This is a genomic window from Pseudomonas sp. G5(2012) (assembly GCF_000408945.1).
GTDB lineage: Bacteria > Pseudomonadota > Gammaproteobacteria > Pseudomonadales > Pseudomonadaceae > Aquipseudomonas > Aquipseudomonas umsongensis.
Genome location: NZ_APIO01000062.1, coordinates 1 through 57002, shown reverse-complemented (window position 1 = coordinate 57002; position 57002 = coordinate 1). Strand labels below are relative to the sequence as shown.

Annotated in this window: 51 protein-coding genes (1 of these 51 running past the window's edge); 24 read left to right on the top strand and 27 right to left on the bottom strand. The window is 59.4% G+C overall.

The genetic code is table 11. The annotated features are described in order from the left end of the window. The 4 genes from PG5_RS19440 to rpsU all read right to left on the bottom strand — a co-directional run. On the bottom strand, nucleotides 1-1584 hold the start of the coding sequence (locus PG5_RS19440) for a bifunctional diguanylate cyclase/phosphodiesterase (protein ID WP_020798825.1). The gene continues 2163 nt to the left of window position 1, outside the view; only the first 1584 of its 3747 coding nucleotides appear in the window; its start codon is at nucleotides 1582-1584; the stop codon falls past the left edge of the window. 120 nt (nucleotides 1585-1704) lie between these two features. Continuing rightward, complete coding sequence (gene rpoD / locus PG5_RS19435) at nucleotides 1705-3552, bottom strand: RNA polymerase sigma factor RpoD (protein WP_020798824.1); 1848 nt, start codon at nucleotides 3550-3552, stop codon at nucleotides 1705-1707. Nucleotides 3553-3619: 67 nt separating this feature from the next. Next, on the bottom strand, nucleotides 3620-5590 hold the full coding sequence (gene dnaG, locus PG5_RS19430; RefSeq protein WP_020798823.1) for a DNA primase: 1971 nt from the start codon (nucleotides 5588-5590) through the stop codon (nucleotides 3620-3622). Nucleotides 5591-6072: 482 nt separating this feature from the next. Continuing rightward, a complete protein-coding gene (gene rpsU / locus PG5_RS33650) occupies nucleotides 6073-6288 on the bottom strand; it encodes a 30S ribosomal protein S21 (protein WP_002551877.1) in 216 nt (71 codons plus the stop codon). 199 nt (nucleotides 6289-6487) lie between these two features. Here rpsU and tsaD point away from each other — a divergent pair, with 199 nt between their 5' ends. Beyond that, nucleotides 6488-7513 carry a tRNA (adenosine(37)-N6)-threonylcarbamoyltransferase complex transferase subunit TsaD gene (tsaD, locus tag PG5_RS19420; RefSeq protein WP_020798822.1) on the top strand — a complete coding sequence of 342 codons (1026 nt, stop codon included), beginning with the start codon at nucleotides 6488-6490 and terminating at the stop codon, nucleotides 7511-7513. Between the two features lie 23 nt (nucleotides 7514-7536). Here tsaD and plsY read toward each other — a convergent pair whose 3' ends face one another. Next, complete coding sequence (gene plsY, locus PG5_RS19415; RefSeq protein ID WP_020798821.1) at nucleotides 7537-8106, bottom strand: glycerol-3-phosphate 1-O-acyltransferase PlsY; 570 nt, start codon at nucleotides 8104-8106, stop codon at nucleotides 7537-7539. A gap of 74 nt (nucleotides 8107-8180) precedes the next feature. Between plsY and folB the strand changes: the two genes are divergently transcribed. After that, nucleotides 8181-8537, top strand: a complete 357-nt coding sequence (folB, locus tag PG5_RS19410; protein ID WP_042955503.1) for a dihydroneopterin aldolase — start codon at nucleotides 8181-8183, stop codon at nucleotides 8535-8537. Then, a complete protein-coding gene (folK, locus tag PG5_RS19405; RefSeq protein ID WP_020798819.1) occupies nucleotides 8528-9046 on the top strand; it encodes a 2-amino-4-hydroxy-6-hydroxymethyldihydropteridine diphosphokinase in 519 nt (172 codons plus the stop codon). The genes folB and folK overlap by 10 nt, the downstream gene beginning before the upstream one ends. Nucleotides 9047-9129: 83 nt before the next feature. Here folK and PG5_RS19400 read toward each other — a convergent pair whose 3' ends face one another. The 11 genes from PG5_RS19400 to PG5_RS19350 all read right to left on the bottom strand — a co-directional run bounded on the left by PG5_RS19400 (nucleotide 9130) and on the right by PG5_RS19350 (nucleotide 23321). Then, on the bottom strand, nucleotides 9130-10356 hold the full coding sequence (locus PG5_RS19400; RefSeq protein WP_020798818.1) for a multifunctional CCA addition/repair protein: 1227 nt from the start codon (nucleotides 10354-10356) through the stop codon (nucleotides 9130-9132). Between the two features lie 63 nt (nucleotides 10357-10419). Continuing rightward, nucleotides 10420-11982, bottom strand: coding sequence for a SpoVR family protein (locus PG5_RS19395; protein WP_020798817.1), 1563 nt, complete (start codon nucleotides 11980-11982; stop codon nucleotides 10420-10422). After that, on the bottom strand, nucleotides 11979-13250 hold the full coding sequence (locus tag PG5_RS19390) for a YeaH/YhbH family protein (protein WP_020798816.1): 1272 nt from the start codon (nucleotides 13248-13250) through the stop codon (nucleotides 11979-11981). Before PG5_RS19390 ends, PG5_RS19395 begins: the two co-directional genes overlap by 4 nt. A 204-nt stretch (nucleotides 13251-13454) precedes the next feature. Next, nucleotides 13455-15377: a PrkA family serine protein kinase gene (locus PG5_RS19385; RefSeq protein WP_020798814.1), complete on the bottom strand. Its 1923-nt coding sequence runs from the start codon at nucleotides 15375-15377 to the stop codon at nucleotides 13455-13457. 297 nt (nucleotides 15378-15674) lie between these two features. Then, nucleotides 15675-16004: a thiosulfate sulfurtransferase GlpE gene (gene glpE, locus PG5_RS19380; RefSeq protein WP_020798813.1), complete on the bottom strand. Its 330-nt coding sequence runs from the start codon at nucleotides 16002-16004 to the stop codon at nucleotides 15675-15677. 33 nt (nucleotides 16005-16037) lie between these two features. Further along, the gene (locus tag PG5_RS19375; protein WP_020798812.1) at nucleotides 16038-16922 is read right to left on the bottom strand and encodes a symmetrical bis(5'-nucleosyl)-tetraphosphatase; all 885 of its coding nucleotides are present in this window, start codon (nucleotides 16920-16922) and stop codon (nucleotides 16038-16040) included. Then, entirely contained in the window at nucleotides 16922-17302 is a 381-nt protein-coding gene (gene apaG / locus PG5_RS19370; protein WP_020798811.1) for a Co2+/Mg2+ efflux protein ApaG, read from the bottom strand. The genes PG5_RS19375 and apaG overlap by 1 nt, the downstream gene beginning before the upstream one ends. Before the next feature lie 122 nt (nucleotides 17303-17424). Beyond that, nucleotides 17425-18243, bottom strand: a complete 819-nt coding sequence (gene rsmA, locus PG5_RS19365) for a 16S rRNA (adenine(1518)-N(6)/adenine(1519)-N(6))-dimethyltransferase RsmA (protein WP_020798810.1) — start codon at nucleotides 18241-18243, stop codon at nucleotides 17425-17427. Next, entirely contained in the window at nucleotides 18240-19229 is a 990-nt protein-coding gene (gene pdxA, locus PG5_RS19360; RefSeq protein WP_020798809.1) for a 4-hydroxythreonine-4-phosphate dehydrogenase PdxA, read from the bottom strand. The genes rsmA and pdxA overlap by 4 nt, the downstream gene beginning before the upstream one ends. Then, nucleotides 19226-20542: a peptidylprolyl isomerase SurA gene (surA, locus tag PG5_RS19355; protein ID WP_020798808.1), complete on the bottom strand. Its 1317-nt coding sequence runs from the start codon at nucleotides 20540-20542 to the stop codon at nucleotides 19226-19228. Before surA ends, pdxA begins: the two co-directional genes overlap by 4 nt. Further along, nucleotides 20523-23321, bottom strand: coding sequence for an LPS-assembly protein LptD (locus PG5_RS19350; RefSeq protein WP_020798807.1), 2799 nt, complete (start codon nucleotides 23319-23321; stop codon nucleotides 20523-20525). Before PG5_RS19350 ends, surA begins: the two co-directional genes overlap by 20 nt. Before the next feature lie 130 nt (nucleotides 23322-23451). On the opposite strand from PG5_RS19350, the gene PG5_RS19345 reads away from it, so the two are divergent. The 3 genes from PG5_RS19345 to PG5_RS19335 are packed head-to-tail and all read left to right on the top strand — an operon-like array spanning nucleotide 23452 to nucleotide 25908. Beyond that, nucleotides 23452-24471 carry an aminoglycoside phosphotransferase family protein gene (locus tag PG5_RS19345; RefSeq protein WP_033045299.1) on the top strand — a complete coding sequence of 340 codons (1020 nt, stop codon included), beginning with the start codon at nucleotides 23452-23454 and terminating at the stop codon, nucleotides 24469-24471. Next, nucleotides 24468-25139 (top strand): N-acetylmuramate alpha-1-phosphate uridylyltransferase MurU, encoded by a 672-nt coding sequence (gene murU, locus PG5_RS19340; protein ID WP_020798805.1) that lies wholly within the window; start codon nucleotides 24468-24470, stop codon nucleotides 25137-25139. The genes PG5_RS19345 and murU overlap by 4 nt, the downstream gene beginning before the upstream one ends. A 1-nt stretch (nucleotide 25140) precedes the next feature. Beyond that, nucleotides 25141-25908: a TerB family tellurite resistance protein gene (locus PG5_RS19335; RefSeq protein WP_020798804.1), complete on the top strand. Its 768-nt coding sequence runs from the start codon at nucleotides 25141-25143 to the stop codon at nucleotides 25906-25908. 44 nt (nucleotides 25909-25952) lie between these two features. On the opposite strand, the gene PG5_RS19330 is transcribed toward PG5_RS19335, so the two are convergent. Continuing rightward, entirely contained in the window at nucleotides 25953-26945 is a 993-nt protein-coding gene (locus PG5_RS19330) for an alpha/beta hydrolase family protein (RefSeq protein WP_020798803.1), read from the bottom strand. Nucleotides 26946-27018: 73 nt separating this feature from the next. Here PG5_RS19330 and PG5_RS19325 point away from each other — a divergent pair, with 73 nt between their 5' ends. The 10 genes from PG5_RS19325 (at nucleotide 27019) to trpE (ending at nucleotide 39286) form a co-directional block, all read left to right on the top strand. Next, on the top strand, nucleotides 27019-29418 hold the full coding sequence (locus PG5_RS19325) for a PAS domain S-box protein (RefSeq protein ID WP_020798802.1): 2400 nt from the start codon (nucleotides 27019-27021) through the stop codon (nucleotides 29416-29418). Continuing rightward, nucleotides 29419-30048: a response regulator transcription factor gene (locus PG5_RS19320; protein ID WP_020798801.1), complete on the top strand. Its 630-nt coding sequence runs from the start codon at nucleotides 29419-29421 to the stop codon at nucleotides 30046-30048. It abuts the gene before it with no gap. Nucleotides 30049-30301: 253 nt separating this feature from the next. After that, nucleotides 30302-31426: an ABC transporter ATP-binding protein gene (locus PG5_RS19315; RefSeq protein ID WP_008061578.1), complete on the top strand. Its 1125-nt coding sequence runs from the start codon at nucleotides 30302-30304 to the stop codon at nucleotides 31424-31426. A gap of 48 nt (nucleotides 31427-31474) precedes the next feature. Further along, nucleotides 31475-32518 (top strand): ABC transporter substrate-binding protein, encoded by a 1044-nt coding sequence (locus tag PG5_RS19310; RefSeq protein WP_020798800.1) that lies wholly within the window; start codon nucleotides 31475-31477, stop codon nucleotides 32516-32518. A gap of 192 nt (nucleotides 32519-32710) precedes the next feature. Beyond that, nucleotides 32711-33958 (top strand): ABC transporter permease, encoded by a 1248-nt coding sequence (locus tag PG5_RS19305; protein ID WP_020798799.1) that lies wholly within the window; start codon nucleotides 32711-32713, stop codon nucleotides 33956-33958. A gap of 12 nt (nucleotides 33959-33970) precedes the next feature. Continuing rightward, a complete protein-coding gene (locus tag PG5_RS19300) occupies nucleotides 33971-34795 on the top strand; it encodes an ABC transporter permease (protein WP_008061581.1) in 825 nt (274 codons plus the stop codon). Between the two features lie 221 nt (nucleotides 34796-35016). Then, the gene (locus PG5_RS19295; RefSeq protein WP_020798798.1) at nucleotides 35017-36165 is read left to right on the top strand and encodes an iron-containing alcohol dehydrogenase; all 1149 of its coding nucleotides are present in this window, start codon (nucleotides 35017-35019) and stop codon (nucleotides 36163-36165) included. Between the two features lie 80 nt (nucleotides 36166-36245). Next, on the top strand, nucleotides 36246-36920 hold the full coding sequence (gene rpe / locus PG5_RS19290) for a ribulose-phosphate 3-epimerase (RefSeq protein ID WP_020798797.1): 675 nt from the start codon (nucleotides 36246-36248) through the stop codon (nucleotides 36918-36920). After that, nucleotides 36917-37735 carry a phosphoglycolate phosphatase gene (locus PG5_RS19285; RefSeq protein WP_020798796.1) on the top strand — a complete coding sequence of 273 codons (819 nt, stop codon included), beginning with the start codon at nucleotides 36917-36919 and terminating at the stop codon, nucleotides 37733-37735. Before rpe ends, PG5_RS19285 begins: the two co-directional genes overlap by 4 nt. Before the next feature lie 69 nt (nucleotides 37736-37804). Then, nucleotides 37805-39286: an anthranilate synthase component I gene (gene trpE, locus PG5_RS19280; protein ID WP_020798795.1), complete on the top strand. Its 1482-nt coding sequence runs from the start codon at nucleotides 37805-37807 to the stop codon at nucleotides 39284-39286. A 178-nt stretch (nucleotides 39287-39464) separates the two neighbouring features. Here the strand turns inward: trpE and estP are convergent, their stop codons facing one another. After that, nucleotides 39465-41372 (bottom strand): esterase EstP, encoded by a 1908-nt coding sequence (estP, locus tag PG5_RS19275; RefSeq protein ID WP_020798794.1) that lies wholly within the window; start codon nucleotides 41370-41372, stop codon nucleotides 39465-39467. A gap of 406 nt (nucleotides 41373-41778) precedes the next feature. Between estP and PG5_RS19270 the strand changes: the two genes are divergently transcribed. The 4 genes from PG5_RS19270 to PG5_RS19255 all read left to right on the top strand — a co-directional run bounded on the left by PG5_RS19270 (nucleotide 41779) and on the right by PG5_RS19255 (nucleotide 45090). Beyond that, complete coding sequence (locus tag PG5_RS19270) at nucleotides 41779-42372, top strand: aminodeoxychorismate/anthranilate synthase component II (RefSeq protein WP_020798793.1); 594 nt, start codon at nucleotides 41779-41781, stop codon at nucleotides 42370-42372. 9 nt (nucleotides 42373-42381) lie between these two features. Beyond that, nucleotides 42382-43431, top strand: a complete 1050-nt coding sequence (trpD, locus tag PG5_RS19265) for an anthranilate phosphoribosyltransferase (protein WP_020798792.1) — start codon at nucleotides 42382-42384, stop codon at nucleotides 43429-43431. Further along, nucleotides 43428-44264, top strand: a complete 837-nt coding sequence (gene trpC, locus PG5_RS19260) for an indole-3-glycerol phosphate synthase TrpC (RefSeq protein ID WP_020798791.1) — start codon at nucleotides 43428-43430, stop codon at nucleotides 44262-44264. Before trpD ends, trpC begins: the two co-directional genes overlap by 4 nt. Before the next feature lie 124 nt (nucleotides 44265-44388). After that, entirely contained in the window at nucleotides 44389-45090 is a 702-nt protein-coding gene (locus PG5_RS19255; RefSeq protein WP_020798790.1) for a lipoate--protein ligase family protein, read from the top strand. Between the two features lie 10 nt (nucleotides 45091-45100). On the opposite strand, the gene crp is transcribed toward PG5_RS19255, so the two are convergent. Next, complete coding sequence (gene crp, locus PG5_RS19250; protein ID WP_020798789.1) at nucleotides 45101-45745, bottom strand: cAMP-activated global transcriptional regulator CRP; 645 nt, start codon at nucleotides 45743-45745, stop codon at nucleotides 45101-45103. Nucleotides 45746-45974: 229 nt separating this feature from the next. On the opposite strand from crp, the gene PG5_RS19245 reads away from it, so the two are divergent. Then, nucleotides 45975-46397, top strand: coding sequence for an OsmC family protein (locus PG5_RS19245; protein WP_008061600.1), 423 nt, complete (start codon nucleotides 45975-45977; stop codon nucleotides 46395-46397). Nucleotides 46398-46460: 63 nt separating this feature from the next. On the opposite strand, the gene coq7 is transcribed toward PG5_RS19245, so the two are convergent. The 6 genes from coq7 to hemJ form a co-directional block, all read right to left on the bottom strand. After that, a complete protein-coding gene (gene coq7, locus PG5_RS19240) occupies nucleotides 46461-47108 on the bottom strand; it encodes a 2-polyprenyl-3-methyl-6-methoxy-1,4-benzoquinone monooxygenase (protein ID WP_008061601.1) in 648 nt (215 codons plus the stop codon). A 170-nt stretch (nucleotides 47109-47278) separates the two neighbouring features. Next, nucleotides 47279-47617 (bottom strand): histidine triad nucleotide-binding protein, encoded by a 339-nt coding sequence (locus tag PG5_RS19235; protein ID WP_007986008.1) that lies wholly within the window; start codon nucleotides 47615-47617, stop codon nucleotides 47279-47281. Between the two features lie 71 nt (nucleotides 47618-47688). Then, nucleotides 47689-48477, bottom strand: a complete 789-nt coding sequence (locus tag PG5_RS19230; protein WP_033038784.1) for an SDR family oxidoreductase — start codon at nucleotides 48475-48477, stop codon at nucleotides 47689-47691. Nucleotides 48478-48538: 61 nt separating this feature from the next. Beyond that, nucleotides 48539-49486, bottom strand: a complete 948-nt coding sequence (locus PG5_RS19225; RefSeq protein WP_020798786.1) for a DUF805 domain-containing protein — start codon at nucleotides 49484-49486, stop codon at nucleotides 48539-48541. A 62-nt stretch (nucleotides 49487-49548) separates the two neighbouring features. Continuing rightward, on the bottom strand, nucleotides 49549-50517 hold the full coding sequence (locus PG5_RS19220) for a nitronate monooxygenase family protein (protein ID WP_020798785.1): 969 nt from the start codon (nucleotides 50515-50517) through the stop codon (nucleotides 49549-49551). 33 nt (nucleotides 50518-50550) lie between these two features. After that, nucleotides 50551-50979: a protoporphyrinogen oxidase HemJ gene (gene hemJ, locus PG5_RS19215; protein ID WP_020798784.1), complete on the bottom strand. Its 429-nt coding sequence runs from the start codon at nucleotides 50977-50979 to the stop codon at nucleotides 50551-50553. A gap of 134 nt (nucleotides 50980-51113) precedes the next feature. On the opposite strand from hemJ, the gene argC reads away from it, so the two are divergent. Further along, nucleotides 51114-52148 carry an N-acetyl-gamma-glutamyl-phosphate reductase gene (gene argC / locus PG5_RS19210; protein ID WP_020798783.1) on the top strand — a complete coding sequence of 345 codons (1035 nt, stop codon included), beginning with the start codon at nucleotides 51114-51116 and terminating at the stop codon, nucleotides 52146-52148. A 168-nt stretch (nucleotides 52149-52316) separates the two neighbouring features. Beyond that, complete coding sequence (gene erpA, locus PG5_RS19205) at nucleotides 52317-52667, top strand: iron-sulfur cluster insertion protein ErpA (protein WP_007906865.1); 351 nt, start codon at nucleotides 52317-52319, stop codon at nucleotides 52665-52667. A gap of 71 nt (nucleotides 52668-52738) precedes the next feature. Here the strand turns inward: erpA and PG5_RS19200 are convergent, their stop codons facing one another. Together PG5_RS19200 and PG5_RS19195 are read right to left on the bottom strand one after the other, a co-directional pair. Then, nucleotides 52739-53830 carry an anhydro-N-acetylmuramic acid kinase gene (locus PG5_RS19200; protein WP_020798782.1) on the bottom strand — a complete coding sequence of 364 codons (1092 nt, stop codon included), beginning with the start codon at nucleotides 53828-53830 and terminating at the stop codon, nucleotides 52739-52741. Between the two features lie 3 nt (nucleotides 53831-53833). Beyond that, the gene (locus PG5_RS19195; RefSeq protein ID WP_033038769.1) at nucleotides 53834-55270 is read right to left on the bottom strand and encodes a peptidoglycan DD-metalloendopeptidase family protein; all 1437 of its coding nucleotides are present in this window, start codon (nucleotides 55268-55270) and stop codon (nucleotides 53834-53836) included. A 213-nt stretch (nucleotides 55271-55483) separates the two neighbouring features. Here PG5_RS19195 and tyrS point away from each other — a divergent pair, with 213 nt between their 5' ends. Continuing rightward, nucleotides 55484-56683, top strand: coding sequence for a tyrosine--tRNA ligase (tyrS, locus tag PG5_RS19190; protein WP_020798780.1), 1200 nt, complete (start codon nucleotides 55484-55486; stop codon nucleotides 56681-56683). Nucleotides 56684-57002 lie beyond the last annotated feature (319 nt).

Here is a 57002-nt window from a genome sequence, read left to right as displayed (position 1 = left end):
CGAGATCAGGCCGGTGAACACCTGGCCATTGCTGCGACGAAAGGGCATCTCCAGGTTTCGAATGCTGCCGGCCTGCAAGCGCTGCAGCAGCCCGGGCCCGACACCCGGAATACCCCAGATGTTCAAGTCGGTGGCAGTCTGGCCGATTACGTCTTCGGCCTTTAGGCCGATCTGTTCTTCGAACGCATCGTTGACCTCCAGCAGGCAACCGTCACTCAGGCGTGCGATCACCAGGATGTCTGGGCACTGCTGGAACACCGAGGCAAACTTCTGTTCAGACAAGCGCAGTGCTTCTTCGGTGCGTTTGGTCTCGCTGATGTCGATCATCAAGCCGCGCATCACCGGCTCATGACCGTGTTCGATCAGGCTGACGATGTCGCGGACCCAGATGCAACGACCGTCAGCGGTGATGACCCGGTAATCGAGAGTGTGGTCACGCCCGGCCAACACTTCGTGGTCGCAGAAACTCTGCGCGCGGGTGAGGTCGGCGGGGTGGATGATGTTGCGCCAGAAGCCTGGGATCAGCCAATGCGACAAGGGGTAACCGAGCAGGTCTTCGGCGTGGGGCGACACGTAGCTGTAGGTGAAGTCGCTCATCCGCGCTTCCCAGGCGATGGCCGAAAGGCTTTCCACCAGCCCGCGGTAGTGGTATTCGCTGCTGCGCAGTTCCTGCTCCAGGTTGACCCTGCGGGCGATTTCCGAGCTCAAGCGGCGGTTGACGCGGATCACGGCGGCGAGCACGGCGATCAGTAAAAGTAGCCCAGGCAAGCCGTAGACCAATAGATCGGACCAGAATGTTCGATGATCCAGTACGTTGCCGACCCAATGTTCCTGGATCGAACTGATTTCAGCAGGTGTCATGTCGGCGAGGACTTTATCCAGAATGCCGACCAGCATTTTGTTGTCACGGGGTACACCCATTGCCAACTGGTAGCGGTAGGGGGTTTCGCCGCTGACGTACAGCCCGTCGAGTTTGAGCTGGCGCAGACTCCAGACGCTGGAAGCGAGATCGCCTACCACGGCGTCTACTTCATCGGTAGCCAGCGCCTGTAAAGCGGAGCTGACATTGGGCATCGCCACCAGGTTCAAATCGGGATGGTGGGTGCGCAACAGTTCGTGAGGTGCGTAGTTTTCCACTACGGCGATTTTTAGCCCGTACAGGTCTTTGAGTTTGCGCGGTTGGGCGCCTCCGACGTGCGCCAGGATGACGATCGGGAAGTCCAGGTAGGGACGGGTGAATGACAGGTAGGCCTGGCGTTCCGGGGTCGACATGATGCCCGGCAAAAGGTCCAGCTTGCCTTGCTTGGCCTGGTCCAGTACCACCGTCCAGCTCACGGGCTCAATGGGCGTGAGCTTGATGGCCAGCCGCTGGCGAATACGGTCGATATAGTCTGCAGCAAGGCCCTGGTAACGCCCCTGGTCGTCGCGAAACTCAAAGGGCGGCCAGGATGCATCGACACCCAGGCGCAGGTCCGGATGGGCCGCCAGCCAGCTACGTTCTTCGTCAGTGAGAGTCAGCGCGCCAGCCGTTGCGGTCCAGGTCATCAGCGACAGCAAAAAACACACGGTCGGCAGTCTGGGCATAACGGTCTCGTTATGGCTCGGGGAATGTTTCGAGTGTAGACGGGCAAATCGGCGGGTGGGGTGGAGCGGGGGAATTATCTGCAAAAACAAAACCCCCGGCCTGGGCCGGGGGTTCTGGTATCACTCGTCGAGGAAGGAGCGCAGATGCTCGCTTCTCGTCGGATGGCGCAGCTTGCGCAACGCCTTGGCTTCGATCTGACGAATCCGTTCGCGGGTAACGTCGAACTGCTTACCAACTTCCTCGAGGGTGTGGTCGGTATTCATGTCGATACCGAAGCGCATGCGCAGTACCTTGGCTTCACGGGCAGTAAGGCCGGACAGCACTTCGCGAGTCGCTTCCTTAAGGCTCTCAACGGTTGCAACATCGATTGGCGACTGCATGGTCGAGTCTTCGATGAAGTCACCCAGATGGGAGTCTTCGTCATCACCGATCGGGGTTTCCATGGAGATCGGCTCTTTTGCAATCTTCAATACCTTGCGGATCTTGTCCTCAGGCATTTCCATGCGTTCACCCAGCTCTTCCGGGGTCGGTTCGCGACCCATTTCCTGCAACATCTGGCGGGAAATGCGGTTGAGCTTGTTGATCGTCTCGATCATGTGCACCGGAATACGGATGGTGCGGGCCTGGTCGGCGATCGAGCGAGTGATCGCCTGACGGATCCACCAGGTGGCATAAGTCGAGAATTTGTAGCCGCGGCGGTATTCGAACTTGTCTACCGCTTTCATCAGGCCGATGTTGCCTTCCTGGATCAGGTCGAGGAACTGCAGGCCACGGTTGGTGTACTTCTTGGCGATGGAGATCACCAGACGCAAGTTCGCTTCGACCATCTCTTTCTTCGCGCGGCGGGCCTTGGCCTCACCGATCGACATGCGACGGTTGATGTCCTTGATCTCGGCGATCGTCAAACCGGTTTCGGTTTCCAGCGCGGTCAGCTTCTGCTGGCAACGAATGATATCCGGCTGCACGCGACCGATGGCTTCAGCGTATTTGCTTTTGCCTTTGGCCAGTGCATCGCTCCAGCTTTCGTCGACTTCGTTGCCCGGGAACTGGCGCAGGAAGTCGGCACGCGGCATGCGTGCATCACGAACGCAGAGCTGCATGATTGCACGCTCTTGCTGGCGCAGACGATCCAGGGCACTGCGCACACGCTCGACCAGGCCTTCGAATTGCTTCGGAACCAGTTTGATCGGCATGAACAGGTCGGACAGGGCCAACAGCTCGGCAATCGCCAGCTTGTTGTGGCGACCGTGCTTTTTCAGCGCCTTGCGGGTGATTTCCATCTGATCGGCGACAGCACCAAAGCGCTGGGCGGCGATGATGGGATCCGGACCGCTTTCGGCTTCTTCTTCGTCATCGGAAGCTTCGGCGTCATCGTCGTCGGAATCGTCATCCGCTTTCGCGGTCTTGGTGTCGATCGGCGGCGGAACCTCCGCAGCAGGCGGCGCAATACCGTCGTCCGGGTCGATATAACCGCTCAGGACGTCGGACAGGCGGCCACCTTCGGTGGTAACGCGAGTGTATTCGGAGAGAATATGATCAACCGTGCCAGGGAAGTGCGCGATTGCGCTCATCACTTCACGGATACCCTCTTCAATACGCTTGGCGATTTCAATTTCGCCTTCACGCGTGAGGAGCTCGACCGTACCCATTTCGCGCATGTACATGCGCACTGGGTCAGTGGTGCGACCGATATCGGTCTCCACCGCTGCCAACGCGGCGGCGGCTTCTTCCGCAGCGGCCTCGTCGGTATCGGCGTCGGCCAACATAAGGGCGTCCGCATCCGGAGCACTCTCGTGTACGGGGATCCCCATGTCGTTAATCATGCGGATGATGTCTTCCACCTGCTCTGGATCTGAAATATCCTCGGGCAGGTGGTCGTTGACCTCGGCGTAAGTCAGATACTTCTGCTCACGACCCAGTTTGATCAACTCAATAATACGAGACTGCTGTTGCGCTTTTCCGGACATAACACCCTATCCACTGAAGGTCTTGGCGGGCAAAAAACAAGCCGAGGATTATACCTGAGCTATGACCTCACGCGCCAGTTGAGGTCGGGTTTGATGCGGAAACATTCTGTTTTAATAGGTCGCGCATCTGTTTAGCTATCTGAATTTGCTCTTCAGCCGACAATCCCGGCTGCCTTGCTTTCTTGATGAGGTCATCGAGGGTCTGCGTGTGCTGGCCCGCGGATAACCTAGTAATGGTGTCTAAAAACTGTTGTTCAAGGTTATCGCCGTCAATTAGCCATTCCTTTTCTGCGAGGGCTCTCAATAGGCGTCCTTGCTCTGTGCCGTGCCAGCGGGCCATCAACTGAATAGAGTTTAGCCCAGGATTTTTCTGCACAGCCTCGATCAGGGCGATTAGTACCTGAGCGTACGTGTTGCTCTCGTTGGCAAAGTGATCGGCACTCTCAACTTTTTTGGCCAGTTGCGGGTGGTGAATCAGTGTGCGCAAAGCGATAAGCGTCGGGGCTTCCACTGCGACTGGCTTGCGTGGGGCGTAAGGCTCGTCGCGATCACCGCGCTTGCCGTTCTTGCTCCAGGGTTTCTTGTCCCATTTCTTGCCGCCGGCCCCGGATTTCTTCGGCGTCCACTCCTGCTGGGGCGTGTAGGCCTCCTGGGGTTGGTGGAAGTCGGAGTAGTCCGGCATGGCATCGTAATCCATGCCAGGGTCATAGGCCGGTGGCGCGTCCTGAGGCGCGCTGTGTACCAGTTGGCTCACCGCCTCGCCGCTCAGTCCGGTGATTTCCAGCAGCCGCTGGCGCATCAGGGTGCGCAGGTTGGCGCCGGGGACCTTGTCGATCAGCGGTGCGGCGAGGGTGGCCATGTGGGCCTTGCCTTCGAGCGAGCGAGGGTCGGCCTCTTCGGTCAGTTGTTGGAAGAAGTAATCGGCCAGCGGCTGCGCGTGCTGGTTGATCCGTGCGCGAAAGGCGTCGGTGCCTTCGGAGCGGACCAGGGTGTCCGGGTCTTCACCCTCGGGCAGGAACAGGAATCGCGCGCGGCGACCGTCCTGCAGGCTTGTCAGTGTCGCTTCCAGTGCGCGCCAGGCCGCATTGCGGCCGGCCTGGTCGCCGTCGAAACAGAACAGCACGCTGGGCACGACTCGAAACAGTCGTTTCATGTGCTCTTCGCTGGTGGCGGTGCCCAGGGTCGCGACGGCATTGCGCAAGCCTTGCTGGGCGAGGGCGATGACGTCCATGTAGCCCTCGACGACGATGATTTCGTCGAGGTTGCGATTGTTCTTGCGCGCTTCGTACAGGCCGTAGAGTTCCTGGCCTTTATGGAAGACCGAAGTTTCCGGTGAATTGAGGTACTTGGGTTTGTCGTCGCCCAGCACCCGGCCACCAAACGCGATGATACGCCCGCGACTGTCGCGGATCGGGAACATCACGCGGTCACGAAAGCGGTCGTAGCGTTTGCCGGTTTCGGCGTTCTCGATCAGCAGGCCGGCATCAATCATGGCTTTTTGTTGCAGGGTATCGCTGCTCAAGTGCTTGAACAGGTTGTCCCACCCAGGTGGCGCAAAGCCCAGGCCGAAGTCCCGGGCGATTTCACCGGTCAGCCCGCGACCTTTGAGGTAGTCCACGGCGGCTTTGCGTGCCGGATGACTTTTCAGGGCGGCGCGATAGAAATCGGCGGCGGCTGTGAGCAGTGGGTACAGCGGCGAGTCGGTTGGCTGCCGCGGTTTGTGCGAGCGCCCACTTTCTTCGCGGGGGACTTCCATTCCGGCGGCTTTGGCCAGTTCCTCGACAGCCTGGGGGAAATCCAGGTTGTCGTGGTCCATGATGAAGCCCAGGGCATTGCCGCCAGCGCCGCAGCCGAAGCAGTAATAGAACTGCTTGTCGGGGCTCACGCTGAAAGAGGGGGTTTTCTCTTTGTGGAACGGGCAGCAGGCCGTATGGTTTTTTCCGGCCTTTTTCAATTGCAGGCGCGAGCTGACCACGTCGACGATGTCGGTGCGGTTCAGAAGGTCGTCAATGAAGCTCTGGGGAATTAGCCCGGCCATGGCGTTCTCGTCATCTGCGCTGAAAAGGAACCGAAGCGAAGGGTAGCTGAGCGCGGGTCATTACTTGAGGCGCGCAAAGTGTGCGGCTCGACCGGTATCGCCTGCATGATCGCTGTCGGGAAGTGTATCTGCCGAAAATCCACTGACGTTACTGCTCATCAGTATTCGACTATTTGAAAATGTTACGCTGAATCCGGCTGCGACCAGTCAATGGTCTCGGATAGCTCGTAATTCGGCACGCAAACAGGTGCCTTGGGCTGATCGTCGTGAGAGGAATCAGTGGGTGTGCTCGTCAGTAGCCTTGAAAGGCTCGTCAGAAAAGACGTGCACCGCTGGCAAAAGAGCCAGGTCTGACGCGGTGAAGCAGATTTGTCTCAGTCGCATCTGCGGCTTCGACGGTGAAGCATCAAGCGTTTTACGCAAATGCCATAAGCCCGGCTCAGAGCCGGGCTTGGCAGAAGCTTGCTACGATCGTCTGTGTATTAGTACAGACGAACGGCGCGGCGCTGTTCGCGCTGAACTTTCTTGGCGTGACGCTTAACAGCGGCTGCTGCTTTGCGCTTACGCTCAGAAGTTGGCTTCTCGTAAAATTCGCGGCTACGAACTTCAGCCAGTACACCGGCTTTTTCGCAGGAGCGCTTGAAACGACGCAGAGCTACGTCGAAGGGTTCGTTCTCTTTTACTTTGACGGCTGGCATCCAGAGCTACCTTCATTCATTACCGGGGTCAACATCCTCGCGGCAAAAGAGCACTTGAAGACGTCGGTTTTTAAGGGTTGCGGATGTTAACCCCTCATCGCACGGAATGCAAAGCCTCTGATCGAAAACCGCTGGTCGGGGCATCACGCGACGACTATTATGCGCGCCTTCGAATTCAGCCTAAACAAGGCGCAAACCCATGCTAGTACTGGGATTAGAAACCTCTTGCGACGAAACTGGTGTCGCACTCTACGACAGTGAACGAGGCCTGCTGGCCGACGCGCTGTTCAGCCAGATCGACCTGCACCGTGCGTATGGTGGCGTAGTGCCGGAACTGGCCTCGCGTGATCACGTCAAGCGCATGCTGCCCTTGATTCGTCAGGTCCTGGCCGAAGCCGACTGTGTGCCAACCGAGATCGACGCCATCGCTTATACCGCGGGCCCTGGCCTTGTCGGTGCCTTGCTGGTGGGTGCTTCCTGCGCTCAGGCACTGGCCTTTGCCTGGGGCATTCCGGCGCTCGGCGTGCATCACATGGAAGGTCACTTGCTGGCACCGATGTTGGAGTCGCAACCGCCGGAATTCCCGTTCGTCGCTTTGTTGGTGTCGGGCGGCCATACGCAGTTGGTTCAGGTCGACGGGATCGGCCAATACACGCTTCTGGGTGAGACCCTGGACGATGCCGCGGGCGAAGCGTTCGACAAAACCGCGAAGATGATGGGGCTCCATTATCCGGGTGGGCCGGAAATCGCTCGGCTGGCAGAGCAAGGCGTTGCAGGGCGTTTCGTCTTTCCGCGTCCGATGTGCGACCGCCCTGGCCTGGACTTCAGTTTCAGCGGCTTGAAAACCTTCGCCCTGAACACCTGGCAGCAGTGTGTGAGTGCCGGGGACGACGGTGAGCAAGCCCGTTGCGACATCTCGCTGGCGTTCCAGCAGGCCGTGGTGGAGACTTTGACCATCAAGTGCAAGCGTGCCCTGAAAGCGGCTGGCATGAAGCGCCTGGTGATCGCTGGGGGCGTCAGTGCCAACAAGGCGTTGCGCTCTTCCCTGGAAAAGATGCTAGGCGACATGAAGGGCGATGTTTTTTACGCCCGTGCGCAGTTCTGTACCGATAATGGCGCCATGATTGCGTTTGCGGGCTGCCAACGCCTGAAGGCTGGTCAGCAGGAAAGCCTGGCGATCAGTGTGCAGGCGCGGTGGCCGATGGAGCAGTTGTCGCCCCTGTGATGAAGCGTACTCATGCCGGGCTGCTAAAAATGCCGTTCGCGCCCCGCAAACAGGTCGCGTAGATTGCCCCGGTGGCGCCAGACGATCATGCCGGTCAGGGCGCACATGGGCAGCAGTGCTGCCGGTTCTTGCCAGGCCAGCAGTGGCAGGGTCAAGGGCGTGGCGATCAAGGCGGCCAGCGAGCTGGTGCGGGTCAGGTAGAACGTCAGCAGCCAGGCACAGACCGCCATCAAGGCTGCAGGCGGGTATAACCCCAGCAACATGCCGGCAGCGGTGGCGACACCCTTGCCACCGCGAAAGCGGAAGTAAAGCGGGAACAGGTGACCGATGACGGCGCAAACGCCGACCCAGGCCTGATCCTGCAGTGACAGGCCGGCGGCGCTGGCGACCAGTACGGGCAGCAGGCCTTTGCAGAGGTCGCCGAGCAGGGTCAGGATGGCGAGTTTCTTGCCGGCCAGGCGCAACATGTTGGTGGCGCCAGCATTGCCCGAACCACTCATTCGCGGATCGGGGTTACCGGTCAGGCGGCTGAGCAAGATGGCGAAGGACAGCGAGCCGAGCAGGTAGGCGAGGATCGCCAGTAACCAAAACATGCTAACTATTCCGGGCGAGGACGCCCTGATTCTAACGGCGCATTGCGCCCTTGTCGTGTAGCGGAGAAAAGTGCTTGGACAGAGTGTTTATCGAGGGCCTGGAAGTCGACACTGTGATCGGTGCCTATGACTGGGAGCGAGGCATCCGACAGTGCTTGCGGCTTGACCTGAGTTTCGCTTGGGACAATCGTCCAGCCGCCGCTGGCGATGACCTGACCCTGGCGCTTGATTACGCGAGCGTTTCGTCGCGTATCCAGGCCTTTGCCGAGCAGGCACAGTTTCAACTGGTCGAGACCTTTGCCGAGCGCCTGGTTGAAGCGCTGATGAGCGAATTCAAGATTACCTGGGTGCGCCTCAAACTGACCAAGCCAGGTGCGGTTCCTGCCGCCACAGGTGGCGTGGGTGTGGAGATCGAGCGCGGATGTCGCTGACTCAGGTGTATCTCGGGCTCGGCAGCAACATCGAGCGCGAAACCCATTTGCAGGCCGGCCTGGATGCCCTGGCGAGCTTTCTCGTGGATATGCGTTGCTCGGCGGTCTTCGAAAGCCAGCCGGTGGGGATCAAGAGCGGGCCGTTCTTCAACTTCGTGGTGTCGGCTTATACCGACTTGCCGTTGATGGAATTGGATCGCCGTCTGAAGTTTATCGAAGCGGATAATGGGCGTTACGCACCCGATCGCCGAGGTTTGCCTCTGGATATCGACGTTTTACTCTTCGGTGATTTGGTGGGCAACTTCGATGGCCTGGTGCTGCCGAGGGCGGAAATTCTTAAAAACGCCTTTGTGTTGTGGCCGCTGTCGCTGATTGCTCCGGATCGCGTGCACCCGGGCGTAGGTAAAAGTTTCGCCGAGTTGTGGGCTGAATCGCAGATTGATCAGGTGTTGGCACCCGTGGCTTTCGAATGGCGCGGTGAGCAACTGACACCTTTGAATTTGTTGTGATTTAACTGACGCCTTCGCGAGCAGGCTCGCTCCCACAGGGTTCAGCGCAACACTTGTGGGGGCGAGCCTGCTCGCGAAGTCTTTCAGGACGACGCCTCTTTGTAAGCTTTCAATGCCTTGAGCCGCTCTCGCTTGATCGCCTCACCCAATTCAGGCCCTTTAAATCCCTGCTCCAGCAAAGGCTGAACCGCAACGCTGCGCGCCGCCGTCGCTGCCCCGCGCAAATAGTCCGCCTGTGGATAACTTCTCTCCTCCAGTCCCTTGCGTCCGCGTGCATCCATTTCGCATGCGGCGAGAAACTCTTCGAACCGCTGCGGTCGACGGAAAACGTCAAAGCTCTGCAGTAGCTCGAGCAAAGTAGATGCCTTCAGCTCCAGCGCGCGATGCCCGTGGGTGTGATATTCGCCCACCAGTAGCGCCAACTCCTGGCAATCCCTTGGCGCCTTGAAGCGTTCGTTGACCGCCTTGATCAGCTTCAGCCCCTTGGACTCATGGGCGATATGGCGAGGCCATTGCTCCTCTGGCGTCAGCCCTTTTCCCAGGTCATGCAGCAGGCAGGCCCAGCGTACGGTCAGCGGTTGTTTATGGTGTGCCGCTTGCTGAAGCACGCTCAGGGTGTGGGCGCCGGTGTCGATTTCCGGATGGTGTATCGCGGGCTGCGGTACACCGAACAGCGCGTCGACTTCCGGCATCAGCACTTTGAGCGCACCGCAGGCGCGCAACACCTCGATAAACACCTGTGGCTGATTTTCCATGAGGGCGCGGGAGATTTCTTTCCAGCTGCGCTCCGCCGTCAGCGCCTGGAGTTCGCCAGACTCACTGAGTTGGCGCATCAGTTCGAGGGTTTCGGTGGCGACAGTGAACCCAAGCTCCGCGTAGCGTGCCGCGAAACGGGCAACGCGCAAAACCCTGAGGGGATCTTCGGCGAACGCGGGGGAAACGTGGCGAAGTATTCTAGCCTCGAGATCGCGCTGGCCGTGATAGGGGTCGGTCAGGTTCTGCTCATCGTCTTCGGCCATCGCGTTGATCGTCAGGTCGCGGCGAATCAGGTCTTCTTCCAGTGTCACGTCAGGGCTGGCGTGGAACGTGAACCCGCCGTAACCACGCCCGCTTTTGCGTTCGGTCCGGGCAAGGGCATATTCCTCGCCGGTTTTCGGGTGAAGAAACACCGGAAAATCAGCGCCTACCGGGCGAAAACCCTTGGCGAGCATTTCTTCAGTGGTCGCACCGACCACGACGCGGTCGATGTCGGTGACTGCTATGCCGAGCAAGCGATCACGTACGGCACCGCCAACTTTATAAATCCGCATGAAAAACCTCCGTTAGCTCGACAGGATAACCTTTACGTCGAGCGTTCGGAGGCACAACCAGGATCACAAATGGATGACGGCCAGGTCCAGCCGTCCGTAATCGCCTTCGCTGTGTTCCCCCTTAGGTGGCACATGGTGGGTTTTCATGACCTGGTCACCTTGCAGGGTTTCCAGATGAATATCGAAACCCCAGAGACGGTGCAGATGCTTGAGCACTTCCTCGGTGGACTCTCCCAGGGGTTTACGGTCGTGTTGTTGGTGGCGCAGGGTCAGGGAGCGATCGCCGCGCCTGTCGATGCTGTAGATCTGCACGTTGGGTTCGCGATTGCCAAGGTTGTACTGTGCCGCCAGGGTTTCACGGATGATGCGATAACCGCCTTCGTCGTGAATGGCTGGCACCAGCAGGTCGTCCTTCTGGTCGTCATCGAGAATGCTGAACAATTTCAAGTCGCGAATCACTTTGGGTGAAAGGTACTGCAGGATGAAGCTCTCATCCTTGAAGCTGCTCATGGCGAACTTGATAGCCGCGAGCCAGTCGGTGCCGGCAATGTCAGGGAACCAGCGGTAATCCTCTTCAGTAGGTTCTTCACACATGCGACGGATATCGCGGTACATGGCAAAGCCCAGGGCGTAAGGGTTGATGCCACTGTAGTAGGGGCTGTCGAAGCCAGGCTGGAAGACCACGCTGGTGTGTGATGTCAGGAACTCCATCATGAAACCGTCGGTCACCAGGCCTTCGTCGTACAGGTCGTTCATCAGGGTGTAGTGCCAGAATGTCGCCCAGCCTTCGTTCATGACCTGGGTCTGGCGCTGTGGATAAAAATACTGGGCGATCTTGCGTACGATCCGCACAATTTCCCGCTGCCACGGCTCCAGCAGCGGTGCATGTTTTTCGATGAAGTACAGGATGTTTTCCTGCGGTTCGGCGGGGAAGCGCGCGTTGTCCTTGTCGCTGTACTTGTCCGCGCCCTTGGGTATGGTGCGCCACAGATCGTTGATCTGCTTCTGCAGATGTTCTTCCCGGTCCTTTTGCCGACGCCGTTCTTCCTCCGCGGAAATAGGATAGGGGCGTTTGTAGCGGTCCACCCCGTAGTTCATCAGCGCGTGGCAGGAGTCGAGCAAGTCTTCAACCGCATCGATGCCATGGCGCTCTTCACACTGCATGATGTACTGCTTGGCGAACACCAGGTAGTCGATGATCGAGCTGGCATCGGTCCAGGTGCGGAACAGGTAATTGCCCTTGAAAAAGCTGTTATGCCCGTAGCACGCATGCGCCACCACCAGCGCCTGCATGCAGATGGTGTTTTCCTCCATGAGGTAGGCAATGCAGGGGTCGGAGTTGATCACGATTTCATAGGCCAGCCCCATCTGGCCGCGGGTATAGGACTTTTCCGTACTGAGGAAGTGTTTGCCATAGGACCAGTGGTGATAGCCCAGCGGCATGCCGACGGAGGCGTAGGCGTCCATCATCTGTTCGGCGGTGATCACTTCGATCTGGTTAGGGTACGTATCGAGCGCGTAGCGAGCTGCAATACGACTGATTTCACGGTCGTACGCCTGGATCAGCTCGAACGTCCACTCCGATCCGGTGGATATGGGTTGGCGCTTCAGCTCTTTGGCGGTCATGTCACTAACCTGCGCTGGAAGAGTTCACGGAAGACCGGATAGATATCCCCGGCCGAGACCAGTTGTTGCTGGGCGAAAGTGTCGGAAAAGGCTTCGGCGATACGCTCGTACTCGAACCACAGGGCCTGGTGTTCTCGTGGAGTGATCTCAACGTAAGTGTAGTACTGCACGAATGGCATGATCTGGTTGATGAGAATGTCGCGGCAAATCGGCGAGTCGTCGTTCCAGTTGTCGCCGTCGGAGGCCTGGGCGGCGTAGATGTTCCATTCGTTGGCCGGATAGCGCTCGGCCATGATCTCCTGCATCAGCTTCAAGGCGCTGGACACAATGGTCCCGCCGGTTTCGCGGGAGTAGAAAAACTCTTCCTCGTCCACTTCGCGAGCGCTGGTGTGGTGGCGAATGAATACCACGTCAATCTTGTCGTAGTTACGCTTGAGAAACAGGTACAGCAGGATGAAGAAGCGCTTGGCGATGTCCTTGGTCGCCTGGGTCATGGAGCCGGAAACGTCCATGAGGCAAAACATCACCGCCTTCGAGCTGGGGTTGGGTTGTTTGATCAGCAAGTTGTACTTGAGGTCGAAGGTGTCGAGAAACGGCACGCGGTGAATGCGGGCGCTGAGTTTTTCGATTTCTGCCTCAAGTTCCTGTATATCGCCGAAATTGTCAGGCTCTTCCTGCTTGAGTCGCAGGAGTTCTTCCTTGGCTTCGCGCAGTTTCGCCCGGCTGCTGCCCGAGAGGGCGATTCGCCGTGCATGGGCTGAGCGCAATGTGCGGATGATGTTGATCCGCGACGGGTTGCCCTCGTTGCTGATCCCCGCGCGCACTGTCTTGAAGGTGTCGGTGCCGGTCAGGTTGCGCTTGACCAGGTTCGGCAGCTCCAAGTCTTCGAACATGAATTCGAGGAATTCTTCCTGGGTGATCTGGAAGACGAATTCGTCCATCCCTTCGCCCGAGTTACCAGCCTTGCCAGGGCCTCTGCCGCCTCCACCCCCTGGTGGGCGGGCAATGTGTTCGCCGCTGGTGAATTCCTTGTTGCCCGGGTGCACGATGGTCTGTTTGCCACCGCGACCATGGTGAAGCACCGGTTCGTCGATGTCGCGCCCCGGGATACTGATTTGCTCGCCGTGTTCCATATCGGTAATGGAGCGCCGGCTGACCGCCTCTTCGACAGCCTTTTTGATGTGATCACGGTAACGCCGCAGAAATCGTTGGCGGTTTACCGTGCTCTTGTTCTTGCCATTGAGACGTCGGTCGATCACATAGCTCATGACTGCTCCTTAGAAGCTGTCCTGAAAGGGGCGAGCGGTGATGCAGCATCGGACCGAGAGCCAGGGGATATTCAACGCTCCCCCAAGCGCTTTGGATGCTGCCTGAACTCGCTACCGACTTTCGAACACCTTCCAGAGGCCTGTGTATCAGAAAAAGCACGCACAGGTCTCTGGCTGACGACAACCGGTCTGACCGGCAGCGGGTTATTGTGATTTTCTGACCCGCAGGTACCACTCGGACAGCAGCCGTACCTGTTTGTCGGTGTAACCCCGCTCGACCATCCGTGTGACGAAGTCGTTGTGTTTCTGCTGGTCCTCTTTGCTGGCCTTGGCGTTGAAGCTGATAACTGGCAGCAGGTCTTCGGTGTTGGAGAACATTTTCTTCTCGATGACCACCCGCAGTTTTTCGTAGCTGAGCCAGGTCGGGTTCTTGCCGTTGTTGTTGGCACGGGCACGCAGCACGAAGTTGACGATTTCGTTGCGGAAATCCTTCGGATTGCTGATGCCGGCCGGTTTTTCGATTTTCTCCAACTCTTCGTTCAATGCTACGCGGTTGAGGATCTCGCCGGTTTCCGGGTCTCGGTACTCCTGGTCCTGAATCCAGAAATCCGCGTACAGCACATAACGATCGAAGATGTTCTGGCCGTACTCGCTGTAGGACTCGAGGTAGGCGGTCTGGATCTCCTTGCCGATAAATTCGATGTACCGCGGTGCCAGGTACTCCTTGAGGAAGCGCAGGTAGCGTTCGCGGGTTTCGGCCTGGAACTGTTCCTGTTCGATCTGTTGCTCCAGCACGTAGAGCAGGTGCACCGGGTTGGCAGCGATTTCGTGGGGATCGAAGTTGAAGACCTTGGAAAGGATCTTGAACGCGAAGCGGGTGGACAGGCCGTTCATGCCTTCATCGACGCCGGCGTTGTCACGATATTCCTGGATCGACTTGGCCTTCGGATCGGTGTCCTTGAGGTTTTCGCCGTCATACACACGCATCTTGGAGTAGATGTTGGAGTTTTCCGGCTCCTTCAGGCGTGACAACACGGTGAACTGGGCGAGCATTTTCAAGGTGTCGGGCGCGCAATGGGCCTTGGCCAGCGAGCTGTTGAACAGCAACTTGTCGTAGATCTTCACTTCGTCGCTGACCCGCAGGCAGTACGGCACCTTGACGATGTAGATCCGGTCGATGAACGCTTCGTTGTTCTTGTTGTTACGGAAGGTATGCCATTCCGATTCGTTGGAGTGGGCCAGCAGGATCCCGGTAAACGGAATCGCCCCGAGGCCTTCGGTGCTGTTGTAGTTGCCTTCCTGGGTGGCCGTCAGCAAGGGGTGCAGTACCTTGATCGGGGCCTTGAACATTTCGACGAACTCCATCAGGCCCTGGTTGGCCCGGCACAGTGCGCCCGAATAGCTGTAGGCGTCGGCGTCGTTCTGCGGGAATTCTTCCAGTTTGCGGATATCGACCTTGCCCACCAGTGCCGAGATGTCCTGGTTGTTTTCATCTCCCGGCTCGGTCTTGGCCACGGCGATCTGATTCAGGATCGACGGATAGAGCTTGACCACGCGGAACTGGCTGATGTCGCCGCCGAATTCGGCCAGGCGCTTGGTGGCCCATGGCGACATGATGGTGTTGAGGTAGCGCCGTGGGATGCCGAAGTCTTCCTCGAGGATCGCACCATCTTCAGTGGCGTTGAACAGACCCAGGGGCGATTCGAATACTGGCGAGCCCTTGATCGCGTAGAAGGGCACTTTTTCCATCAGTTGTTTGAGTTTTTCGGCCAGGGACGACTTACCGCCGCCGACGGGGCCGAGCAGGTAAAGGATCTGTTTCTTCTCTTCCAGGCCTTGGGCGGCATGGCGGAAATACGACACGATCTGGTCGATGCATTCTTCCATCCCGTGGAAGTCCTCAAAGGCCGGGTAGCGACGGATTACCTTGTTGGAGAAGATTCGCGACAGCCTCGAGTTGGTCGAGGTGTCGAGCAGCTCCGGTTCACCGATGGCCAGCAACAGACGCTCGGCTGCGGAAACGTAGGCGCTACGGTCCTTTTTGCACAACTCCAGATACTCTTGCAGAGAGAGTTCTTCCTGGCGTGTGGACTCGAAACGTTGTTGGAAGTGGCTAAAGATACTCATGACGTCACCTCGCTCGATACGTGGAGCCGACGCCGGATCACTCAGTCGATGCTGGCAGCAACCGAACAGGCGGTCGCTGTTTACCCCCCAGAACTCTTTCGGAGCTGACTACCCCGAAAGCTACTCCCGATGACCCGTGCGCCGGTGTACCGGCTCTCCCCTGTTTTGGATGGCCTGCGCTTAAGGATAGTTGGGAATTTGGGAGGTAAAGGCGAGATACGTAATTAGTTGTGGCAGACCGTTCGTCTGCCACCGCGCTAGCCCGCAGGGGGCGGGGCCTTGCGCATGACAAAAAAATTATTCGGTGGTGCCTTGCGCTGTTTCTGAAGGAAAAGTCGTACGCCATAGCTCGAATCCGCCGTCCATGCTGTAGACGTCGGAAAAACCCTGGCTGACCAGGTAGGCGGCGGCACCCTGGCTGGAGTTGCCGTGATAACAAACCACCACGGTAGGTGCGTCCAGATCAGCACCCTGGATGAAGGCGTGCAGGGAGTGGTTGTCCAGATGCTTCGAGCCGCTGATGTGCAGGGCGGCGAAGGTTGCAGGGTCACGGACGTCGACCACCACTGCGCCCTGTTCGCGCAGGGCCTGGGCCTGTTCCGGGGGGATACGTTTGAATTCGCTCATGGCGGGCTCCTGTGGCTCGGCAGAAAGTGCAGTCTAGCGCGGGGCGCTGGCTGGCGATGGTTCGGAAATCTGTGGGGCGACTGGCGGCTCTGCGGTATGGCCGTGTTCGTCGCATTTGCAGGCCAGGCGTTCACCCGTGTCGACATTCATCAGGGTCAGGGCACCGCCCCAGACACAGCCAGTGTCGAGGGCCGAGATGCCCGGCTCCTGGATCTTGCCTTCCAGTGCTGCCCAGTGCCCGAAGATGATCTTCACGTCCCTGGTCTTGCGTTCCTTGTGCTGGAACCACGGCTTGAAGCCTGCAGGTGCCGTGCCCAGACCTTCCTTGCTCTTGAGGTCGAGTTTGCCCTCGGCCGTACAGAAGCGCATGCGCGTGAAATAGTTGGTAATCACCCGCAGGCGCGTGACGCCCTTGAGGTCGCTGTCCCATTTCGCCGGATCGTTACCGTACATGCCATCGAGGTAAGGCGGCAGCAGGTTGTCATCGCGCAGGGCCGTCTCGACTTCGGCGGCGTATTTCAATGCTTTGCGCAGCGACCATTGTGGCGGAATGCCAGCATGTACCATCGCCACGTTGCGCTGCTCGTCGTAGTGCATGAGTTTTTGCTGGCGCAGCCATTCCAGCAGCTCGGCGCTATCCGGGGCTTCGATAATCTCGCGCAGGGTATCGGCCTTCTTCAGGCGCTCGATATTCTTGCCGGCCGCCAGCAGGTGCAGGTCGTGGTTGCCGAGCACGCACACCAGTGAGTGACGGATGCTATAGAGGAAGCGCAAGGTTTCCAGCGACTGCGGGCCGCGGTTGACCAGGTCGCCTACCAGCCACAGACGATCTGTTGCCGGGTCGAAGGCAACCTTCTTGAGCAGGCATTGCAAGGCATCGAGGCAGCCTTGCAGGTCGCCGACGGCATAGGTTGCCATCAGTGCAAGGCTCCGGGGACCGCCAGGCGGAATGGGGCGATGATGGCCTCGAAATGCTTGCCGTCGTCGGCGCGCATCTCGTAGGTGCCTTGCATGGTGCCGACTTTGGATGTCATGACGGTGCCGCTGCTGTAGGTATGGCTCTTACCCGGTTCAATCAGCGGTTGCTGGCCAACTACGCCCGCGCCGCGAACTTCCTCGACATGCCCATCGCCATCGGTGATGACCCAATGCCGTGACAACAGTTGGGCCGGTAGCAGGCCGTTATTTCGCACGGTGATGGTGTACGCGAAGGCAAAACGCTCTTGCTCGGGTTGTGATTGTTCTGCCAGATAGCGGGTGACGACGCTGACGTCGACCTGATAACGAGGATCGGACATGCAAAAGGGCCTTAAAAACGAAGCGGAACGCGGGACGTAGCTGATAAGTCAGTCTAGGCCAGGTATCGGATAGTAAACCAGACATGGGCGCTGGTGTCCTACCCGATAACGCTTCAGTTCTGTCAGGCGTCCGCGGCTTTCTGTAGGGCTTGTTCGCTGAGCTTGTCAGCAAGGCGTACGAACGCCGCCAGATCGAGCTGCTCGGGACGCAAGCTGCCATCGACGCCGGCGGCTTCGATTTCGGCGTTGCTCAGCAGTAGCTTGAGTGTGTTGCGCAGGGTCTTGCGGCGCTGGTTGAAAGCCTCGCGCACTACGCGCTCAAGCAGGCGGTGATCCTTGGCCGGGTGCGGCAGTACTGCATGGGGCACCAGGCGCACGATGGCCGAGTCGACTTTTGGTGGCGGGTTGAACGCGCCAGGACCTACGTTGAACAGGTGCTCGACCCGGCAGTGGTACTGGACCATGATCGACAGTCGGCCCCAATCACCGCCGCCAGGCCCTGCCGCCAGACGCTCGACCACTTCTTTTTGCAGCATGAAGTGCATGTCGCGAATCAGGTGGGCGTTGTGCAGCAGGTGGAAAATCAGCGGTGTAGAGATGTTGTATGGCAGGTTGCCGACTACGCGCAGGCTGCCAGGTGCCGCATTCAAACTGGTGAAATCGAACTTCAGCGCATCACCCTGATGCAGGTTGAAGTTGCTCTTGCCAGCGAACTGCTGGTTGAGGATCGGGATCAGGTCCTTGTCCAGTTCCACAACGTCGAGCTGGGCGCCGCTGCTGAGCAGGCCCTGGGTCAGCGCGCCCTGGCCAGGGCCGATTTCCAGTAGGCGGTCTTCGGTCTTGGCATGGATGGAGCGCAGGATGCGGTCGATAACGCCGGCATCGTGCAGAAAGTTCTGGCCAAAGCGCTTGCGCGCCTTGTGTTGGTATTGCTCGGTCATAAACGGGTCTCGGCCATCTGGTAGGCGGTTTCCAGGGCGACTTGCAGGCTGCCGGTGTCGATCTTGCCGCTACCGGCCAGGTCCAGGGCGGTGCCGTGGTCGACCGAGGTGCGGATGATCGGCAAGCCGAGAGTCACATTGACTGCTGCGCCAAAGCCTTTGTATTTCAGCACAGGCAGGCCCTGGTCGTGGTACATCGCCAGCACTGCATCGCAGTGCTCCAGATATTTGGGGGTAAACAGAGTGTCGGCGGGCAGTGGGCCGCGTAGGTCCATGCCTTCGCCGCGAAGGCGCTCTAGTGTGGGTTCGATGATATCGATTTCTTCATGGCCCAGGTGTCCGCCTTCACCGGCATGGGGGTTGAGCCCACAGACCAGGATGCGTGGCTGGGCGATGCCGAACTTTTCTTTCAGGTCGGTGTGCAGGATTCGCGTCACCCGCTCCAGACGCTCCGGCGTGATCGCATCGGCAATCTCGCGCAGCGGCAGGTGGGTGGTGACCAGCGCCACGCGCAGACCACGGGTGGCGAGCATCATGACCACTTGCGCGGTATGGGTCAGGTCGGCGAGGAATTCCGTGTGCCCGGAAAAAGCGATACCGGACTCATTGATCACGCCTTTGTGCACCGGAGCGGTGATCATGCCGGCAAAATGCCCGTCCAGGCAGCCCTGGCCAGCGCGGGTAAGGGTTTCCAGGACGAAAGCGGCGTTGGCCTTGTCCAGTTGCCCGGCGACCACCTTGGCATTGAGCGGGGTATCCCACACATACAGGCTGTTGGCGGGAGCGGGAGCATCCGGCCAGTTGTCCGGCGTGACGGGTAGCACATCGACGGCCACGCCCAACTGCGCGGCCCGCTCAAGGAGCAGGTCGCGGCTGGTAATGGCTATCAGGGGGTGCGGCTGGGCGTGCGCGGCGAGCAGCAGGCACAGGTCGGGACCTATGCCGGCCGGTTCGCCGGGTGTCAGCGCGAAACGCTTGGGTTTCACTGTGCTGCCTGGTCGGCGCCAGGGAGTTTGATTTCCACATACGCTTCGTCACGGATCTGACGCAGCCAGGTTTGCAGCTCTTCGTCGTACTTGCGATTACGCAGCACGGTCATCGCTTGCTGTTCGCGAGCCTGGGTCGTGCTGTCGGTGGCGCGACGACCAAGGACTTCCAGCACGTGCCAGCCGTATTGGGTCTGGAATGGCTTGGACAGCTGACCTTGCGGGGTCTTGGCCATCACTTCGCGGAACTCCGGAACCAGTACATTCGGGTCGATCCAGTTCAGGTCGCCGCCATTGAGGGCGGAACCCGGATCTTCCGAGAAGCTTTTCGCCAGTTCGCCGAAATCTTCGCCTGCTTCGATGCGGGCGTAGAGCGACTCGGCCAGGGCCTTGGTCTTTGCTTCGTCACGGATCGGGCTTGGTTTGACCAGGATGTGGCGTACGTGCACTTCGTCACGCACTTGCGCCTCACCGCCACGCTTGTCGGTGATCTTCAGGATGATGAAGCCCCCCGGCGTGCGCATCGGTTGGGTGATGTCGCCCACAGCCATGGTACTCAGCAGGCGATCGAAGGGTGGCGGCAGTTGAGCGGCTTTACGCCAGCCCATGTCGCCACCTTCCAGTGCGGTTTCGCTGGCGGACTTGGCGATTGCCAGTTGACCGAAGTCAGCGCCTTGCTTGAGCTGCTGGTAAACCGCGTCGGCCTGCTTGGCGGCATTCTGGATGGCGTCGGAGTTGGCGCTTTCCGGCGTAGGAATCAGGATGTTGGCCAGGCGGAATTCTTCGGACAGCTGCATTTTGCCAAGATCCGAGGCCAGGAAGTTCTTCACTTCCTGTTCGGAGACCTGGATGCGTTCGGCAACGCGGCGCTGACGCACACGGCTGATGACCATTTCGCGGCGAATCTGGTCACGTGCGTCGTCGTAGGACAGGCCGTCACGCGTCAGGGCGGCGCGGAACTGCTCGACCGACATGTTGTTGCGCTGGGCAATCGTGCCGACGGCCTGGTTCAGTTCTTCATCGGTAATGCGGATGCCGGAGCGCTCGCCGATCTGCAGTTGCAGGTTCTCGACGATCAGGCGCTCAAGCACCTGTTGCTCCAATACGCTGGCCGGTGGCACGGCGGTGCCGCGCTTGGCGATGGTTTGCTGGACTTCATGGACCCGTTGGTCCAGTTGGCTCTGCATGACCACGTCGTTGTCGACAATGGCCACCACTTTATCGATGGACTGTACCGCGGCGTTGGCCGCGGTACCCAGGAACAGCGCGCCCAGCAACAGCGGGCGCAGACAATCAGAAAGCTTGGTCTTCACGTTCACGATAACCTTGGATGCCTTTGTCGAGGAAACTCTCTACTTTGGAGCCAGTGAGGCCGCCGAGTCCCTTCAGAACAATTTGGAGGAAGACGCCATGGTCGCCTTTTTCGTTTTCCGGGGCGTCTTGACTGGTTTCGTCATAATCGACCCAGTAACGGTTGATCAGGCGCAGTTTCCAGCAGCAGTTGTCGTACTCGAAGCCACCGAAGGCTTCCAGGGTACGGTTGCGGTTGTAGTCGTACTGCCAGCGGCTGATGACGTTCCATTGCGGCACGACAGGCCAGATCACCGAGAAGTCGTGCTGTTCGATCTTGTAGTAGTCCTTCACGTAGCCAGGTTGGCCCGGGGTGCCATAGTCACCGCCGCCGACCTGCCATGTACCGGAGTTCTGGTCGTAACGAACCTGGTCATTGCGATAGCGATAGCCGGCGTTGATGACCTTGTTCGGGTTGTCCTCAGGCTGGTAGTGGAACATCGCGCTGCCCGAACGAGGGCTGCGGCTGTCCGGGTCCCAGTTGTAGTCGGCCGTGGTCCGCCAGTCGCGGTTCCAGCGGTATTCGTACTCCAGCGCATAAGGAGAGACGTCAGAGTGCGCATCTTCGCGGGTTTTTGCATCGATGCCCGGCAGCTGGACTTCGCGGTCCTTGAAGTAGAGGGCCTGGCCGACGCTGATGCGTTGGCGTTCGAAGCCGTTTTCTTCGATCCAGCGACTGGTCACGCCCAGGGACAGTTTGTTCTCGTCGCCGACACGATCGGAGCCAGAGAAACGGTTGTCACGGAACAGCGATGCATAGCTGAAGGTGTATTCGCTGGTGTCGAATACCGGAATGTCTTCCTGGTCCTTCTCGGGTACGTAGAGGTAGAACAGGCGTGGTTCGAGGGTCTGGTTATAGTTCTTGCCAAACCAGTTGGTCTTGCGATCGAAATACAGGCCGCTGTCGATGCTGGCGATTGGCACACCACGGTTCTGGTTGCTGTCGAACGTGCCATTGAGCCGGTCCTGTTCTGCACTCTGCGCGGCAATCTGGCTTTTGCCGATGCTGTCCAGGTCCAGTTGGTACTGCGTGTACTGGTACTTGAGTTTAGGCGTCAGGAAGCCGTAGCTCGCCTCCATCGGGAAGCTGACCGCTGGCGCAAGGTTGAGGCGATCGCCATTGGCACGGGCCAGGCCTTGAACGTTTTGGTCGAGGCGCGGCTCAACATTGCCGTCTTCATCGGTGTAGTCGCCGTTCTTCAAATCCCGATCGAACCGCACAAGCTCAGTGTCATACGTGAAATTCAGACCACCTGGACGATCCGGTAGCGCACCGTTGAAGGTGATCTGCGGCAAACGGTCGTACGGAGTGATGTTCGACACAGTCGCCAGTTGATAGGCCTGGGCATTCACGCGGGCGGTGTAACTGTCGCCACGGTAGGTAACAACACCCTGCTGGTTGACGTAGTCGGCGCTCTTCACGCCAATCTGGTCGGTCTGCAGATCCTGGAAGTAATAAGGGTCGCTGATCTTGGTGTAATCGACCTGGGTCAGGACACGCGAATCAAGACCACCCTTGTGCTGCCAGTTGTACATGTAGCGGGTTTTATCGTAATCGGTCTGCAGCTTACGATCGTCGTTCTCGTCGTTCAGGTACGCCGCGCCGAACTGACCTTCGCTGGACTTGGTCAGGTAGCGGAATTCGCCTTCCATCAACAGGCCGCGATCGCTCATGTAGCGTGGGTACAACGTGGCATCGTAGTTTGGTGCCAGGTTGAAGTAGTACGGCGTAACCAGCAGGAAACCGGTATCGGTGCCGGTGCCGATGGTCGGCGGCAGGAAGCCGGATTGACGGCGGTCGTCGATCGGGAAGTAGATATACGGCGTGTACAGGACCGGAATGTCCTTGACCCGCAGTGTCACGTTGGTCGCGGTGCCGAAGCCGGTCGCCGGGTTCAAGGTGATGTTGTTACCCTTGAGTTGCCAGGCGTTGCTGTTCGGTTCGCACGTGGTGTACGTGCCATCCTTGAGGCGGATGATCGCGTTCTCGGCACGCTTGGCGTACAGCGCGTTACCGCGGATACGCGATTTGTGCATCACGTATTCGGCGTTGTCGATCTTGGCTTCACCGGTATCGAGTTGCACGTCGGCGTGGTCACCTACGATCAGTGCACCGTTGTCGCGAATGCGCACGTTGCCGCTTAGCTCGCCACGGCTCTCGGCCTGGTAAAGGTTGGCTTCATCGGCTTCGACCTGCATGCTGCCCTGGCGCATGACCACGTCACCGGCCAGGCTGGCGACCTGCTCATCCTGCTTGTAGCGGGAGGCTTTGGCGCCGACAAAGGTGGGAGCGTCACTTTTATTCGTCTTGTCATTCATGCCAGGACGAATCGGTTCGATATAGGAACCAGAGCAATAAGGACCGGTTTCGGCCAATTGTGCTGCAGTGAGCTGCTCGCGCGGAACCCAGTCGAGGTGGCTGTAGTCTGCGCTACGCGACTTCAGGCCACGGCCTTTGGATTCGGTGACCAGTGCAGGTTTGGCCCCCGTGTCTTCGCTGGCGCCCGTTTCGGCGGGTGACTCGCCGGTGGCGGAGACTGCGCTGCCCTCGTGGACTGGACGCGGTGGCAATGCAGCCGCCGGCGATTTTGGCGCACAATTCCAGGCACCCGAAGCGGAGACCGAGCAGTCATACTGTTCCGCGGCGACCACGAAAGGGCTGGCCAAGGGTTGCAGAGCCAGCAAACTGCCGGTCATCAACAACGGAAATTTTTTACGAAACGCGGGGGATTTCAATGCCATCTTAATAGTCCGGGCTTCCTGCGTGCCATCTGCCCGCGGTGTGGGCCGCACGCCTCTCGATGGTCTGAAAAAGATGCTGGATAATAAAGCATGACCCGCTTGACGGCTAGCGCCGTCGGAGACCCTTGCAATGCCTGACCAAGATATACGTTTGCAACACCTGAAAGTTTGGCTCGATGAGCAATTGGCAATTCTTTTTGCACAACATGGATGGGGTGCCGTACCCCCGGCCACGTTGACTGCGGCAAGTAGCGACGCGAGTTTTCGGCGCTATTTTCGGTGGGAGGGTGCAGGTCAAAGCTTGATCGTGATGGACGCACCTCCGCCCCAGGAAAACTGCAAGCCTTTCGTGGATATCGCTTTTCTGCTGGCGAAATCCGGGATAAATGTGCCGAAAATCTACGCCGAAGACCTTGAGCGCGGATTTCTTTTGCTCAATGACCTGGGCAACCAGACCTACCTGGACGTGATCGACAGCGAAAACGCCGACAATTTGTTCAACGATGCCCTGCAAGCGCTACTGGCGTTCCAGCAATTGCCGATGGTTGCGCCATTGCCGAGTTACGACGTGGCGCTGTTGCGACGCGAGCTGCAATTGTTTCCCGAGTGGTACGTCAAGCATGAGTTGGGCGTCGAGTTCGATGCGGCGCAGCAAGTGCTCTGGCAGCAGGTCAGCGATCTGTTGATCGACAGTGCCCTGGCCCAGCCGAAGGTCCTGGTTCATCGCGACTACATGCCACGCAACCTGATGCTCAGCGAACCCAACCCGGGCGTGTTGGATTTCCAGGACGCCGTCTATGGTCCTGTCACCTATGACGTAACCTGCCTGTTCAAGGATGCCTTCCTCAGTTGGCCCGAGGAGCGCGTGCGCGGCTGGCTGGAAAATTACTGGCAGCAAGCGGCTGCGCTGGACATTCCGGTGCAGCCAGACTTCGAAGACTTCCTGCGCGCCAGCGACCTGATGGGCGTGCAGCGTCACTTGAAAGTGATCGGTATCTTCGCCCGCATTTGCCACCGCGACGGCAAACCGCGCTACCTGGGCGATGTACCACGCTTCTTTGCCTATATAGATGCAGTGATTGCGCGTCGTCCTGAACTGGCTGGGCTGGATGTATTGCTGGCCAGCCTGCGTGCCGGAGTGACCGCATGAAGGCGATGATTCTGGCGGCAGGCAAGGGCGAGCGCATGCGTCCCTTGACCCTGACCACGCCCAAGCCGCTGGTGCGCGCCGGTGGCGTGCCGCTGATCGAGTATCACCTGCGAGCCCTGGCGGCGGCAGGTTTTACCGAGATCGTGATCAATCATGCCTGGCTGGGCCAGCAGATCGAAGACTATCTGGGCGATGGCTCGCGCTACGGCGTGAGCATTCGCTACTCGGCCGAAGGTGAACCCCTGGAGACTGGTGGCGGAATCTTCCGCGCCTTGCCTTTGTTGGGTGACGAAGCTTTCCTGGTGGTCAACGGTGACATCTGGACCGACTACGACTTCAGCGTGCTGCATCAACCCATTACCGGGCTGGCGCATCTGGTGCTGGCCGACAACCCACCCCATCATCTCGCCGGAGACTTCAGCCTGAGCGACGGCCAGGTCCGGGACGGACAGCCGGACACCGCAACCCTGACCTACAGCGGTATTGCCGTGCTGCATCCACAGTTGTTCGATGGCTGCTCGGCAGGAGCGTTCAAGCTCGCGCCGCTATTGCGCAAGGCTATGGCAGACGGGCTAGTGAGCGGCGAACACCTGAGGGGGCATTGGGTCGATGTCGGCACTCACGAGCGCCTGGCCGAAGCTGAAACCCTGATCGAAGCGAGCCGCTGACATGCTGTGGCCAGGGACGCTGATCGGAACCGGAGTGGGGTTTGCCATCGCCAGCATTCCGGGAGCCATGCTTGGCGCCTTGTTGGGGCAGGTGCTGGATCGGCACCTGCACCTGCAAAGCCTGGCGCATTTGCGCGAAAAGCTCGGAGGGCGATCTGTCCTGCGCAACGACGAGTTGTTGTTTGTGTTGCTGGGACGCCTGGCCAAGTGTGATGGACGGGTCGTGGAGGGGCATATCCAGCAGGCTCGCGCGGAGATGCGTGCCTTGGAAATGTCCGAATCGGCACAGCGCCGGGCGATTGCCGCGTTCAATCGTGGCAAGTCGGGCAGTGACCGGTTGCGTGGCCATTTGCGCAGGCTAAGGTCTCAACCCTATGCGGCAGAAGGGGTCTTGCGCGCTTGTTGGCGGATGGTTTGGGCTGATGGGCATGCGGGCAATCGCGAGCGTGAGCTGCTCTTTCAGTGGGGTAATTGGCTGGGGTGGTCCGAACGGCAGGTCAGGGCGTTGGCGGCCGATTACGAGCCACAGCATCGTCCGTTGGTCAGCAGCGTGACAACCTATCAGGACGCTTTGCGGCTGTTGGGTGTAACTGCCACCAGTGAGCCCGCCCAGATCAAGCGCGCCTATCGACGCCTGCTCAGTCGTCATCACCCGGACAAGATTGCCGGCAGTGGTGCAACGGCGTCGCAGGTTCGAGAGGCCACCGATAAGACGCGCGAGCTGCACAACGCCTATACGTTGATTCGTCAACGGCGGGACTTTCGTTAGCAGCGAAGCGTTGCGTCGCCCCGAAAATGGGGCGACTCAGTCCATCAGTTCGACGCATTCTGCGGATTCAACCAGCCCCGCACCCGGCGCACCAATTGTTCCTGTTGTGTCTTGTTATTGCCTGGCAAAGCCTTGAGCGAGACCTGGCTGAAGGCCGAAGTCTTCAGGCGTTTGCTGGCCTGCAGGCGGGCCAGCGCCGCGTTGCGGTCCAGCGGCTTGTCCATATAGAAGAAGTCGACGGTGGGCAGCTTGAGGGTTGGCGCGAGTTCGTCCAGTTCAGGGGCCGCTGTGTTCGGTGTCTGCGCGGCGACCATGACGAAGCGCTCGACCTGCGCCGTCTGCCTCTCGCTCAAATACCGCGCAGCCCAATAGGCGCCCGTACCATGCCCCAGCAGCACCATGCTGCGAGCACTTTGCTGTTCAGCAAAAGCGATGGCTGCGTCGATGCGGGCGAAGATTCGCTCGGCGTCAGCCTTGCTCTGCTCGTCAGGCGTTTCGGCGACGGCCTTGTCCGCCACCTCGGCTTCGCCGCCCGCGGCCTGTTCGATGGGCGCTGCGGTGGTCGAGTCTTTGCTGCCGACGTCTGGCGCTTTGGCTGCTGGAGTGGCTTGCACCACGCGCGGGGTCATGGCTTCGCTTTGCAAATCAGGCAGGGTGATACTCAGGCTGCTCCATTGGGCATCCGGTAATTGGCGGCGCAGCGGGCCGATTGCTTGCGGCCAGTCAACGGTTTCGCCAGCGCCAGGAATGATAATGACCGCACCTTTGGGGTCGGCGGTATTGGCCGCCTTCCACAGGGCCAGGAACGTATCGGAGCCTGCTTGCAATTGCTGTTGTTCCTGGCGCGGAATTTTTCGCTCCAGTGCAATGGCTTCTTCCTGACTACGCTCAGGCAACGGCTGGCGTTCGAGTGGTTTTGTTTCGGAGGGGGTTTCTGCCGCGGCAGGCGTCGGGTCGGCTGCTTCAACGGAAAAAGCCCATGGCAGGACCAGCGACAGGCACAATGCTGGCAGTGCCAGGCGGTAGACAGGGAGCATTGGATATTCCAGGCCAGAAGTTATTCCGGCAGCCTAATGGGTTGGTCAGTTTTTGTCAGTGTGTGAGAGTTCGATGATGCGTTTTCGCTGCCTGTGGGTTATCGGCTGTTTGTGGTTGCCCTTGATGGGCTGGGCGGCGGCCGCGCCACCGGCGCATGTCGCGCCATTGTCGGCAGGCCAGCAACAGTGGTTGGCGCAGCAGGGCGGTTTGCGGGTGGGACTGGTGTTGCAAGCGCCCTACGCCCAGTACGACCGCCGCTTGCAGCGCCTGTCCGGGGTCAATGTCGAGCTGATGAAGTGGCTGGCCAAGTCGCTCAAGGTCGAACTGAGCTGGCGCAACTTTCCCGATCTCGAGCAATTGGAGGCGGCCGCTCGCGCCGGCGAAATCGATCTCGCCCCGGGGCTGACCCAGACTCCTGGCGGCCTGCGCCTCTGGCAGTTTTCCGATCCGTACATGCGGGTGCCACAGCTGGTGGTCAGCGACCAGAAAAGAACTGGGGCGGTTGAGCTGGAAAAACTCGACAGCCAAACCCGCGTCGCCGTGCGCATGCCCAGTGCCACCGCCGACTACCTGCGTGGAAACTATCCGCATTTGAACCTGCAGGGTGTACCGGCCGAACGCCAGGCCTTGCAACTGTTGCTAAGCCAGCAAGCCGCCTACGCGGTGGTCGACGAGGCACAATTGGGGCGCCTGTCCGTTGAACCTGAGTTCTCCGGGCTGGTGGTGGTCGGTGATATCGGCTTGCCACAGCTGCTGCGGGTGGCCACGCGTCGCGACCTGCCGGAGCTGGCCGGCATTGTCGAAAGCGCGCTGCGGGCGATCCCGGCGAAGGACCTGGAGGCGCTGCACAACCAGTGGCTGCAACCCAAGTACCCGCGGCTCACCGAATCCCCGGGATTCTGGCAAAACCTCTGCCTGCTGCTGTTGGTACTGGCGCTCAGCGCCATGGCCATCGTGTTCTGGCAACGACGCCAGCAGCACAGTCTGGAGCAACGACTGGCGGCGGCGCAGGCAGACATTGCCCTGCGTGCCGCCAGTGAAGAGGCCCTGCGGCTCACGCAGTTTTCCATCGACCAGAGTACCGTCGGCATTCTCTGGGTGAATTGGGACAGCCACGTGCGCTACGCCAACCGCGCTGCCGAAACCATGCTGGGCTATCCGCCCGGAGGGATTATCGACCGGCCATTGATCGAGTTCGAACCCGAACTGCACATGGATCGCTGGTTGAACCTGTGGAAGCGCGCCAGGGCCAGCGACGACGCGCCGCAAAGTTTTGAATCCAATTGCCTGCGGGCCGATGGCAGCATCCTGCCGGCCGATGTCTCCCTGAGTTTTTTGCGCTTTCGCGATGGCGAGTACCTGGTGGTCTACCTGACCGATGTCACTGAACGTCGTCGCGCCCTGGCGGCGTTGCAGGAAAGTGAAGCACGCTTGCAAGGGATCGCGGCGAATGTGCCGGGCCTGGTCTTTCGCCTGGAACGGGCGCCGGTGACCGGCCAGATCGACTTTGCCTACATCAGTGAGGGCAGCGAGAGCCTGGTGGGTTACTCGCCAGCGACCCTGGCCCATCGTGACAAAGGCCTGCGCAGCCTGGTGCATCCGGACGACAAGGCCAGCTATCACCAGACCCAGGATCGTGCGCTGGACACTGACAGCGACTGGTCCTGGCAAGGGCGGATCCTTACGCGTCAGGGGGAACAACGCTGGGCGGAAATCAAGGCGATAACCCGTCGACTCGAGGGCGGCGCCTACGTTTGGGATGGCATTGTCTGGGACATCAGCGAGAGCAAGCGCATCGAACTGGAACTGGCGAGCTCGCGTGAGCAACTGCGCGAATTGTCGGCGCACCTTGAAAGCGTGCGCGAAGAGGAGAAGGCGCGCATTGCCCGGGAAGTTCACGACGAATTGGGCCAGATGTTGACGGTGCTCAAGCTGGAAACGTCCATGTGCGAGCTGGCTTATGCGCAACTCGACCCCGGATTGAACGAGCGCCTGAACAGCATGAAGCGTTTGATCGCACAGCTGTTCCAGCTGGTACGCGATGTGGCGACGGCGTTGCGGCCACCGATCCTCGATGCCGGGATAGCCTCGGCCATCGAATGGCAGGCACGCCGGTTCGAGGCGCGTACGCAGATTCCGTGCCTGGTACAGGTGCCGGAAAACTTGCCCGTGCTCAGTGATGCCAAGGCCATCGGCCTGTTTCGTATACTTCAGGAAGCGCTGACCAATGTCATGCGCCACGCCCAGGCGCATACTGTCGAACTGACACTTACTCTTGAAGGCGACGAGTTGTGCCTGACCGTCAGCGATGATGGCGTAGGATTTGTCGCCGAAAGCGGCAGGCCAACATCCTTTGGGTTGGTCGGCATGCGCGAGCGGGTGTTGATCATGGGCGGGCAACTGTCCCTTGAGAGTGAGCCGGGTGAGGGCACGACCCTGACTGTGCGAGTACCCTTGGATAAGGAGACGTAAGTGATCCGTGTACTGGTTGCCGAAGACCACACCATTGTCCGCGAAGGCATCAAGCAATTGATCGGCCTGGCCAAGGACCTGCTGGTGGTGGGGGAGGCGAGCAATGGCGAACAGCTGCTCGAAACCTTGCGGCATGTGCCCTGCGAAGTGGTGCTGCTGGATATCTCCATGCCGGGTGTCAACGGCCTTGAGGCGATCCCGCGGATCCGTGCCTTGAACAATCCGCCGGTGATCCTGGTGTTGTCGATGCATGACGAGGCACAAATGGCGGCACGGGCCTTGAAAGTCGGTGCGGCAGGCTATGCCACCAAGGACAGTGATCCGGCGCTGTTGCTGACGGCCATCCGCCGGGTGGCAGCGGGAGGGCGCTATATCGATCCGGACCTGGCCGACCGAATGGTCTTCGAAGTCGGCCTGACCGATTCGCGGCCGCTGCACTCACTGCTCTCGGAGCGTGAGTTTTCGGTGTTCGAACGCCTGGCCCAGGGCGCCAACGTCAACGACATTGCCCAGCAACTGGCGTTGAGTAGCAAAACCATCAGTACCCACAAGGCGCGGTTGATGCAGAAACTCAATATCACCTCGCTGGCGGAGCTGGTGAAGTACGCGATGGAACACAAGCTCCTCTGAAAAACACCCCCACCCCCTGCGCGCGTCGCCATGTCCATTTGCGACATGCCTGATCAACCGCTATTGCTCGTTCTTGCGGCGTGCAGCTCACCGCTCGCCGCTGCGCTTGCCAAAGCGCGCCATCCTTGTAGGGCAATCCCTACCCCCAGCCTTCCATATGGCTGAGGCGATTCTCTCTTGCCCCCCGATTTGCGCAGGTCCCAGCGTCCACTAGGCTTAGTCCACAGCAGTCATCAACAACAAAGGTGTGGGTATGAGCCAGGTCGATTCAAGCGCAGGGGCCAATGATGTTCTGGTCAGCTTTCGTGGAGTGCAGAAGAGCTACGATGGCGAGAACCTGATCGTCAAGGACCTCAACCTGGACATTCGCAAAGGCGAATTCCTCACCTTGCTCGGCCCCTCAGGCTCCGGCAAAACCACCAGCCTGATGATGCTCGCCGGTTTCGAAACTCCGACAGCAGGTGAGATCCTGCTGGCCGGACGCGCCATCAACAACGTGCCGCCGCACAAGCGTGACATCGGCATGGTCTTCCAGAACTATGCGTTGTTCCCGCACATGACGGTTGCCGAGAACCTGGCGTTCCCTCTGACTGTGCGCGGGCTGAACAAAAGCGACGTCAGCGATAAGGTCAAGAAAGTCCTGAGCATGGTGCAGCTCGATGCCTTTGCCCAGCGTTATCCGGCACAACTGTCCGGTGGCCAGCAGCAGCGCGTGGCGCTGGCCCGCGCACTGGTGTTCGAGCCGCAACTGGTGCTGATGGACGAACCCCTCGGCGCACTGGATAAACAGTTGCGCGAACACATGCAGATGGAAATCAAGCACCTGCACCAGCGTCTGGGTGTGACCGTGGTCTACGTGACCCACGACCAGGGCGAAGCCCTGACCATGTCCGACCGTGTGGCCGTTTTCCATCAGGGCGAGATCCAGCAGATCGCGCCTCCACGTACGTTGTATGAAGAGCCGAAAAACACCTTCGTCGCCAACTTCATTGGCGAAAACAACCGTCTTAACGGCCGTCTGCACAGCCAGACCGGCGACCGTTGCGTGGTCGAACTGGGCCGTGGTGAAAAAGTTGAAGCCCTGGCGGTGAACGTCGGCAAGACCGGTGAACCGGTGACCTTGTCCATTCGCCCGGAACGCGTGAGTCTCAATGGCTCCAGCGAGTCTTGCATCAACCGCTTCTCGGGACGGGTAGCGGAATTCATCTATCTGGGCGACCACGTCCGGGTTCGCCTGGAGGTCTGTGGCAAGACCGACTTCTTCGTGAAACAACCGATTGCCGAGCTCGATCCTGCGCTCGCGGTCGGTGACGTGGTTCCGCTTGGCTGGCAGGTCGAACACGTTCGCGCGCTCGATCCCATTCTAGAGGCGAACTGATCGCCCCGGCTTCAACAACACAAACCCTGCACGTGGAGAGAACAATAAATGTTGAGATCCCTGAAATTCACCGCTCTGGCACTGGGCATGATGGGGGCAGCAAGCGCAATGGCAGCTGGCCCGGACCTGACCGTGGTGTCCTTTGGCGGGGCGAACAAGGCGGCGCAGGTCAAAGCCTTCTACGCACCGTGGGAAGCGGCAGGCAACGGCAAGATCGTGGCGGGCGAATACAACGGTGAGATGGCCAAGGTCAAGGCCATGGTCGACACCAAGAGCGTGTCCTGGGATCTGGTAGAAGTCGAATCACCAGAACTGTCCCGTGGTTGCGACGAAGACATGTTCGAGCAACTCGACCCGGCCCTGTTCGGCAAGACCGAGGACTACGTCAAAGGCGCTATCCAGCCATGCGGCGTAGGCTTCTTCGTGTGGTCGACCGTGTTGGCCTACAACGCCGACAAGCTGAAAACCGCGCCGACCAGCTGGGCGGATTTCTGGGACACCAAGCAATTCCCAGGCAAGCGAGGCCTGCGTAAAGGCGCCAAGTACACCCTGGAGTTCGCACTGATGGCTGACGGCGTTGCGCCAAAAGACGTCTATAAAGTGCTGGCCGGTAAAGATGGACAGGATCGCGCGTTCAAGAAACTCGACGAACTCAAGCCCAACATCCAGTGGTGGGAAGCTGGCGCACAACCGCCGCAATACCTCGCTTCCGGTGACGTGGTCATGAGCTCGGCCTACAACGGCCGCATCGCCGCCGTGCAGAAAGAAAGCAACCTGAAAGTGGTGTGGAACGGCGGAATCTACGACTTCGACGCATGGGCCATTCCAAAAGGTCTGGATGCCAAGCGTGCAGAAGCGGCGAAGAAATTCATCGCCTTCTCGGTACAACCACAGCAGCAGAAGACCTACTCGGAAAACATCGCCTACGGCCCAGCCAATACCCAGGCCGTACCGTTGCTGGCCAAGGATGTCCTGAAGGACATGCCGACCACCCCGGAAAACATCGCCAACCAGGTACAGATCGACGTCAGCTTCTGGGCTGACAACGGCGAGCAACTGGAACAGCGCTTCAATTCCTGGGCTGCGAAGTAAGACCGCAGCGCGGGCTTATGCTGTAGGAGCTGCCGAAGGCTGCGATCTTTTGATCTTCAGCGGTCTCTAAGCCGCCAAAAGATCGCAGGCTGCGCCAGCTCCTACAGGGGCCAGTGAATGGTTCAAGAACATTGATGTAATGCGGCATCGCGCTGTTTGATGCCGCCCATCCAAAGATTTCCGGAGTACGCCATGGCTATCGCCGTTCCCGTGAACGCGGGCACTGACCCCACCTTGAAGCAGCGGCTCAAGCACGCCGAGCGGGTCAACCGCTGGAAGGCCCAGGCGTTGATCGCGCCGCTGGTGCTGTTCCTGTTGCTGGTGTTCCTGGTGCCAATCGTGGCGCTGCTCTACAAAAGCGTGGGTAACCCGGAAGTGGTCGGTGGCATGCCGCGCACCGTGGCGGCCATCGCCAGTTGGGACGGCCGAGGCCTGCCTGCCGAACCGGTCTACAAGGCGGCCAGCGAAGACCTCGCCGAAGCGCGCAAGAATCAGACCCTGGGCGATTTGTCCAAGCGCTTGAACATGGAGTTGGCCGGCTATCGTAGCCTGCTGACCAAAACCGCCCGCGCCTTGCCGTTCGCCGGTGAACCGGCCTCTTATAAAGAAGCGCTGGAAGGTCTCGACGAGCGCTGGGGTGACCCGGCCTACTGGCAAGCCGTACGCCGCAATACCAGCAACATTACGCCGTACTATCTGCTGGCCGCGGTCGATCACCGCATCGACGACCTCGGCGAAATCGCCCCGGCCACCCCGGACCAGGCGATCTACCTCGACATCTTTGCCCGAACTTTCTGGATGGGCCTGATCATCACCGTGATCTGCCTGGTACTCGCGTATCCCCTGGCTTACCTGTTGGCGAACCTGCCATCGCGCCAGAGCAACCTGCTGATGATTCTGGTGCTGCTACCGTTCTGGACCTCGATCCTGGTTCGGGTTGCCGCGTGGATCGTATTGCTGCAATCGGGTGGCTTGATCAACAGCGGCCTGATGGCCATGGGCATCATTGATAAGCCGCTGGAGCTGGTGTTCAACCGCGTCGGTGTCTACATCTCGATGGTGCACATCCTGCTGCCGTTCATGATCCTGCCGATCTACAGCGTGATGAAAGGCATCTCGCCGACCTACATGCGTGCGGCGATTTCCCTGGGGTGCCATCCATTCGCCAGCTTCTGGCGGGTGTACTTCCCGCAAACCTATGCCGGTGTCGGCGCCGGTTGCCTGTTGGTGTTCATCCTCGCCATCGGCTACTACATCACCCCGGCGTTGCTGGGCAGCCCGAACGATCAGATGGTCAGCTACTTCGTCGCCTTCTACACCAACACCAGCATCAACTGGGGCATGGCGACCGCACTCGGTGGCCTGTTGCTCCTGGCGACCGTGGTGCTTTATCTGATTTACAGCTGGCTGGTGGGCGCCAGTCGCCTGCGCCTGAGCTAAGGGGAGAATGAAATGCTGAGTCCTTATATGTCGCCCATCGAGCGGGTGTGGTTCTACAGCTTGCGGATTCTCTGCGGCTTGATTCTGTTGTTCCTGATCCTGCCGGTGCTGGTGATCATCCCGCTGTCGTTCAACTCCGGCAGTTTCCTGGTGTACCCGCTGCAAGGCTTCTCGCTGCAGTGGTATCACGACTTTTTCGCCTCGGCGGAATGGATGCGCGCCCTGAAGAACAGCATCATCGTCGCGCCGGCCGCTACGGTGCTGGCCATGGTGTTCGGTACGCTGGCGGCCATCGGCCTGACCCGTGGCGACTTCCCCGGTAAACCGCTGGTGATGGCGCTGGTCATTTCGCCGATGGTGGTGCCCGTGGTGATCATTGGTGTGGCCAGCTATCTGTTCTTTGCGCCGTTGGGCCTGGGCAACAGCTTCTTTTCGCTGATTGTGGTGCATGCGGTGTTGGGCGTGCCGTTCGTGATCATCACCGTGTCGGCGACTTTGCAAGGGTTTAACCAGAACCTGGTGCGCGCGGCGGCCAGCCTCGGCGCTTCGCCGCTGACGGCGTTCCGTCGGGTGACTTTGCCGTTGATTGCGCCCGGGGTGATTTCCGGTGCTTTGTTTGCCTTCGCCACTTCCTTCGATGAGGTGGTGGTGACGCTGTTCCTCGCCGGCCCCGAGCAAGCGACTTTGCCACGGCAAATGTTCAGCGGTATCCGCGAAAACCTCAGCCCGACCATCGCCGCCGCCGCGACGCTGCTGATCGCCTTCTCGGTGATCCTGCTCCTGACCCTGGAGTGGCTGCGTGGGCGCAGCGAGAAACTGCGTACTGCGCAGGTCTAAAACTTCACACCGATCCACTGTGGGAGCGAGCCTGCTCGCGAAAGCGGAGTGTCAGTCGACTCAAATGTCGAGCACTCAGCCGTCTTCGCGAGCAGGCTCGCTCCCACCGTTGTTTTTGTGCTGATTCGCGAGCATGGTTCATTCACTACCTGAATATCAGCCAACCCTCAAACCCCAGCTACTCTTGTGCCCAGCTCCCACATCCATAAGAGGCTGCGCACATGAGTCTTTCCTCCTTCAAGATCGCCCACAAACTGATCACCGGCGCAGCGGCCATCGAGCAGTTGTCCGCCGAGCTGATGCGCCTGGACATCGACCACCCGCTGATCGTCACCGACGCTGCCTTGGTCAAGTCCGGCACGGTAGAGTTGGCGCTGGCCCAGCTTGGGGGGCGCACTTATGAGATTTTTGACCGGGTGTTGCCGGACCCGGAAATCGCCATCGTCGAAGACTGCATGCGCGTTTATCGCGATGGGGGGCATGACGGCTTGATTGGCCTGGGCGGTGGAAGTGCCATCGACATCGCTAAAAGCGTGGCGGCCTACGCCGGTTACCACGGCGCCCTCGAAGATTTGTTCGGGGTTGACCAGGTGCCACGCAAAGGCCCGCCACTGATCGCCATCCCCACCACGGCCGGCACCGGTTCGGAAGTCACCAACGTGGCGATCCTTTCCGACAAGGTCGCGCAGTTGAAGAAAGGCATCGTCAGCGATTACTTGTTGCCGGACGTGGCATTGGTAAGCCCGCAGATGACGCTGACTTGTCCGCGCGGGGTCACGGCGGCCAGCGGCGTCGATGCGCTGGTGCATGCCATCGAATCCTATCTGTCGGTCAATGCCTCGCCGATTACCGACGCCCTGGCCATCGGCGCCATAAAACTGATCGCCAAGGCGCTGCCCAAGGCCTACGCCAACCCGTCCAACCTGCAGGCCCGTGAAGACATGGCCACCGCGAGCCTGATGGCGGGCATGGCATTCGGTAATGCCGGGGTGGGTGCGGTGCATGCGCTGGCGTATCCCTTGGGAGGGCGCTTCAATATCGCCCATGGCGTGAGCAATGCCTTGCTGCTGTCCCATGTCATGACCTGGAACAAGATGGCCTGCATTGAACGCATGCAGGATATCGCCGAAGCCATGGGGGTGAGGACGGCTCATCTGAGCGCCAATGAAGCGGCCGACAAAGCCGTGGAGGCCATGACCGCGTTGTGCGCGGCGGTGGAAATCCCCCAAGGCCTGCGCAGTGTCGGGGTTCCCGAGGATGCGATTGCGGCGATGGCCGTGGAGGCAGCAGGGATCGAGCGCCTGATGCGCAACAATCCGCGCCGGTTGAGTGCTGTCGATATCGAGAAAATCTACCGGGCGGCCTACTGATCATCGCGCTTTCGGTGCGCGGGCCAAAGCATGAGGTATACAATGCGCGCCATCGTGATTCTGCTCAGAAAAGGTGCGTCATGCAGCCCTTCGTAATTGCTCCGTCGATTCTTTCCGCCGACTTCGCCCGCCTGGGCGAAGAAGTGGACAACGTCCTGGCCGCCGGCGCCGACTTCGTGCACTTCGATGTCATGGACAACCACTACGTGCCGAACCTGACCATCGGCCCGATGGTCTGCTCGGCGCTGCGCAAGTACGGCGTGACCGCGCCGATCGACGCGCACCTGATGGTCAGCCCGGTGGACCGCATTGTCGGTGACTTCATCGAAGCCGGCGCGACCTACATCACCTTCCACCCGGAGGCTACCCAGCACATCGACCGCTCCCTGCAACTGATCCGTGAAGGCGGTTGCAAGTCGGGCCTGGTGTTCAACCCGGCAACGCCGCTGGACGTGCTCAAGTACGTGATGGACAAGGTCGACATGATCCTGCTGATGAGCGTCAACCCGGGCTTCGGCGGGCAAAAGTTCATCCCTGGCACCCTCGACAAGCTGCGTGAGGCGCGGGCGCTGATCGACGCGTCGGATCGTGACATTCGCCTGGAAATCGACGGTGGCGTCAACGTGAACAACATTCGTGAAATCGCTGCGGCGGGTGCTGACACCTTTGTTGCCGGTTCGGCGATCTTCAATGCACCGAACTACCAGGAAGTGATTGAAAAAATGCGTTCCGAACTGGCGCTGGCCCGCCCATGAGTGGCTTTGAGCAGCTGTTTCCCGGAACCCTGCCACGACTGGTGATGTTCGACCTGGATGGCACCTTGGTCGACTCGGTCCCGGACCTGGCGGTGGCGGTGGACAATATGCTGCTCAAGCTCGGTCGCGCTCCGGCCGGTATCGAAGCGGTGCGTGAATGGGTGGGTAATGGCGCGCCGGTGCTGGTGCGCCGTGCCCTGGCCGGCGGTATCGACCACTCGAAGGTCGATGACGCCGAGGCCGACAGCGCGCTGGAGATTTTCATGCAGGCGTATGCCGATAGCCATGGGTTGACCGTGGTCTACCCCGGTGTGCGCGATACGCTTAAATGGCTGCAAAAGCAGGGCGTCGAGATGGCGCTGATTACCAACAAGCCGGAGCGCTTCGTCGCGCCGCTGCTGGATCAGATGAAAATCGGCCGATATTTCAAGTGGATCATTGGCGGCGACACCCTGCCACAGAAAAAACCCGACCCGGCTGCGCTGTTTTTCGTAATGAAGATGGCCAATATCCCGGCCTCGCAATCCTTGTTCGTCGGCGACTCGCGCAGTGATGTACAGGCGGCGAAAGCGGCGGGGGTCAAGTGCGTGGCCTTGAGCTACGGCTACAACCACGGCCGGCCGATTGCCGAAGAGTCACCGGCACTGGTGATCGACGACCTGCGCAAGCTAATTCGCGGTTGCCTGGACCCGGCCGCTGAGATAACGTTGGCCGACGCTGTCCAACCCCCTTCTGGAAACGCCATCGTGGTGGTCACTCGCAAACTCTGGATGAAAGTCATCAAGGCCCTGGCCCGCTGGCGTTGGCGCGCCTGACTGATCCTTGCCGGTTGTCCGGCGCGTTTGCATACCTGACTGTTTGATCCTCAAGCCACGAGGCACCTCATGATCCGCGAAGAATTCCTGCGTTTGGCCGCTGCCGGCTATAACCGCATCCCGCTTGCTTGCGAAACCCTGGCCGACTTCGATACGCCGCTATCGATCTACCTGAAACTGGCCGACGAGCCCAACTCCTATTTGCTGGAGTCCGTGCAGGGTGGCGAGAAGTGGGGTCGTTACTCGATCATCGGCCTGCCGTGCCGCACCGTGCTGCGGGTGCACGACCATCACGTCAGCGTGACCATCGACGGTGTCGAGACTGAAAGCCACGATGTAGAAGACCCACTGGCCTTCGTCGAAACCTTCAAGGCCCGTTACAACGTGCCGACGATTGCCGGTTTGCCGCGCTTCAACGGCGGCCTGGTGGGCTACTTCGGTTATGACTGCGTGCGTTATGTGGAAAAGCGTCTGGGCAAATGCCCGAACCCGGACCCGTTGGGCGTGCCGGACATTCTGCTGATGGTGTCCGACGCGGTGGTGGTGTTCGATAACCTCGCCGGCAAGATGCATGCAATCGTCCTGGCCGATCCGGCCCAGGAAGACGCCTTCGAGCAAGGCCGCACGCGCCTGGAAGAGTTGCTGGAAAAACTCCGCCAGCCAATTACCCCGCGCCGTGGCCTGGACTTCAGCAAGCAGCAGTCAGCCGATCCGGTGTTCCGTTCCAGTTTCACCCAGAACGATTACGAAAAAGCCGTCGACACCATCAAGGAATACATCCTGGCCGGTGACTGCATGCAGGTCGTGCCGTCCCAGCGCATGTCGATCGACTTCAAGGCAGCCCCCATCGATCTTTACCGAGCGCTGCGCTGCTTCAACCCGACGCCTTACATGTACTTCTTCAACTTCGGCGACTTCCACGTTGTCGGCAGTTCGCCAGAAGTGCTGGTGCGGGTCGAAGACAATCTGATCACCGTGCGCCCGATCGCCGGCACCCGTCCACGCGGGGCCAACGAAGAGGCCGATGTGGCACTGGAAAAGGACCTGCTGTCGGACGACAAGGAAATTGCCGAGCACCTGATGCTGATCGACCTCGGTCGTAACGACACGGGTCGCGTATCTGAAATCGGTTCGGTGAAACTCACCGAGAAAATGGTCATCGAGCGTTACTCCAACGTGATGCACATCGTGTCCAACGTCACCGGCCAATTGAAGGCCGGCCTGACGGCCATGGACGCACTGCGGGCGATTCTGCCGGCGGGCACCTTGTCTGGCGCACCGAAGATTCGTGCGATGGAAATCATCGACGAATTGGAACCGGTCAAGCGCGGTGTCTACGGCGGCGCCGTCGGCTACTTCGCCTGGAACGGCAACATGGACACCGCCATTGCGATCCGTACGGCGGTGATCAAGAACGGCGAGCTGCATGTGCAGGCCGGTGGCGGCATCGTTGCCGACTCGGTGCCAGCGTTGGAATGGGAAGAAACCCTGAACAAACGACGCGCGATGTTCCGTGCAGTGGCCCTGGCGGAACAAACCCCGGACGCCTGAATTCGCCACTAACAATGTGGGAGCGAGCCTGCTCGCGAAGGAGCCGGCACAGCCAACTTTGATTTAGCCTGATCCACCGCTATCGCGAGCAGGCTCGCTCCCACAATGGCTTCACCAGCATAAAAAAAACGCGGCGCCCGTAAAGGCGCCGCGTTTTTTATGTTGGCTGTTTGCTTGATCAGAAGTCCAGCGCAACCCCAACGGAAATCCCTTGCTGGGTAAAGTCATCATCCTTGCGCAACGTATACCCGCCACGCAGCGCCAGATCGGCCGTCAACTTGTGGCTGACGCCCAGGCTCACGCGGTTCAAGTGGCTCTGCGGTGTATAGCCAGCAAGCGTGAAATCGAGTGACGGCAAGCTATTGAGGGCGATGTTCACCTTCTGTACGTCATCTTCATACTCACGCTCGTAGGCATATTCGCCAAACACCTGGGTCTGCGAGGTGATCTGATACTTACCCTGAAGCCCGGCGCCGAGACGTTTCGAATCGCGTTTCTGATCATCAAAGGTCAGCGCCGTGGAGCGACTGGTATTTTCCGAATAACCGTCGACTTCCACTTTGGCGTAATCGGCACTGATGAACGGCGACAGGTGCCACTCACTGCCCGGCTGCGCTATGTCATAGCCCAGGCGTGTGCTGAAGGCCCAGAGATAGCCATCGGTGTCGCCTTTCTCCGCACCCTCACCCGCGCCTAGATCAAATTTGCGTTTGAGATTGTCGTAATCCAGCTTGCCGCCGGTCAATGCGGCATCGGCCCACCACCGGTTCTGCAGGAACTGGGCGAATGCCGTGGCCAGGTAGCTGTTGAGCTTGTAGTCCGAATCGTTATTGCCTGCCTCCAGGTTCTGACGATAGAAGCCTGCCGCCACACCTACTCGCCAGGCTTCATTGAGGCGATAGCTGCCGCCAATGTTCAAGCTGTAGCCGTTGCCATCGGCGTCGGCGCCGCTGCTTTGATGGTCCACATCGAGGTGCTGGCCGCCCCCGGCCACAATGGCCCGCCATTGGCCGACCGCCTGCCAGCTTTCCCAGTCGGATTGCCATTGGCTACGCAGTTCATCCTGATGCGCGCGTAGCGTGGCGTGGGCCATTTCCGGCAGCAGCGTCAGTTCCCAGGGTGCAGCGAGTAAGGAATAGGCGTAGTCGGACACCAGCTTTTGCCCGGCTTCGGTCGGATGAACCCCGTCGTTATAAACCAGCTTGCTGGGGTCGGGGGTGGCGCTGTTGATGCCAAAGGCGGCGTTTTCGGTGCAGCCGTCGCCGCTGAAGCAAGTCGCGGTCAGGTTCTGCCCGGTGGCAAAACCGAATCGCGCGGGATCGGCGAAGGTTTCCTGCAGCAACAGTGGAATGTTCAGCGGGATGATTTCGGCATCGATGCCCGCCAGTCGAGTGACCAGTTGCCGGTTGAAGGCCGCGCTCAGTTGCGAGGTCGGTCCCTGCAGAGGGCTGCCATTGATGGCAGGGGTCAAGCCCAGGTCAGGCAACAGCCAGACCATGATGTAGCGGGCGCCGGCTGTTTGCAGAACCTGAACGCTGTTGGCCAGTCGGTCCGCCGCGGCATTCGCCTGGGCGCCACTTTGCACACGTCCCTGAAGAAAGTCGTTACCGCCGCCGGAGAGGTAATACAGCGCGTTCGGATCGGCGCGGAAGTTGTTGGTCGGCAAATAGCCCGCTCGTGCACGTTCGCCGGTGGCGGATAACGTGGTGATTGAATCGAGGATCTGGTCGGTGCGGTAGCCGCCGACGGCCCAGTTGTTACCGTCTGGCAGGCCCTGGACGGCGCGTGCGGCTGAAGTCGAAGCGGCAGTCTGGTCCGCTGAGAAGCCAAGCCTGCCCCCGAGCAACTGGGTTGAGTTGGCGGAATAGACTTCGCCACTGCCGTCCTGATAAGTCGGCCCTACCCGGTTGGTGAAGCGCAGAGTCGAACCGGGAGGGCCGCCCGCGTCGGTAAACTGCCCCGCATCGTTGAGGCTGTCACCGAAGACGATGAAGTTGGAGTAAGGATTGGGCGCCGCAATCGCCTGAGCGTAAGCCAAGGCGAGCAAGCAACCGGCAAGCGGTGCAAACAGCGTCTGTCTGATCATGAGCAAGTCCGTTTGTTTCTTGTTTTAGTGGGGTAAACGACAGTGCCAAAAAACTATAGAGCCTCATGCCATTCGGCGCGAACTTGCCGAATGTTTCACTTGCTTCGATCGCCCCATATTGCACGCTCTGCCCAGCTAAGTTACTGTGCCAAGACGTATAAATGAGACCTTCCCCGTGTTGATCGTCAGCAAACTCCTGGATCAAGTCATCAAGGCACACGCCCGCTGGCGTTGGCGCGCCTGAATCCTTCTGCCGGCCCGGCCGGATCTTTACCGCTTTGCCTTCTTTACCCGTCAGACACACCGCTTTGCTGCGCGAATCCAGCGTCCGCCAAAGTGCAGGACGCTGCGGGTAAATCATTCGAAGGCTGAATCAAGTCAGTGAATTCAAGAGGTTCTTAACGCCATGTTGCTGATGATCGATAACTACGACTCTTTTACCTACAACGTTGTGCAATACCTTGGTGAGCTGGGCTCCCAGGTCAAAGTCGTGCGCAACGATGAACTTACCGTCGCCGAAATCGAAGCCCTCAATCCTGAGCGCATCGTCGTTTCTCCCGGTCCTTGCACTCCAACTGAAGCCGGCGTCTCGATTGATGTGATCAAGCATTTCGCCGGCAAACTGCCGATCCTCGGTGTCTGCCTGGGCCATCAGTCCATCGGCCAGGCCTTTGGTGGCGATGTGGTTCGCGCGCGCCAGGTCATGCACGGCAAGACCAGCCCGGTGTTCCATGAAGACAAAGGTGTCTTCGAAGGCCTGAACATGCCGCTGACGGTTACCCGCTATCATTCATTGATCGTCAAGCGCGAAACCCTGCCTGATTGCCTCGAGCTGACCGCCTGGACCCAACTGGAAGATGGTTCGGTCGACGAGATCATGGGCCTGCGCCACAAGACCCTGAACATCGAAGGCGTGCAGTTCCACCCTGAGTCGATTCTTACCGAACAGGGACACGAGTTGTTCGCCAACTTCCTCAAACAAACCGGCGGCACGCGCTAAGGACCTTTCATGAACATCAAGACAGCCCTGGGCCGTATCGTCGAACAGCTCGACCTCAGCACCGATGAAATGCGCGACGTGATGCGCGAAATCATGACCGGGCAATGCACGGACGCGCAGATCGGCGCGTTCATGATGGCCATGCGCATGAAGAGCGAAAGCATCGACGAAATCGTCGGCGCGGTGTCGGTCATGCGTGAACTGGCAGACACGGTCGAACTCAAGACCCTCGACGGCGTGGTCGATGTGGTCGGTACTGGCGGTGACGGTGCCAACATCTTCAACGTGTCGACTGCGTCATCCTTTGTGGTCGCGGCGGCCGGTTGCACGGTGGCCAAGCACGGCAACCGCGCGGTCTCGGGTAAAAGCGGTAGTGCCGATTTGCTGGAGGCAGCCGGCATCTACCTGAACCTGACCCCGGTCCAGGTGGCGCGCTGCATCGATAACGTCGGCATCGGCTTCATGTTTGCCCAGACTCATCACAGTGCCATGAAATATGCCGCCGGCCCGCGCAAGGAGCTTGGCTTGCGCACTCTGTTCAACATGCTTGGCCCGCTTACGAATCCGGCCGGTGTGAAACATCAGGTAGTGGGTGTATTCACCCAGGCGTTATGCCGGCCGCTTGCTGAAGTGTTGCAGCGTTTGGGCAGCAAACATGTGCTGGTGGTGCATTCGAAGGATGGTCTGGACGAATTCAGCCTGGCAGCACCGACCTTTGTCGCGGAACTGAAAAACGATCAGATCACTGAATATTGGGTCGAACCGGAAGACCTGGGCATGAAAAGCCAGAGCCTGCATGGCCTGGCGGTGGAAAGCCCGGCGGCCTCCCTGGAGCTGATTCGCGACGCCCTGGGCAAGCGAAAGACCGAAAACGGTCAGAAAGCTGCCGAGATGATCATGCTCAATGCTGGTGCCGCGCTGTACGCGGCTGACCATGCCAGCAGCCTGAAAGAAGGCGTTGCCTTGGCGCACGATGCGCTGCACACCGGCCTTGCTCGGGAAAAACTCGAGGAACTGGGTGCGTTTACCGCGGTATTCAAAGTGGAGAATGAGGGATGAGTGTACCGACGGTTTTGGAAAACATTCTGGCGCGCAAAGCCGAGGAAGTTGTAGAGCGTAGCGCTCGCGTCAGCCTCGCCGAGCTGGAAAGTCTGGCCAAGGCGGCCGATGCACCCCGTGGTTTTGCCAAGGCTTTGCTGGCTCAGGCCAAGCTGAAAGAGCCTGCAGTCATTGCTGAAATCAAGAAGGCTTCGCCGAGCAAAGGCGTGATCCGCGAGAACTTCGTTCCTGCCGATATTGCCAAGAGCTACGAGAAGGGCGGCGCGACCTGTCTGTCGGTGCTTACCGATATCGATTATTTCCAGGGCGCTGACCTATACCTGCAGCAGGCCCGCGCGGCGTGCACACTGCCGGTCATTCGCAAGGACTTCATGATCGATCCGTACCAGATCGTCGAAGCCCGTGCCCTTGGCGCCGACTGCGTGCTGTTGATCGTCTCCGCGCTGGACGACGTGAAAATGGCCGAGCTGGCGGCCGTGGCCAAAAGCGTCAACCTTGATGTGCTGGTGGAAGTCCACGATGGCGATGAGCTGGAGCGGGCCTTGAAAACCCTCGACACGCCGCTGGTCGGCATCAACAACCGCAACCTGCACACATTCGAGGTTAGCCTGGAAACCACCCTCGACCTGTTGCCGCGTATCCCGCGAGATCGTCTGGTGATCACTGAAAGCGGCATCCTCAATCGCGCTGATGTCGAGTTGATGGAAATCAGCGATGTCTACGCGTTCCTGGTTGGCGAGGCGTTCATGCGCGCCGAAAATCCGGGCACTGAACTGCAACGACTGTTCTTCCCTGAGCGCGGCATTCCTGTCAGCGGTTCGACTCTCGACTGAAAAGCATCGCGAGCAAGCTTGCTCCTACAGGGTTTGAGGGTAACCACAATCAACTGTGGGAGCGAGCCTGCTCGCGATAGCGGCATAAGAAACACCACAGACTTTTTGTCTTACGGAGTACCTTGTGACCTCACCTGTTTCTCTGACCATCGAAGGCGGCCTTCAGGCCGAGCAGGATCTGCTGGCCTCGGTCTGTGCTGGCGACGCGGAATTTGGGCTGCTGTTCTGGCAGCCCAGCGACCAGGCATTGGTAATGCCGCGCCGCTTGAATCGCTTGCCAGGTTTCGAACACGCCTGCGAAGTCTCCGCCGCTGCAGGCTGGCCGGTGCTGTTGCGCGATACCGGTGGTGAACCCGTTCCGCAATCAGCGACAACCCTCAACATCGCTCTGGTTTACGCGCCACCGCGTAGCGAAGGGGATCTGAACCGTATCGAGACCGGCTACCGGCGTCTATGTGATCCGATCTGCCAGTTGCTGGATGAGCTGGGGGGCACTTCGTCCCTGGGCGAAATCGACGGTGCCTTCTGTGATGGCCGCTTCAACGTCAATCTGGATGGGCGCAAGATGGTTGGTACTGCCCAGCGCTGGCGCCAGAGCCAAGGTGGTCAGCGTCCAGTAGGGCTGGTTCATGGTGCGATGTTGCTGGATAACGAGCGCGAATCGATGGTCGCGGCGGTCAATCGCTTTAATGAGGCCTGCGGTCTGGAGCAACGGGTGCGGGCAGAAAGCCACATCGCCTTGCATGAGAAGTTCACCGCGCCGGATGCGCTGGAACGTCTTGATGAACTCTACCGTCGAATGCTTGGGCACATGTTCAACGGCTAGATTTACGTGCTCAGCGCGTACCGAAGACCACCATGGTCTTGCCTTTGACATCCACCAGGTTGCGCTCCTCCAGATCCTTGAGCACACGTCCGACCATCTCCCGGGAGCAGCCAACGATCCGTCCGATTTCCTGACGGGTCACCTTGATCTGCATGCCATCGGGATGGGTCATGGCATCTGGCTGCTTGCACAGTTCAAGCAGGCAGCGGGCGACGCGACCGGTGACGTCGAAAAACGCCAGGTCACCGACCTTGCGGGTGGTGTTGCGCAGGCGTTGTGCGATCTGTCCGCTTAGTACGTAAAGAATGTCCGGATCCTGCTGAGACAATTCGCGGAATTTCGCGTAGCTGATTTCTGCCACTTCGCATTCGACCTTGGCCCGCACCCAGGCACTGCGTTCCTGTTCGTGGCCGGCCTGCTCAAACAGACCCAACTCACCGAAAAAATCCCCGGCGTTCAGGTAGGCGATGATCATTTCCCGACCGTCGTCGTCTTCGATCAGGATGGTGACCGAACCCTTGATGATGAAGAACAGCGTCTCCGAGCGGTCACCGGCGCAAATGATGTTGCTCTTGGCCTGATAGCGACGGCGCTGGCAATGCATCAACAGCTTGTCGAGGTTTTTCATCTTGAGGGTGGGGGCAATAGCAACCATGGTTGTATCCCGAAAAGACTGCACGGTGTGTTGGGTTTTTTATGAATTGCGGACATTGCGGCTCAGCTGGCCGAGCGCCAGCGAATTGGCGCCAGCTTACCAGACACTTCTTGCAATATTCGAGATTTTACCTACAGCGCTGATGGTTATGTCCTAGGACGCCAATCACTGTCAACCAAGGGGCCTGTGCTAAGCTGGCGACCCTTTTTTAGACAGTGGAGTCTTGGCGATGAAGGCACGCATCCAATGGGCTGGCGAAGCCATGTTCCTCGGCGAATCCGGCAGCGGTCATGTCGTGGTCATGGACGGTCCGCCCGATGCCGGCGGCCGTAACCTGGGTGTCCGGCCGATGGAAATGCTCCTGCTGGGTGTCGGCGGTTGCAGCAATTTCGATGTGGTCAGCATCCTCAAGAAGTCCCGTCAGGCGGTCGAGAGCTGCGAGGCGTTCCTTGAAGCTGAGCGTGCGACTGAAGATCCGAAGGTTTTCACCAAGATCCACATGCATTTTGTGGTCAAGGGGCGTGGCCTGAAGGAAGCGCAGGTCAAGCGCGCTATCGAACTGTCCGCTGAAAAATATTGCTCGGCTTCGATCATGCTTGGTGCGGCAGGTGTAGAGATCACCCACGACTACGAGATCATCGAGCTGGGTTGAATCGAGATCAAAAAAAGGCGACTGCCTCAGGGCCGTCGCCTTTTTTGTTTCCGGTGCAGCCAGTCAGATCCGATAAGTACTCTTGGTCATGACCTTGGCCATCAAGCTCATCCCGAACTTTACCGGTGCCGGAAAGCGAAAGCCGCCAGCCTCCAGTGCGCTTTCGGCATGCTGTTCTTCATCGATGCGCATCTGCTCGAGAATCGCCCGGGATTTTTCATCCTCGGCCGGCAGTTGCTCCAGGTGTTCATTCAAGTGCTTGCACACCTGATCTTCTGTCGCTGCGACAAAACCCAGGCTGACTTTGTCGCTGATCAGGCCTGCAACAGCGCCTATCCCGAACGACATGCCATAAAACAGCGGATTGAGAATGCTGGTGTGGCTACCCAATTGATGGATGCGTTGCTCACACCACGCCAGATGGTCGACTTCTTCTTCGGCGGCGTGCTCCATCGCGATGCGCACTTGCGGCAGCTTGGCAGTCAGGGCCTGCCCTTGGTACAGCGCCTGGGCGCAGACTTCACCGGTATGGTTGATGCGCATCAGCCCGGCAACGTGGCGAGTGTCTTCATCGCTCAATTTCGCATCGGGCTGTACAATGGCCGGCGACGGACGGTAGGGCTGGCCGCTGAAGGGCAGCAGGGTCCGCATCGCGGCATCGGCTTGCAGCAGAAGGCGATCAATTGGCGAGTAGTGACGTTGGGTAGTCATGCTGACCTCCGGAGGAATCTCGGCGGCCAGTTTAACCCAATCGGCCGGGGAAGGTTTGCGTTGGGTCATTTCGACGCAGGCTCGCCTTGTAGGACCCAGGCTTGCCGGCGATGGCGATCTCAATGACGTCATCGCCGGCAAGCCTGGCTCCTACGGGAGTGTGTATTGAATCAGCCCGGCGGCCAGTGCATCTGACGCTGTCCCAGTACATGCATATGAATGTGATAGACAGTCTGCCCACCTTCTTCATTGCAGTTCATGACAACTCGGAAACCTTTTTCGCAACCCAGTTCCAGGGCCAGGCGCTGGGCGGTGAACAGGATGTGTCCAGCCAGGGCCTTGTCGTCCTCGGTCAGGTCGTTTAGGGTACGTACCGGCTTCTTCGGGACCACCAGGAAGTGCACCGGTGCCTGCGGGGCGATATCGTGGAAGGCCAGTACCTGGTCGTCCTCGTAAATGATCTTCGCCGGGATTTCCCGGTTGATGATCTTGGTGAACAGAGTATCCACAGCTGTTTTCTCCGTTGTTTGGGCTGGCCCGAGTGTACCCATGCCGGGTGTACCCGCCCAGTGTTTTACCTTCAGCGCGGGCAGTGAGCCTTGATGACCATGCCGGTGATCGTCCTGATCAGCCAGCGCGAGCCGAACCGGGGCAGGGTGGCGAACCAGCGGTTGCGTCGCCCCGGAATAATGATTGCGCGATTTTTCTCCAGGGCTCGCACGGTATAGAGCGCGACTTCCTCCGGACTCATCAGCATTTTACTGTTGGACAGTTTGTCGTCGTTCAGTTGCGCGGTGCGGAAAAACGCCGTGCGAGTCGGGCCGGGGCAGAGCACCGAGACCTTGACCGCGCATTTTTTCAGCTCGACGCGCAGGGCTTCGGAAAAGTGCAGTACATAGGCCTTGCTCGCGTAGTAAGTGCTCATCCACGGCCCGGGCTGGAACGCCGCGACCGAAGCGACGTTCAGAATTTGACCGCCACCCTGTAACGCCATGCTGTTACCGATGGCATGGCACAGGCGAGTGAGTGCCAGAATGTTCACTTCAATCAAATCCTGTTCGGTCATCCAGTCTTGAGCCAGGAACGGGCCGCAAGTGCCAATGCCGGCGCAGTTGACCAGCAGGTCGATTTGCCGGTCACCTTCCTCCAGTTCCAGCAGGAAGCCCGACAGGCGCAGTGGCTCGCCCAGATCGCAGGCACGGAACAACACTTCCACGCCAAAACGTTGGGTCAGTTCAATCGCAATGCTTTCCAGCTGATCACGCTGTCGAGCCACCAGAATCAGGCTGCGGCCGCGCCGAGCCAGCGCTTCAGCCATCGCCAGGCCGATGCCGCTGGAAGCGCCAGTGATCAGAGCGTAACGGGTCATGCCATTCTCCATCGCAACAGCTCCGCGCCGCGACGCAGGTGTCACGGGCGGGGAGCGCTGTTCATTCTTTCGCAGAGTCTACAGGGGGCGGGGCTTCTTCGGCTGCCTCGGCTGGCGAATTTGCTTGCGGTTCGACTTCGACATCGATTTCGTCAGTGGTCATCGAGCCGCTTTGGTAGCTGCTTTCGAGGGTGTCTTCATACTCTTGCTGGATTGCCGAGATTCCACCCACCATTGCACCGACGGTAAATAACCCGATAAACACAATCCACAACGCGCACAAAACCTTGACCGCCGTGCTGTTGGGCGGGGGAGGCGGGCCATAGCGGTTCGCGCCGATGTTGCCTGGCATGACCATGATCACCAGCGGGAAGAAACTGCCTACGAACGGAACCAGGTTCAGGAGCCAGAGCCAGCCCGACCAGCCTATATCGTGCAAACGCTGAATGGTGAACAGAACACTGATCACCACGAACGCCAAGAACAGGAAGAAGGCGAAGATGCCGCCGATGATCAGTCCGGTGGTGGAGTCGCCACTGACCAGGCCCAGGCCGATGAGCGCAAACACGCCGACAACGGGAAGGGTCACCAGGCTCAGCACCATCGTCCACGCCAGAAAACGCAGGCGCCCGATGCGACCTTCGACGCCGAAGGGTTTGAGTACGGCGAATTCCGGCTGTCTTTCGCCAAGGCTTGCCTGTGGTGGCGAATACGGGGACTGCGGCTGCGCTGCAGAGACAGGATCGTGAACATCGGCCAGGTCTGGCTCGATCGTAGGTTGCGCCTCGATCCGGGCATCGACACCCGTATTCCTCAGGGCTTGAAGATAGGCCAGCGCATCAGCTTGTGACAGGTCGTTCTTTAATGCTATCGGTCGACCATTGAACAGGCGCTCGATGGCGCTGACGTCGCTCTTGAACAGCGCAGCGAGATTGAGTTTAGCCGTGTTGATATCAACCCCCGGCAACAAAGTGCCGTCAAACACGATCTTGTAATGGTTTTCGCTCATTGCCCAGGCGTCCTTGTCGCAAGTCATCGATACGAATGGCCAGCCGCTGCTTGAGTGGTTGCTCAGCGCGGCCAGTGTTGGCGCAGTTGCTCTGCTTGCTCCTGTGCCTTGCGGTACTCGGCGTCGAGACGTGCGACCAATTGTTCGACGCTTGGCAAGTCATCGATTTCACCGACGCCCTGGCCCGCGGACCACACAGTTTTCCAGGCTTTGGCTTCATCGCTGATGGGTTTGAGTTTGGAGCCGAAATTGACCTCTCCCTTGTTTTGCAGCGCTGCCGTGTCGAATCCGGCGGCCTCCAGGCTTTGGCGCATGAAGCTTGCCGGTACCCCCGACACTGCTGGAGTATGGATGATATCGGCGGCTCTGGACGTCAGCAGCATCTCTTTGTAGGCGTCAGGCGCGTGACTTTCAGTGGTGCCGATAAATCGTGTGCCGAAGTAGGCCAGGTCCGCACCGAGCAATTGTGCTGCGAGAATTTCGTGGCCGTGGTTCAGGCACCCGGCCAGCAGTAGCGTCTTGTCGAAAAACTGGCGGATTTCGGCGATCAGCGAGAACGGGCTCCAGGTGCCAGCATGTCCGCCGGCACCCGCCGCGACGGCAATCAGCCCGTCCACACCCGCCTCGGCGGCTTTCTCGGCATGGCGACGGGTCGTCACATCATGGAAAACCAGGCCGCCATAGCCGTGGACCGCATCGACTACTTCCTTAACGGCGCCCAGGCTGGTGATCACGATCGGTACTTCGTGTTCGATGCAGATATCCAGGTCCGCCTGCAAGCGCGGATTGCTGTTGTGCACAATCAGGTTCACCGCGTAGGGCGCAGGGTTTTCCAGAGTCGCCAGCTGCGCCTCGATTTCCTCCAGCCAAGCCTTGAAACCACTGCTCTCGCGTTGATTCAGCGCTGGAAAACTGCCCACTACGCCGTTGCGACAGCAGGCAAGCACCAGTTGCGGGTTGGAAATCAGGAACATCGGCGCGGCCACTACGGGCAAGCGCAAGCGTTGTTCAAGCAGGGCGGGCAGCGACATTTGAAGTACCCCGGTGAGTGATAACTATTGGATTTAGAACGGCCGAACGACGACCAGAATTACGATCGCCAGCAATATCAGAACCGGCACTTCATTGAACCAGCGATAAAAGACATGGCTGCGGGTATTTTCGCCACGGGCAAAGCGCTTTACCTGCGCGCCGCACATATGGTGGTAGCCGATCAGCAACACGACCAAGGTCAGTTTGGCGTGTATCCAGCCACCCTGGCTGAAGATGCCTGGATTGAGGTAGATGAGCCAGCCACCGAAGATCAGCGTGGCGATCATCGCCGGTCCCATGATGCCCCGGTACAACTTGCGCTCCATGATGCTGAAGCGCTCCTTGCTGATGGTGTCTTCGCTTTGGGCGTGGTAGACGAACAGGCGCGGCAGGTAGAACAGGCCGGCAAACCAGCACACGACGCTGATGATGTGGAAAGCTTTGAGCCACAGATAAAGCATTTTTGGTTATTCCCAGGTTCACGGTAACCGGATAGTAGAGGCTTGAGGCTCCGCACGTCACCTTGCCGGTTGTCGCAGGACGATACGGGCCCTATTATCGACGGCTTTCCAGTGGGTTCGTTGAGGGCAGGTTTATGGTCAAGGTCGGTATCGTCGGCGGCACGGGTTACACCGGTGTCGAACTGTTGCGTCTGTTGGCACAACATCCGCAAGCTGAAGTGGTGGTGATCACTTCCCGATCCGAGGCCGGCCTGGCCGTGGCCGACATGTACCCGAACCTGCGAGGCCACTACGACGGCCTGGCGTTCAGTGTCCCGGACATCAAGACCCTGGGCGCTTGCGACGTAGTGTTCTTCGCCACCCCTCACGGCGTAGCGCATGCCCTGGCGGGTGAATTGCTGGCAGCCGGCACCAAGGTCATCGACCTGTCTGCGGACTTCCGCCTGCAAGACGCTGATGAGTGGGCGAAATGGTACGGCCAGCCACACGGTGCTCCTGAACTGTTGGATGAAGCGGTCTATGGCCTGCCGGAAGTCAATCGCGAGCAGATCAAGAAGGCGCGCCTGATCGCTGTGCCGGGTTGCTACCCGACCGCTACGCAGTTGGGTTTCCTGCCATTGCTCGAAGCGGGCCTGGCCGATGCTTCGCGCCTGATCGCCGACTGCAAGTCCGGCGTCAGCGGTGCCGGTCGTGGTGCTGCGGTGGGTTCGCTGTACTCCGAGACATCGGAAAGCATGAAGGCTTACGCCGTCAAAGGGCATCGCCACCTGCCGGAAATTCGCCAGGGTTTGCGTCGTGCGGCGGGCAAGGACGTTGGCCTGACCTTCGTGCCGCACCTGACCCCGATGATCCGTGGCATCCACTCCACGCTCTACGCGACCGTCGTGGATCGCTCGGTGGACCTGCAGGCGCTGTTTGAAAAACGTTATGCGAACGAGCCGTTCGTCGATGTCATGCCTGCCGGCAGCCATCCGGAAACCCGCAGCGTGCGAGGCGCCAACGTGTGCCGTATTGCCGTGCACCGCCCTCAGGACGGCGATCTGGTGGTCGTGCTGTCGGTGATCGACAACCTGGTCAAAGGCGCGTCGGGTCAGGCCGTGCAGAACATGAACATCCTGTTCGGGCTGGACGAACGTCTGGGTTTGTCCCACGCGGGCATGTTGCCGTAAGGCTATATTGCACTCAGCAAAAGGCCCGTTGAACGGGCCTTTTTGCATTTCCGGCCGAGCGACTGGGTTGCTTGATATACCATAACAATAGTTGACCGCTTTTCTAGGAGAAGCGGATAATGCGCGTCATCACGCAATATGACGGCTTAACGCCGGGAGATAGTCAGCATGAGCGTCGAATCCTTCACCCCCACGGCTTTGCAATTCACCCACGGTGCCGCGCACAAGGTGAAGAGCCTGGTCGATGAAGAGGGGAATGATCGCTTGAAGCTGCGCGTATTCGTTACGGGCGGCGGTTGTTCAGGTTTTCAGTACGGCTTCACTTTTGATGAGGAAGTGGCCGATGACGACACCATCGTTGAGCGCGAAGGTGTGAGTCTGGTTGTCGATCCGATGAGCTTCCAGTACCTGGCAGGAGCCGAGGTGGATTATCAGGAAGGTCTGGAAGGCTCGCGTTTCGTCATCAAGAATCCGAACGCTACCACCACCTGTGGCTGTGGCTCTTCGTTCTCGATCTGATCAGCGCATCTGAATCATCAAAACGCCGCATGGCCTCAGGGCCCTGCGGCGTTTTGCTGTCCGGCATTTAACTATGCAGGGTAGATGGCGCCAAGTACGCGCAGCCCACGGGCACCGGTGACGCTCGGGCGATTGGCCGCGATACCTTCCAGGCAGCAGTGAGCCAACCAGGCGAAAGCCATGGCTTCGACCCAGTCAGGGTCTACGCCGTGAGTGGCGGTGCTGCTGACGGTCGCATCTGGTAGCAGGCTGGCCAGGCGCTTCATGAGTGCAGCATTGTGCGCGCCCCCACCGCAGACCAGCAGCTCCTGAGTATCGGCTTGGGCACTGCGCAGCGATTCGACGATGGTCAATGCCGTCAGTTCCAGCAGCGTTGCCTGGACGTCCTCGGCCGCGAAGGCTGGCAGCGCTGCCAGATGCCGGGTCAGCCATGGCAGGTTGAAGACTTCGCGGCCGGTACTCTTCGGACCCTTTGTTACAAAGAAGGGGTCGCTGAGCAGTGCCTTCAACAGTGCTGGTTCGACTTTGCCGCTGGCAGCCCATTGGCCATCACGGTCAAAGTTGTCCCCGCGCCGTTGCTGAATCCAGGCGTCCAGCAACACGTTTCCCGGGCCGCAGTCGAAACCTGCGACAGGCTTGCCGGGTTCAATCAGGCTGAGGTTGCTGAAACCACCCACGTTCAGCACGGCGCGGTTGCCAGGCTGCTCTTCAAAAAGTGCTTCGTGAAAGGCTGGAACCAGCGGTGCGCCTTGCCCGCCAGCGGCAACGTCGCGGCTGCGGAAATCACTGACCACCGTGATGCCGGTCAGCTCGGTCAGCAGGGCCGGATTACCGATTTGCACCGTGAAGCCGCGTGCGGGTTCATGGCGAATGGTCTGGCCGTGACTGCCAATCGCGCGAATGTCGTCAGGCTTGAGGTGCTGCTGGGCAAGGAGGGCGTTAACACCCTGCGCTGCCAGTTTCACCCAGTTCTGTTGGGCAATGGCGGAGCGGGCGATCTCGTCCGGACCGCTGGCGCACAAGCCAAGCAGCTCGGCGCGCAGTGAGTCGGGCATCGGGATGTAGTGGGTGGCAATCAGCCTGATCGCCGGGGCTTGCTCGATCAGCGCTATGTCCAGGCCATCAAGGCTGGTCCCGGACATCACACCTATATAGAGCGCCATGGCCTAGCGCTTGGCCGAAGCTAGCTGGGTGGCTCTTTCCTGGTCCATGCGGGCCATCAGTGGTTGGCTCTGCGCCAGGAAGCGTGCGCGTTCAGCTTTGGAAATCGGATCGGCCATCGCTACTTTCTGGCCCAGCGGATCGACGTGTACGCCATTGACCTGGAATTCGTAATGCAAATGCGGGCCAGTGGAAAGGCCGGTAGTACCGATGTAGCCGATGACCTGGCCTTGCTTGACTGTTCCTCCGGTCTTGACGCCTTTGGCGAAGCCTTGCATGTGGCCGTACAGCGTGCGGTAGGTATTGCCGTGCTGCAGAATGACCGTGTTGCCGTAACCGCCGCGGCGACCTGCCAGTAGTACTTTACCATCACCAGCCGCCTTGATTGGCGTACCACGCGGTGCCGCGTAGTCCACGCCTTTGTGGGCGCGGATCTTATTCAGGATCGGGTGTTTGCGGCCCATGGAGAATTTCGAGCTGATGCGGGCGAAATCCACCGGGGTGCGGATGAATGCCTTGCGCATGCTGTTGCCATCAGCCGTGTAATAGCTGCTGTTGCCTTGCTTGTCGGTGTAGCGCACGGCGGTGTAGGTCTTGCCGCGGTTGGTGAAGCGTGCGGACAGGATCGGACCGTTGCCGACCGCTTTGCCGTTGACCACTTTCTGTTCATAGATCACGTCGAACTGGTCGCCCTGGCGAATATCCTGGGCAAAGTCGACGTCGTAGCCAAACACGCTGGCCATGTCCATGGTCAGGCTATGCGACAGGCCTGCACGCGCAGCGGACTGTGACAACGAGCTGTTGATCACGCCATGTACGTAGGCGGAACGCACGGTGGGCTTGGCGGTCGTGCGGTTGAAGCTGTAACCCTTGTCGTTCTTGGTCAGGGTGATGGTTTCGAGGTCGCTGACCTTGCTATGCAGGCTGGTCAGCTGGCCGTCCGGACCCAGTTCGAATTCGAGTTTCTGCCCATGCTTGAGCTGACTGAACTGCTTGGCCTGTTTGTCGCTGGCCAGCAAGTCATGCACTGAAGTGGCTGGAAGGCCGACTTTTGCGAACAGCGTGGAGAGCGTATCGCCTTTGCTGACGATCACTTCCCTGTGACTTGGCGCCTTCTTTTCTTCTGCAACCGGTGCAGGTACCGCTGCAGGAGCGGGAGCCGCTTGAGCAGTTTCCTGCGGCTCCTGGGGGCTGTCTTCGATCTGTGCAAAAGGAGACTCGACCGGCTCATTTGTGGCTTGGACGGCGTGGGCAGCGTCTTGTTCTTGTGTCAGTTGTTCGGCAGGGCTTTCCAGTTCAAGGCTCAGGGTTGTCTTTTTGGCTTCTACATCACTGGAAGGAAATACCAGAAGCGCCAGGCTCAGCAGGGCGGCGATGCCACTGGCTGCGAGCAGGTGGGTTTTCGGGTAAAGCGGTGGCGCTTTAGACGATTCTTTGGTCATAAGTAGTGTTTTGACTTTGAAAAAGATGAATTGGAAAAGATGAATGACATGATGAAGATGAAATAACTGTATAAAATATAACCAAATCATCCCTGAAGCAAGTCCGTGGACGCTCTGTCAGCGGATTGGCGTCATTGTGCCGGCCGAACTTTGTATTTGACGCGCGATCTTGTATGGTTGGTCCCCTTTGAATTCGAGCCTTGCGGGTCTGTTATGAAGTCGGTTGAAGAGCAGCTAGCGCTGATTAAACGTGGTGCGGAAGAACTGTTGGTCGAGTCCGAGCTGATCGAAAAACTCAAGCGTGGCCAACCGCTACGTATCAAGGCCGGCTTCGATCCGACCGCCCCGGACTTGCACCTGGGCCACACCGTGCTTATCAATAAGCTGCGCCAGTTCCAGGAGTTGGGTCACCAGGTGATCTTCCTGATTGGCGACTTCACCGGGATGATTGGCGATCCGAGCGGCAAGAGTGCAACGCGTCCTCCGCTGACTCGTGAGCAGGTTCTCGAAAATGCCGAGACCTACAAGACCCAGGTGTTCAAGATTCTCGATCCGGCCAGGACTGAAGTGGCATTCAACTCCACCTGGATGGATCAGATGGGTCCCGCCGACTTCATCCGCCTGACTTCGCAGTACACCGTGGCTCGCATGCTCGAGCGCGATGATTTCGACAAGCGCTACACGACCAATCAGCCGATCGCCATCCATGAGTTCCTTTATCCGCTTGTCCAGGGTTACGACTCGGTTGCCTTGCGCGCGGATGTCGAACTCGGCGGCACCGATCAGAAGTTCAACCTGTTGATGGGGCGTGAGTTGCAGCGTGGTTACGGCCAGGAAGCCCAGTGCATTCTGACCATGCCCCTGCTTGAAGGTCTGGATGGCGTGAAGAAGATGTCCAAGTCCCTGGGCAACTACGTCGGTATCCAGGAGGCGCCGGGAGTGATGTACAGCAAGCTGGTCTCCATTCCGGATGCGTTGATGTGGCGTTACTTCGAGCTGCTCAGCTTCCGTTCCATGGATGAGATCAATGCCTTCCGTTCTGAAGTCGAGGCGGGCGCCAATCCGCGTGACATCAAGATCAAGCTGGCTGAAGAGATCGTTGCCCGCTTCCATGGTGAGGAGGCTGCGGCCAACGCTCATCGTGCGGCAGGTAATCGTATGAAGGATGGCGAGCTCCCGGACGATCTGCCTGAAATCGAATTGACTGCAGCCGAAGATATGCCGATCGCCGCCGTCCTTAATAAGGCTGGCCTGGTGAAGAACTCGGCTGTGGCGCGTGATCTGCTCGGTTCCGGTGGTGTGCGTATCGATGGCGAGGTGGTCGATCGCTCCTTTATATACGTACTGGGAGCGACCCACGTTTGCCAGGCCGGCAAGAAGGCATTTGCGCGTATTACGCTCAAATCTGAATAAACCTGTAACAAAGGGTTGACGACGGATTTCAGGGGCCTATAATTCGCCCCACTTCCGGCGCAGTCGAAACGGAAAACTCCTTGGTAAACAATGAGTTACGAAGTTTTCGGCAGCAGGTTGCTTCAGTTCATCGAAGCGCCAAGGACGTTGAAAAAGAGGTGTTGACAGCAGTGTGTAACGCTGTAGAATTCGCCTCCCGCTGATGAGAGATCTGAAGCGCAAGTGCTTGAAGTTGTTAAGGATTCCTTGAAAACTTCTGAAAAATATCACTTGACAGCAAATGAGGCTGCTGTAGAATACGCGCCTCGGTTGAGACGAA

What these genes read in the sequence shown, in the direction of transcription:
- crp (WP_020798789.1), bottom strand. Translation starts at nt 45,745, where the DNA reads ATGGTTGCTATTGCCCCCACCCTCAAGATGAAAAACCTCGACAAGCTG.
- apaG (WP_020798811.1), bottom strand. Translation starts at nt 17,302, where the DNA reads ATGTCCGATCCTCGTTATCAGGTCGACGTCAGCGTCGTCACCCGCTAT.
- erpA (WP_007906865.1), top strand. Translation starts at nt 52,317, where the DNA reads ATGAGCGTCGAATCCTTCACCCCCACGGCTTTGCAATTCACCCACGGT.
- rpoD (WP_020798824.1), bottom strand. Translation starts at nt 3,552, where the DNA reads ATGTCCGGAAAAGCGCAACAGCAGTCTCGTATTATTGAGTTGATCAAA.
- PG5_RS19390 (WP_020798816.1), bottom strand. Translation starts at nt 13,250, where the DNA reads ATGAGCTATGTGATCGACCGACGTCTCAATGGCAAGAACAAGAGCACG.
- hemJ (WP_020798784.1), bottom strand. Translation starts at nt 50,979, where the DNA reads ATGCTTTATCTGTGGCTCAAAGCTTTCCACATCATCAGCGTCGTGTGC.
- PG5_RS19220 (WP_020798785.1), bottom strand. Translation starts at nt 50,517, where the DNA reads ATGTCGCTGCCCGCCCTGCTTGAACAACGCTTGCGCTTGCCCGTAGTG.
- PG5_RS19270 (WP_020798793.1), top strand. Translation starts at nt 41,779, where the DNA reads ATGTTGCTGATGATCGATAACTACGACTCTTTTACCTACAACGTTGTG.
- tyrS (WP_020798780.1), top strand. Translation starts at nt 55,484, where the DNA reads ATGAAGTCGGTTGAAGAGCAGCTAGCGCTGATTAAACGTGGTGCGGAA.
- PG5_RS19315 (WP_008061578.1), top strand. Translation starts at nt 30,302, where the DNA reads ATGAGCCAGGTCGATTCAAGCGCAGGGGCCAATGATGTTCTGGTCAGC.
- PG5_RS19230 (WP_033038784.1), bottom strand. Translation starts at nt 48,477, where the DNA reads ATGACCCGTTACGCTCTGATCACTGGCGCTTCCAGCGGCATCGGCCTG.
- PG5_RS19285 (WP_020798796.1), top strand. Translation starts at nt 36,917, where the DNA reads ATGAGTGGCTTTGAGCAGCTGTTTCCCGGAACCCTGCCACGACTGGTG.
- PG5_RS19305 (WP_020798799.1), top strand. Translation starts at nt 32,711, where the DNA reads ATGGCTATCGCCGTTCCCGTGAACGCGGGCACTGACCCCACCTTGAAG.
- PG5_RS19225 (WP_020798786.1), bottom strand. Translation starts at nt 49,486, where the DNA reads ATGAGCGAAAACCATTACAAGATCGTGTTTGACGGCACTTTGTTGCCG.
- PG5_RS19195 (WP_033038769.1), bottom strand. Translation starts at nt 55,270, where the DNA reads ATGACCAAAGAATCGTCTAAAGCGCCACCGCTTTACCCGAAAACCCAC.
- rsmA (WP_020798810.1), bottom strand. Translation starts at nt 18,243, where the DNA reads ATGACCGAGCAATACCAACACAAGGCGCGCAAGCGCTTTGGCCAGAAC.
- PG5_RS19295 (WP_020798798.1), top strand. Translation starts at nt 35,017, where the DNA reads ATGAGTCTTTCCTCCTTCAAGATCGCCCACAAACTGATCACCGGCGCA.
- PG5_RS19350 (WP_020798807.1), bottom strand. Translation starts at nt 23,321, where the DNA reads ATGGCATTGAAATCCCCCGCGTTTCGTAAAAAATTTCCGTTGTTGATG.
- trpC (WP_020798791.1), top strand. Translation starts at nt 43,428, where the DNA reads ATGAGTGTACCGACGGTTTTGGAAAACATTCTGGCGCGCAAAGCCGAG.
- rpe (WP_020798797.1), top strand. Translation starts at nt 36,246, where the DNA reads ATGCAGCCCTTCGTAATTGCTCCGTCGATTCTTTCCGCCGACTTCGCC.
- PG5_RS19310 (WP_020798800.1), top strand. Translation starts at nt 31,475, where the DNA reads ATGTTGAGATCCCTGAAATTCACCGCTCTGGCACTGGGCATGATGGGG.
- PG5_RS19330 (WP_020798803.1), bottom strand. Translation starts at nt 26,945, where the DNA reads ATGCTCCCTGTCTACCGCCTGGCACTGCCAGCATTGTGCCTGTCGCTG.
- PG5_RS19200 (WP_020798782.1), bottom strand. Translation starts at nt 53,830, where the DNA reads ATGGCGCTCTATATAGGTGTGATGTCCGGGACCAGCCTTGATGGCCTG.
- PG5_RS19345 (WP_033045299.1), top strand. Translation starts at nt 23,452, where the DNA reads ATGCCTGACCAAGATATACGTTTGCAACACCTGAAAGTTTGGCTCGAT.
- PG5_RS19400 (WP_020798818.1), bottom strand. Translation starts at nt 10,356, where the DNA reads ATGCGGATTTATAAAGTTGGCGGTGCCGTACGTGATCGCTTGCTCGGC.
- PG5_RS19300 (WP_008061581.1), top strand. Translation starts at nt 33,971, where the DNA reads ATGCTGAGTCCTTATATGTCGCCCATCGAGCGGGTGTGGTTCTACAGC.
- PG5_RS19335 (WP_020798804.1), top strand. Translation starts at nt 25,141, where the DNA reads ATGCTGTGGCCAGGGACGCTGATCGGAACCGGAGTGGGGTTTGCCATC.
- PG5_RS19325 (WP_020798802.1), top strand. Translation starts at nt 27,019, where the DNA reads ATGATGCGTTTTCGCTGCCTGTGGGTTATCGGCTGTTTGTGGTTGCCC.
- argC (WP_020798783.1), top strand. Translation starts at nt 51,114, where the DNA reads ATGGTCAAGGTCGGTATCGTCGGCGGCACGGGTTACACCGGTGTCGAA.
- murU (WP_020798805.1), top strand. Translation starts at nt 24,468, where the DNA reads ATGAAGGCGATGATTCTGGCGGCAGGCAAGGGCGAGCGCATGCGTCCC.
- tsaD (WP_020798822.1), top strand. Translation starts at nt 6,488, where the DNA reads ATGCTAGTACTGGGATTAGAAACCTCTTGCGACGAAACTGGTGTCGCA.
- PG5_RS19385 (WP_020798814.1), bottom strand. Translation starts at nt 15,377, where the DNA reads ATGAGTATCTTTAGCCACTTCCAACAACGTTTCGAGTCCACACGCCAG.
- dnaG (WP_020798823.1), bottom strand. Translation starts at nt 5,590, where the DNA reads ATGGCCGGGCTAATTCCCCAGAGCTTCATTGACGACCTTCTGAACCGC.
- glpE (WP_020798813.1), bottom strand. Translation starts at nt 16,004, where the DNA reads ATGAGCGAATTCAAACGTATCCCCCCGGAACAGGCCCAGGCCCTGCGC.
- PG5_RS19395 (WP_020798817.1), bottom strand. Translation starts at nt 11,982, where the DNA reads ATGACCGCCAAAGAGCTGAAGCGCCAACCCATATCCACCGGATCGGAG.
- trpD (WP_020798792.1), top strand. Translation starts at nt 42,382, where the DNA reads ATGAACATCAAGACAGCCCTGGGCCGTATCGTCGAACAGCTCGACCTC.
- trpE (WP_020798795.1), top strand. Translation starts at nt 37,805, where the DNA reads ATGATCCGCGAAGAATTCCTGCGTTTGGCCGCTGCCGGCTATAACCGC.
- plsY (WP_020798821.1), bottom strand. Translation starts at nt 8,106, where the DNA reads ATGTTTTGGTTACTGGCGATCCTCGCCTACCTGCTCGGCTCGCTGTCC.
- folK (WP_020798819.1), top strand. Translation starts at nt 8,528, where the DNA reads ATGTCGCTGACTCAGGTGTATCTCGGGCTCGGCAGCAACATCGAGCGC.
- coq7 (WP_008061601.1), bottom strand. Translation starts at nt 47,108, where the DNA reads ATGACTACCCAACGTCACTACTCGCCAATTGATCGCCTTCTGCTGCAA.
- estP (WP_020798794.1), bottom strand. Translation starts at nt 41,372, where the DNA reads ATGATCAGACAGACGCTGTTTGCACCGCTTGCCGGTTGCTTGCTCGCC.
- PG5_RS19245 (WP_008061600.1), top strand. Translation starts at nt 45,975, where the DNA reads ATGAAGGCACGCATCCAATGGGCTGGCGAAGCCATGTTCCTCGGCGAA.
- PG5_RS19375 (WP_020798812.1), bottom strand. Translation starts at nt 16,922, where the DNA reads ATGGCAACCTATGCCGTCGGCGACCTGCAAGGCTGCCTCGATGCCTTG.
- rpsU (WP_002551877.1), bottom strand. Translation starts at nt 6,288, where the DNA reads ATGCCAGCCGTCAAAGTAAAAGAGAACGAACCCTTCGACGTAGCTCTG.